39 protein-coding genes and 1 rRNA gene are annotated in these 42,185 nt (G+C 60.5%); 22 read left to right on the top strand and 18 right to left on the bottom strand.

Features of this window, described 5'->3' with window-relative positions; all coding sequences use genetic code 11:
• The first annotated feature begins 58 nt into the window (after nt 1–58).
• Nucleotides 59–176 (top strand): 5S ribosomal RNA (gene rrf / locus SYN65AY6A5_RS06130).
• Between the two features lie 109 nt (nt 177–285).
• Here the strand turns inward: rrf and SYN65AY6A5_RS06135 are convergent.
• The 3 genes from SYN65AY6A5_RS06135 to SYN65AY6A5_RS06145 form a co-directional block, all read right to left on the bottom strand.
• Nucleotides 286–1,122 (bottom strand): hypothetical protein, encoded by an 837-nt coding sequence (locus tag SYN65AY6A5_RS06135; protein WP_240530337.1) that lies wholly within the window; start codon nt 1,120–1,122, stop codon nt 286–288.
• A gap of 224 nt (nt 1,123–1,346) precedes the next feature.
• A complete protein-coding gene (gene nrdR / locus SYN65AY6A5_RS06140) occupies nt 1,347–1,949 on the bottom strand; it encodes a transcriptional regulator NrdR (RefSeq protein WP_099884069.1) in 603 nt (200 codons plus the stop codon).
• A gap of 68 nt (nt 1,950–2,017) precedes the next feature.
• Entirely contained in the window at nt 2,018–3,559 is a 1,542-nt protein-coding gene (locus tag SYN65AY6A5_RS06145) for a cryptochrome/photolyase family protein (protein WP_011429960.1), read from the bottom strand.
• An 86-nt stretch (nt 3,560–3,645) separates the two neighbouring features.
• On the opposite strand from SYN65AY6A5_RS06145, the gene SYN65AY6A5_RS13815 reads away from it, so the two are divergent.
• The gene (locus tag SYN65AY6A5_RS13815; protein WP_240530995.1) at nt 3,646–6,039 is read left to right on the top strand and encodes a hypothetical protein; all 2,394 of its coding nucleotides are present in this window, start codon (nt 3,646–3,648) and stop codon (nt 6,037–6,039) included.
• Here the strand turns inward: SYN65AY6A5_RS13815 and SYN65AY6A5_RS06150 are convergent.
• Entirely contained in the window at nt 5,921–6,949 is a 1,029-nt protein-coding gene (locus tag SYN65AY6A5_RS06150; protein ID WP_011429958.1) for a LysR family transcriptional regulator, read from the bottom strand. The genes SYN65AY6A5_RS13815 and SYN65AY6A5_RS06150 overlap by 119 nt on opposite strands.
• A gap of 283 nt (nt 6,950–7,232) precedes the next feature.
• Here SYN65AY6A5_RS06150 and ribH point away from each other — a divergent pair, with 283 nt between their 5' ends.
• Nucleotides 7,233–7,823, top strand: a complete 591-nt coding sequence (gene ribH / locus SYN65AY6A5_RS06155; RefSeq protein ID WP_011429957.1) for a 6,7-dimethyl-8-ribityllumazine synthase — start codon at nt 7,233–7,235, stop codon at nt 7,821–7,823.
• On the opposite strand, the gene htpG is transcribed toward ribH, so the two are convergent.
• Together htpG and SYN65AY6A5_RS06165 are read right to left on the bottom strand one after the other, a co-directional pair.
• Nucleotides 7,817–9,676, bottom strand: coding sequence for a molecular chaperone HtpG (htpG, locus tag SYN65AY6A5_RS06160; protein ID WP_099812233.1), 1,860 nt, complete (start codon nt 9,674–9,676; stop codon nt 7,817–7,819). The genes ribH and htpG overlap by 7 nt on opposite strands.
• A 104-nt stretch (nt 9,677–9,780) precedes the next feature.
• A complete protein-coding gene (locus SYN65AY6A5_RS06165) occupies nt 9,781–11,226 on the bottom strand; it encodes an LCP family protein (protein WP_049749735.1) in 1,446 nt (481 codons plus the stop codon).
• Between the two features lie 49 nt (nt 11,227–11,275).
• Between SYN65AY6A5_RS06165 and SYN65AY6A5_RS06170 the strand changes: the two genes are divergently transcribed.
• The 4 genes from SYN65AY6A5_RS06170 (at nt 11,276) to SYN65AY6A5_RS06185 (ending at nt 16,405) form a co-directional block, all read left to right on the top strand.
• Nucleotides 11,276–11,974, top strand: coding sequence for a 4'-phosphopantetheinyl transferase superfamily protein (locus SYN65AY6A5_RS06170; RefSeq protein ID WP_228375457.1), 699 nt, complete (start codon nt 11,276–11,278; stop codon nt 11,972–11,974).
• A gap of 43 nt (nt 11,975–12,017) precedes the next feature.
• Nucleotides 12,018–12,467: a plastocyanin/azurin family copper-binding protein gene (locus tag SYN65AY6A5_RS06175; protein ID WP_011429953.1), complete on the top strand. Its 450-nt coding sequence runs from the start codon at nt 12,018–12,020 to the stop codon at nt 12,465–12,467.
• 68 nt (nt 12,468–12,535) lie between these two features.
• The gene (locus SYN65AY6A5_RS06180) at nt 12,536–15,001 is read left to right on the top strand and encodes an HDIG domain-containing metalloprotein (protein ID WP_011429952.1); all 2,466 of its coding nucleotides are present in this window, start codon (nt 12,536–12,538) and stop codon (nt 14,999–15,001) included.
• Nucleotides 15,002–15,181: 180 nt separating this feature from the next.
• Nucleotides 15,182–16,405 (top strand): glycosyltransferase family 2 protein, encoded by a 1,224-nt coding sequence (locus SYN65AY6A5_RS06185; RefSeq protein WP_011429951.1) that lies wholly within the window; start codon nt 15,182–15,184, stop codon nt 16,403–16,405.
• 139 nt (nt 16,406–16,544) lie between these two features.
• On the opposite strand, the gene SYN65AY6A5_RS06190 is transcribed toward SYN65AY6A5_RS06185, so the two are convergent.
• From SYN65AY6A5_RS06190 to ffh, 3 genes are all read right to left on the bottom strand, one after another.
• Nucleotides 16,545–18,416 carry a penicillin-binding protein 2 gene (locus tag SYN65AY6A5_RS06190; protein ID WP_228375456.1) on the bottom strand — a complete coding sequence of 624 codons (1,872 nt, stop codon included), beginning with the start codon at nt 18,414–18,416 and terminating at the stop codon, nt 16,545–16,547.
• 89 nt (nt 18,417–18,505) lie between these two features.
• Nucleotides 18,506–18,961, bottom strand: a complete 456-nt coding sequence (locus SYN65AY6A5_RS06195; RefSeq protein ID WP_011429948.1) for a tRNA (cytidine(34)-2'-O)-methyltransferase — start codon at nt 18,959–18,961, stop codon at nt 18,506–18,508.
• A gap of 9 nt (nt 18,962–18,970) precedes the next feature.
• A complete protein-coding gene (gene ffh / locus SYN65AY6A5_RS06200; protein ID WP_099812235.1) occupies nt 18,971–20,422 on the bottom strand; it encodes a signal recognition particle protein in 1,452 nt (483 codons plus the stop codon).
• Nucleotides 20,423–20,588: 166 nt separating this feature from the next.
• Between ffh and SYN65AY6A5_RS06205 the strand changes: the two genes are divergently transcribed.
• The 5 genes from SYN65AY6A5_RS06205 (at nt 20,589) to SYN65AY6A5_RS06225 (ending at nt 26,942) form a co-directional block, all read left to right on the top strand.
• Nucleotides 20,589–22,037, top strand: coding sequence for a carotenoid oxygenase family protein (locus SYN65AY6A5_RS06205; RefSeq protein WP_011429946.1), 1,449 nt, complete (start codon nt 20,589–20,591; stop codon nt 22,035–22,037).
• Nucleotides 22,038–22,567: 530 nt separating this feature from the next.
• Complete coding sequence (locus tag SYN65AY6A5_RS06210; RefSeq protein WP_228375455.1) at nt 22,568–23,368, top strand: hypothetical protein; 801 nt, start codon at nt 22,568–22,570, stop codon at nt 23,366–23,368.
• Nucleotides 23,369–23,451: 83 nt separating this feature from the next.
• The gene (locus SYN65AY6A5_RS06215; RefSeq protein WP_011429944.1) at nt 23,452–23,736 is read left to right on the top strand and encodes a hypothetical protein; all 285 of its coding nucleotides are present in this window, start codon (nt 23,452–23,454) and stop codon (nt 23,734–23,736) included.
• An 86-nt stretch (nt 23,737–23,822) separates the two neighbouring features.
• On the top strand, nt 23,823–25,550 hold the full coding sequence (locus SYN65AY6A5_RS06220; protein WP_011429943.1) for an ABC transporter permease subunit: 1,728 nt from the start codon (nt 23,823–23,825) through the stop codon (nt 25,548–25,550).
• Nucleotides 25,551–25,568: 18 nt separating this feature from the next.
• Entirely contained in the window at nt 25,569–26,942 is a 1,374-nt protein-coding gene (locus SYN65AY6A5_RS06225) for a nitrate/sulfonate/bicarbonate ABC transporter ATP-binding protein (RefSeq protein ID WP_099812237.1), read from the top strand.
• A gap of 262 nt (nt 26,943–27,204) precedes the next feature.
• Here SYN65AY6A5_RS06225 and ndk read toward each other — a convergent pair whose 3' ends face one another.
• The 3 genes from ndk to SYN65AY6A5_RS06240 form a co-directional block, all read right to left on the bottom strand.
• Complete coding sequence (gene ndk / locus SYN65AY6A5_RS06230; RefSeq protein ID WP_011429941.1) at nt 27,205–27,654, bottom strand: nucleoside-diphosphate kinase; 450 nt, start codon at nt 27,652–27,654, stop codon at nt 27,205–27,207.
• 74 nt (nt 27,655–27,728) lie between these two features.
• On the bottom strand, nt 27,729–28,388 hold the full coding sequence (locus SYN65AY6A5_RS06235) for a HupE/UreJ family protein (protein WP_168174241.1): 660 nt from the start codon (nt 28,386–28,388) through the stop codon (nt 27,729–27,731).
• 79 nt (nt 28,389–28,467) lie between these two features.
• Complete coding sequence (locus tag SYN65AY6A5_RS06240; RefSeq protein WP_041438215.1) at nt 28,468–28,980, bottom strand: hypothetical protein; 513 nt, start codon at nt 28,978–28,980, stop codon at nt 28,468–28,470.
• 73 nt (nt 28,981–29,053) lie between these two features.
• Here SYN65AY6A5_RS06240 and SYN65AY6A5_RS06245 point away from each other — a divergent pair, with 73 nt between their 5' ends.
• The 5 genes from SYN65AY6A5_RS06245 to SYN65AY6A5_RS06265 all read left to right on the top strand — a co-directional run bounded on the left by SYN65AY6A5_RS06245 (nt 29,054) and on the right by SYN65AY6A5_RS06265 (nt 33,948).
• Nucleotides 29,054–29,386, top strand: coding sequence for an MGMT family protein (locus SYN65AY6A5_RS06245; RefSeq protein WP_099884071.1), 333 nt, complete (start codon nt 29,054–29,056; stop codon nt 29,384–29,386).
• A 107-nt stretch (nt 29,387–29,493) separates the two neighbouring features.
• Nucleotides 29,494–31,548, top strand: coding sequence for a bifunctional metallophosphatase/5'-nucleotidase (locus SYN65AY6A5_RS06250; RefSeq protein ID WP_099812241.1), 2,055 nt, complete (start codon nt 29,494–29,496; stop codon nt 31,546–31,548).
• A gap of 151 nt (nt 31,549–31,699) precedes the next feature.
• A complete protein-coding gene (locus tag SYN65AY6A5_RS06255; protein WP_071813508.1) occupies nt 31,700–32,890 on the top strand; it encodes an FAD-dependent oxidoreductase in 1,191 nt (396 codons plus the stop codon).
• A complete protein-coding gene (gene thiS, locus SYN65AY6A5_RS06260) occupies nt 32,878–33,075 on the top strand; it encodes a sulfur carrier protein ThiS (RefSeq protein WP_011429935.1) in 198 nt (65 codons plus the stop codon). Before SYN65AY6A5_RS06255 ends, thiS begins: the two co-directional genes overlap by 13 nt.
• Before the next feature lie 45 nt (nt 33,076–33,120).
• Complete coding sequence (locus tag SYN65AY6A5_RS06265) at nt 33,121–33,948, top strand: thiazole synthase (RefSeq protein WP_041438213.1); 828 nt, start codon at nt 33,121–33,123, stop codon at nt 33,946–33,948.
• A gap of 12 nt (nt 33,949–33,960) precedes the next feature.
• On the opposite strand, the gene SYN65AY6A5_RS06270 is transcribed toward SYN65AY6A5_RS06265, so the two are convergent.
• Nucleotides 33,961–34,593 (bottom strand): class I SAM-dependent methyltransferase, encoded by a 633-nt coding sequence (locus SYN65AY6A5_RS06270; protein WP_011429933.1) that lies wholly within the window; start codon nt 34,591–34,593, stop codon nt 33,961–33,963.
• A gap of 200 nt (nt 34,594–34,793) precedes the next feature.
• Between SYN65AY6A5_RS06270 and SYN65AY6A5_RS06275 the strand changes: the two genes are divergently transcribed.
• The 3 genes from SYN65AY6A5_RS06275 to SYN65AY6A5_RS06280 all read left to right on the top strand — a co-directional run bounded on the left by SYN65AY6A5_RS06275 (nt 34,794) and on the right by SYN65AY6A5_RS06280 (nt 37,016).
• Entirely contained in the window at nt 34,794–35,525 is a 732-nt protein-coding gene (locus SYN65AY6A5_RS06275) for a M50 family metallopeptidase (protein WP_011429931.1), read from the top strand.
• Between the two features lie 124 nt (nt 35,526–35,649).
• On the top strand, nt 35,650–35,781 hold the full coding sequence (locus SYN65AY6A5_RS14670; protein WP_011429930.1) for a hypothetical protein: 132 nt from the start codon (nt 35,650–35,652) through the stop codon (nt 35,779–35,781).
• Nucleotides 35,782–35,882: 101 nt separating this feature from the next.
• Nucleotides 35,883–37,016, top strand: coding sequence for a glycosyltransferase family 1 protein (locus tag SYN65AY6A5_RS06280; RefSeq protein ID WP_011429929.1), 1,134 nt, complete (start codon nt 35,883–35,885; stop codon nt 37,014–37,016).
• A 29-nt stretch (nt 37,017–37,045) separates the two neighbouring features.
• Here SYN65AY6A5_RS06280 and SYN65AY6A5_RS06285 read toward each other — a convergent pair whose 3' ends face one another.
• The 5 genes from SYN65AY6A5_RS06285 to SYN65AY6A5_RS13985 all read right to left on the bottom strand — a co-directional run bounded on the left by SYN65AY6A5_RS06285 (nt 37,046) and on the right by SYN65AY6A5_RS13985 (nt 40,285).
• On the bottom strand, nt 37,046–38,032 hold the full coding sequence (locus SYN65AY6A5_RS06285; RefSeq protein WP_011429928.1) for an ABC transporter ATP-binding protein: 987 nt from the start codon (nt 38,030–38,032) through the stop codon (nt 37,046–37,048).
• 103 nt (nt 38,033–38,135) lie between these two features.
• Nucleotides 38,136–39,092, bottom strand: a complete 957-nt coding sequence (locus tag SYN65AY6A5_RS06290; RefSeq protein ID WP_099884073.1) for an NAD(P)H-binding protein — start codon at nt 39,090–39,092, stop codon at nt 38,136–38,138.
• A gap of 144 nt (nt 39,093–39,236) precedes the next feature.
• Nucleotides 39,237–39,527, bottom strand: coding sequence for a 4a-hydroxytetrahydrobiopterin dehydratase (locus tag SYN65AY6A5_RS06295; RefSeq protein ID WP_099884075.1), 291 nt, complete (start codon nt 39,525–39,527; stop codon nt 39,237–39,239).
• Between the two features lie 78 nt (nt 39,528–39,605).
• A complete protein-coding gene (locus tag SYN65AY6A5_RS06300; RefSeq protein WP_099812244.1) occupies nt 39,606–40,124 on the bottom strand; it encodes a GNAT family N-acetyltransferase in 519 nt (172 codons plus the stop codon).
• Between the two features lie 2 nt (nt 40,125–40,126).
• Nucleotides 40,127–40,285, bottom strand: a complete 159-nt coding sequence (locus tag SYN65AY6A5_RS13985; RefSeq protein WP_011434410.1) for a hypothetical protein — start codon at nt 40,283–40,285, stop codon at nt 40,127–40,129.
• Between the two features lie 262 nt (nt 40,286–40,547).
• Between SYN65AY6A5_RS13985 and SYN65AY6A5_RS06305 the strand changes: the two genes are divergently transcribed.
• Complete coding sequence (locus SYN65AY6A5_RS06305) at nt 40,548–41,327, top strand: cysteine hydrolase family protein (protein ID WP_041437718.1); 780 nt, start codon at nt 40,548–40,550, stop codon at nt 41,325–41,327.
• 45 nt (nt 41,328–41,372) lie between these two features.
• Nucleotides 41,373–41,837: a cupin domain-containing protein gene (locus SYN65AY6A5_RS06310; RefSeq protein WP_011434408.1), complete on the top strand. Its 465-nt coding sequence runs from the start codon at nt 41,373–41,375 to the stop codon at nt 41,835–41,837.
• Nucleotides 41,838–42,185: the final 348 nt, after the last annotated feature.

The raw sequence follows: 42,185 nt of genomic DNA on the forward strand, positions 1-42,185 counted from the left end.
ACTGCAGGGGTGTTCTGCCTTCTCTTGCTGTGCAGCTTTCAAGGTGTTTTTCCCTTTGCCTGGTGCCTATGGCGATGTGGAACCACGCCGACCCCATCCCGAACTCGGACGTGAAACGCATCAGCGGCGAACCTACTTGAGGGGTGACCCTCCGGTAACCTAGCTCGGTGCCAGGCTCATCTCTCCACACCAACCCCCCAATACAAGGGGGGTTGTTGCGTATCTCAAGGGGTAACTCTGCAGTCTCTATGGGTGTAGAGGGTGTACGGAATTCCTTCTCCGGGACTATTGGGGTGCTTTCACAGGAGCGGGTGATGGGTTGTTGCGCAAAAAGGGTTGTACAGCTACGAAGCCCAATCCAAAAGAGGCGACTACCAAAAGAACTGCAGCGGCCATCCAAAGCAAAACGGATCCTTGGGATCCGTGATGTTGATCGCGCACCCGTTGGTAGACACTGGTGGCATGAACCTCGCCACCCATATTCTGCATCAACTCTTCCAAGGAGGGAATCTGATAGCCGGCACGGGGGTAAGGAGGCTCAGCAGGAGTGTCTTGACGGGGACGGGGGGGTAGAGTGGAGGGCTGAGATCGGGGCTCAAGGGGGGGGGTGGCAAAGTCAGAGTAAGAGGGAGTTGGATAGACGTTGCCAGGGAAGGGTGAAACCTCGCTGCGAGCTTGGCGTCGCTTGAGGCGATTCAAAAAATCATAGGAGGGAGAGGCTTGGTCATGTTCTGAGGTCAGGCCATCCCCTCGAAAAGGGGCTGCAGCAGCCTCTCTTTCAAGAGCAGCGGCTTGGCTTGTGTCAGCAAGCCGTAGGCTGATTTGCTGTAGGCGCTTCAAGGCCTGGCCCAATTGCCCCTGAAATTCTTGCGCGATGGCAGTAATTTCTCCAGACAATTGTTGATGCAGAGCGCGCAGGCGCTGGTTTTCGGAGGAGAGGCGGCTCACCTGCTGACGGGCAGATTCCAGCTCTTCAGCCACTTGTTGATATACCTGGATTGGCACTGTCCCCGGCCCGGTCTCTAGTGAGGCAGGGGCGCGAAAGCTGCTGTTGCCGGGCAAGCCATTGGGGTTGCCGTTGCGAGCTTCAGAGGGGCTAGAACCCCGAAAGTCGTACTGCATAAGTTGAATCAATCCGTCAGAAAGGATGAAAAGCTGAGGAAGGTGGGCAGGCGGGGATCCCGAACAGACAAGGCCGCAAGGATCACCCAGGGGTAGCGCTGAACACCGACCGGCCGAGGATGCCTAGCGCTATGCTTAGTGTAAGCGGCAATTGCTAACCCAAGCATACCGCTAAGCTTTTTGGATGGGAGCCCCTTTCTAGCAGTTTTTCTCGCCCGCAAGCGTTATTTCGGGATCTCCGAGAGATTGCTCGAGGTGTCGTTTTGATCGAGGAGTTGGGGAATACCCCCCACCCAGTCTGGAGAAGCTGTGGATTCCGACTCTGAAGGGGGAAAGTTCCGCAACGGCCGCTCCAGATCTCGTCGTAGGTGGGTTTCCAACCGTTCCAACTGTTCCAGTTCGGTAACAAAGTCTTTTATACCCTGGAACTTGCGGTACACGGAGGCAAAGCGCACATAGGCAACTTCGCTCAGGCGCTGTAGGCGCTCCAGTACCATCTCGCCAATGCGTAGGGTAGTTACCTCTTGAACGTCTTCCAGTTGCAGTTTTTCTTCGATTTCGTTGACCAACTCCTCCATCTGCTTGACGCTAACCTGGGTTTTTTGGCAAGCGCGCATCACCCCCTGCAAGATCTTGTTGCGGTTAAAACTCTCTCGGGATCCATCCCGTTTAATGACCATGATGGGCATGAATTCGATGCGCTCATAGGTGGTGAAGCGATAGCCACAGGACATGCACTCCCGCCGCCGCCGCACGCTTTGGCCACCTTCTGCCGAACGGGACTCTAAAACACGAATTTCTTGCTTGCCGCAGCGGGGACATTTCATGACGTGGGCTCCTTGAACCAAGTAACACGTGAAGAGAGGGTGCTCCAATTCTAGTGAATACCAGACAGCTAGGCATTGGGGGTGGACTCCCACCAAGCAGCGGCTTGCGCTTGGATTTGGGCCCTCTGCTCTGGCTGGAGGCGATCCAGGTGGGCCAGTACCCCTTTCATTCTTCCCAAGGGAAGCAAAAGGGGCCGGTGGCGCAACAGGAAATCCCAGTAGAAGGTATTGAAGGGACAGGCCCGTTCGCCCACCTTTTCGCTGGGATTGTAGCGGCAATGGCGGCAGTAGTCACTCATTTTGCGGATGTACTGGGCGGAAGCGGCGTAGGGTTTGGTGGAAAGCATGCCCCCGTCGGCAAAGAGGCCCATGCCGATGACGTTGGGCTGCATCACCCAGTCGTAGCTGTCGATGAACACGTCGTGAAACCACGCTTCTACGGCTTGAGGTTGGATACCGCTGATGAGCGCGAAATTGCTGAGCACCATTAGGCGCTGGATGTGGTGGGCATAGCCATGGCGGCGAATTTGCCTCAGGGTGTGCCGCAGGCAGGCCATGTCCGTTTCGCCTGTCCAAAAAAAGTCGGGCAGGGGGCGGTAGTGGCCAAAAAAGTTGGTCTGGGCATAGCCCTGGGGCATTTGGTATTCGTAGAAGCCGCGCATGTATTCCCGCCAGCCCAGGATCTGGCGGATGAAGCCTTCGGCAGAGGGGAGAGGGATCCCGCCGCGATGGTAGGCCTGCTCGGCAGCGGTGATGACTTCTTGGGGGGTGAGGAGCCCTAGGTTGAGGTAAGGGGAAAGGAGGGAGTGGTAGAGGAAGTCTTCTTCGACTTGCATAGCGTCCTGCCAGGGGCCGAAGTGGGGCAGGCGGTGCTGGATAAAGTCCTCAAGCACCTGCAGGGCTTGGGCACGGGTGACGGCCCAGCCAAAGCCTTCCAGGGATCCAAAGTGGTGGCCGTAATGGCGCCGCACTTTCTCCATCACCGCCTGCGTGATGGCGTCGGGGGGAAACGTCAGAGGCGGCGGGTAGCGCCGGCCAGGTTGGGGAGGCTGCCGGTTTTCCCGGTCGTAGTTCCAGCGCCCGCCGAGGGGCTGGGAGCCGTCCATGAGGATGCGGAAGCGTTTGCGCCCTTGGCGATAGAAGTCCTCTAGGAGGAGGCGCTTGCGGCCTGAGGCCCAGTCGATAAATTGGCGGGCTGTCCAGAGAAAGTGGTTATTTTCCAAGACCAGGAGGGGGCAGGGGAGGGCAGACCTCAGCTTTTCCACCTCATCCCGGACGGGAATATCGGTGGGCTGCATGAGGCGGATCTGTTGCAATCGATGTTGCCTAGCCCAGGCTTGCAGGGGTTCGGCATAGTCTTCGGCTTCCGCATAGGTGACGGGGTGGCCGCGCTGTTGCAATTCTTGGGCAAAGTGGCGCATGGCCGACCAGACCAGGACCAGCTTTTGCTGGTGATGGTTGCGGGAGCTGGCCCAGGCGTGGGACTCGACAAGGAGAACGGGAACGCGGTGGGGGGGGAGGGCTGAGAGGGAGGCCAGGGCAGATTGCTGCGGATGCAGTTGATCCGAAAGGATCCAAACTCCTTCTGAACCCGTGGTCGAGACGGTCATGGGGAATTCTGGATAGCTTAGATAGCTGGATCCAGGTTGAGTTTAGCTCTGGGGCAGAACGCTAAAGGGAGGGGATCCAGCCGGCTATGGGCGAGATAGCCAGAAGGAAGGTCCAAAAGGGGCAAGGGATCCCCTTTCTCCAGGTCTGGGCCGGGCTGGGGATGGTGGCGCTGCTGCTGCTGCTGGTTTGGAACTGGAGCGATCCCCTGCCGCCGGCCTGGGATGAGGCGCAGCACCTGTTGCAGGCGCAGGCGTTTGGGGATCACCTGAGCCGGTTTCGCTGGGAAGGGCTGTGGTGGCAGCAGTTTTTGCACTTGAACCAGCGCTACCCGCCTCTGGCCTATTGGTTGGGGATCCCGTTGGCAGCGCTGCATCCGTTTGGCCGGGCCGATGGGCAGTTGCTCAATTTGGTGTTGCTGGGGATCCTGACCCTGGCCACCCAGCGGCTGGGGTGGCGGGCCTATCGCTCTTGGGAAGTGGGCTGGCTGGCGGCAGTGTTGGTGCTTCTCTATCCGGGGATCACGGCTTTGGCTCATGTCTACATGCTGGAGCTGCCGCTGCTGGTGGCGGTGACGCTGGCTTTTTGGGCGCTGTGGGCCTACGCGGAGGAGCCGTCCTGGCGGGGGGCGGTGGGGGTGGGGGCGGGGCTGGCGGCGGTGCTGCTGACCAAGTGGACGGGGGTGCTGTTTTTGCTGCCGCCGCTGCTGGCTGTTCCGCTGGGGGTGAGGATCCCTTGGCCGCTGCGGCTGGCCCACCTGGCCCTGGGAATGGGGGTGACGCTGCTCTTGTGCTGGCCCTGGTATGGAGCTAACTGGCTGTTTGTGCTCAGCAATGGGTGGGCCTATGCCGACACCGCCCACTACTACGTCACCTGTGCGGCGGGATCCCTGTGCTGGTGGACGGCCTACTTGCGCTGGTTGCCCCTGCAGATGGGCCCTTGGCTATGCCCCTTGCCACTGCTGAGCTTGTGGGGATCCCCAAGCCGGCGGGAGGCTCTCCTCTGGGGTCTCTACGGAGGGGGCTACCTTCTCTACACCCTGGTAGCCATTAAGGATGTGCGCTTTACTTTGCCGCTGTTGCCCCTGCTGGCCATCCTCTCGGCAGGAGGGCTGGCCAAGCTTTGGCGCTACTTGGGCGAGCGCTGGGGGGAAAGGGCGCTGCGCCGGGGAGTGGGCATGAGCCTAGCCCTGGGAGCTCTGGCCCTCTTGAACCTGGGGCAGCCCCTCGCTCCCGGCGTGGCTCCGCTCTGGAAAGGGATCCAGATGCGCTGGCAGGGGCAGCACCCTCAACAGGAGCTGACGCGGTGGATTGGATCCCGGGTGCAGCCAGGTTTGACCGCCACCCTAGGCGTTCTTCCCAACACCGAGCTGATCTCGTCGGAAACTCTCAGCTACTTGGCGGCCCTACAGCGCTGGCCCATCACCTTCCGCGGCGCCGGCCAAACCCCCTGGCCAGAGGTGGAGCTGGCGCTTCTGGATGGGTTTGTGGATGCGCCAGGGGAGCAAGGAATTGTCGGCCCCTACGGTCCAGCTAAGGAGCAAATTCGGCAACTCCTAGACAAAAGTCCTGACTGGCAGCAAGAGCATTTTGATCTGCCGGCGGTGGGCCGGCTGTCCACCTACTTCCCCAGCAAGCCCAGGGTTGTGCTGCAAGAGTTGCCCGCTGCGGCAGAGGCGGTGGAGCTGCTAGAGCTCCAGGTCTTGCCAGAGGAAGGGATCCCAGCCTGGCACTTGCGCTGGCAGGGGCCAGCCCAGGACTTGGCGCAAACCCTCGTCTGGGCGCGACTGGAAGATCCCCAGGGGCAGGTCTTGGCCAAGCGGGCCTGGGTGGTGGGACAGAACCGCCTGTTGCCCTACGCCGCCGGCAGTTGGCAGGTGGAGGAGATCTTGGCCTGGCCAGAGCTGGCAACCAAAGAAGGAATCCTCCACCTGGAGTGGCAACCTCCCCAGGGAAGGCGTCGGTCGTTCAGTCAGCCCTGGGAGGGATCCCGCAGCGGGAAAGGGGGATCCCTTATCTCCCCTGGAGATCCCCTCTTTCTCCTACAACAGGCAGCTAGGGCGGCTGCGATTGGGGATCTGGAGGCGCTCTCCCTCTACCTCAACGCCTGGACGACGTTGCAATATCCAACTTTCCTCACCGATCCGGATCGGGTTTTGATCCGGCAACTGCTGGAGGGAGAAGAGCAATGGGCAGCCGCCCAGAGCTGGCGGGAACGGCAGATCCAAAGCCACTACGAGCTGGCGTTGCTGGAGGTGGCCCTGCTGCGGCCGCAAGCAGCCCAGCGGCATTTTCAGCGGATTGTCGAGCTGGATCCCGAAGACAATTGGGCACGGGCCTATTTGGCATTTTTACGGGTCTTTTTTACCCATGATTTTCGGAGCCTCCAGGGGTTGCAGCAAGAGCTGGCGGCTGCAATTTATCCCCTTTGCCAGAAAGCCAATCCGGATTGGGACTTGAGTTGGCTCTGCGCGGCTCTTTAGGAGGAAGATCCAGATCTATTTGAGAAACTTGAGAAAGCAGGAAATCGGCAAAAGCTTTGGCTACCACCGAGAGGCGCTTGGAGCGCAAATAGACCAAATGCCAAAATCCACGGATGGGAAACTCTTCCACATCCAAAATGGTCAAATGGTTTTGCCAATCTCCCAGAGCCAACACATGCTGAGACAAAACCGAAATGCCCAGCCCGCCGATAATGCCCTGGCGAATGGCTTCGCCACTGCCTATCTCCATGCGGATGTTGAGCTTGAGGTTATGTTTGTCGAAGAGCCGCTCCACCGCCATGCGGGTGCCGGAGCCGGGCTCGCGGGCCAAGAAGGGCTCTTGAGCAATACGGGCCAGGGGGATCCGCTTCTGGCCCGCCAAAGGATGGTGAATAGGAGCCATCACCACCAAGGGATTTTCTAGAAAAGGTTGCGCCACCACGTCCAAATCTTCCGGGGGCATCCCCATCACATAGAGATCGTCCATGTTGTGGCTGAGTCGCTCCAAAACCTGCTGCCGGTTCAGCACCTTGAGGGATACATCGATGCCGGGATACCGCTGACAAAACGTGCCCAGCAGGCGGGGAATAAAGTATTTGGCCGTAGTGACCACACCAATGCTCAGTCGCCCTTGTTTTAACCCCTTCAGGTCGGCGAGGGTCATCTCAAATTCGTTCAACTGCTCAAAGATTTTTTGACAAGTTTGGTACAAAGCTTGCCCCGCCTCTGTGAGATAGAGCCGCTTGCCCACCTGCTCAAACAGCGGCAGCCCCACCGATTTGCTCAATTGCTTGATCTGCATGGAAATCGTGGGCTGGGTCAGGTAAAGCTCCTCAGCGGCACGGGTGAAGCTGAGATGACGGGCAGCAACCTCGAAGATTTGCAACTGGTGCAGCGTAATGGCCTTCATGGAGAATCAAGGATCACTAAAGGTTTACTCTTAAATCATAAAACTCAATCTATGACCCTTGGCGAGATTTCCCTGAGAGCTCGCCGGCTCGAGCGGGTCTCCGCGGGCTCTTCTTCTGGAGGACGGAGAGGGACTGGCGAGCCGTTTAGCTACTGTGAGAATGTCGAAGGCCAGGTGCTACCACCCCTTTTTGGGCAGATCTGGAGGAGAAGGGTAAATTAGGATAGGAAGACACGGTTGTGCGGTGTGGAGCAGCGCCTGGTTTTTTCCCGGAGCAGCGCAGATGGCAGTTTACGAAGGCAATTTTGTTCAGACGGGGGATCTGCGTCTGGCCATTGTTATCAGTCGGTTTAACGATTTGATTGCCGGCAAATTGTTGGAGGGGTGCCAAGATGCCCTGAAGCGGCATGGCATCGATGTCAGCTCGGAGAGCCAGCAGGTGGACTATTACTGGGTGCCCGGCAGCTTTGAGGTGCCTATGTTGGCCTGCCAACTGGCGCAGTCCCGCCGTTACGATGCCATCATCTGCCTGGGGGCGGTCATTCGGGGCCAAACCCCCCATTTCGACTATGTGGCAGCAGAGGTGGCCAAGGGGATCGCGGCAGCCAGTTTTCGCACCGGCGTGCCGGTCATCTTCGGGATCCTCACCGCCGATACCCTACAGCAGGCGCTGGAGCGGGCTGGGATCAAGAACAACAAAGGCTGGGAATACGCCATGAGCGCTCTGGAGATGGCCACCCTGATGCGCCAAGTAGCTCCCCTCTTGCAAGGGAGCGACAGGGCTGCCAGCAATGGGGCGGCCTCCCGCCCCTCTCTGCCCGGTGGAGCGGAAGCCCTGCAGCCGGGGGTAACTCTGGAGGGTGCCGCCTACTGACGGCGGGTTAAACGGGTGAGCACCTCGTTGGAACGCTGCACAAAGGCCCGTGCGGCTGCCGGGTCAAAGCTTTTCTGGGTAATCAGCGCCAGATCGTAGATGTGGTTGCAGATGAGGTTGACCAGCTCCGGATCCCGCCCCTCCTCGGCCAGAGCCTGCAGGTTTTGGATCAAGGGGTGGGCGGTGTTGAGCACCAGCGTGTGCTCTTCCAAAAACTCCATTGGCTTCTGTTGCAGGATGGCATTAAGCTCCTGCAGGCGCCGCAGCGCCTCCGGCAGCAGGATCATAGCCGGAACCGACTCCGACTTGAGGGCCTCGGCTTTGATCTGCAGCTTCTCTTTGCCCAAAGCCTGACGAAAGAGATCCACCAGCTTTTCGCTGCGGGTTTTTTGTGTTACCGGGTCGACGAGCTCGGCAGCTTTGTCTTTTTGGATCAGCGTCTCGTCCAGCTCGGAATCCACCCGCTTAAATTGGATCCCTTCTTCCCGATACTCCCGCTCCAGGAAGCTGCTGAAGTGGCTGTCGATCCAGCTATCCAGCATAATGACTTCTAGTCCTTGGGAGCGGTGCAGGTCGATATAGGCGCTCTGGGCTGCCTCGTCGGTGGCGTAGTAAACCCGCTTATTCTGTTTCTCCCGCGTGCGCTCCAGGTACTCTTTGAGGGTCACGTACTCAGGTTTATCGGCAGGGGATCCGGCCAATCGGAAGATGAGAATGTCTTTAATCTGGGCGAAGAACTTGTCGTTGTTCATCGCCCCAAATTTCATGAAGAGGCTGATATCCGGCCAGACCTTGACATATTTTTCGTAGTCTTCTTTGTAGAGCTCGTTGAGGCGATCCGCCACCTTTTTGGCCACGTGATCCCCAATGCGCCTGACGGTACGGTCATTTTGTAAAAAACTGCGGGAGACGTTGAGGGGAATGTCTGGGCTGTCGATGGCGCCGCGCAGAGGCAGGAGGAATTTGGGAATGACTTCTTCGCAGTTATCCTGGACAAAAACTTGGTTGCAATACAGCTTGACCTGACCCTTAGTGGGATCGATATCAGGCCGCAGCTTGGGGAAGTAGAGGATCCCTTGCACGATGAAGGGGTAATCTGTGTTGATGTGTACCCAGAAGTGGGGATCCTCTTGGAAGGGATAGAGGTAGCGGTAAAACTCTAGGTAATCCTCATCCTTGAGCTCAGAGGGAGGAATCTTCCAGAGGGGCTTTTGCCGGTTAATGACTTCTCCGTTGAGTTTAATGGGGACGGGAATGAAGTCGCAGTATTTGCGCACCAATTCGCGGATGCGGCCCGGCTCCAGGTACTCCTCGCTATCCGGGCTGAGGTAAAGGGTAACCGTGGTGCCGATGGCGGAGCGCTGGGAATCGGAAAGGGTAAAAGTTGGGCTGCCGTCGCAAGACCATTTCACAGGGGTGCTGCCCGGCTGATAGGAAAGGGTGTCGATCTCCACCCGCTGCGCCACCATAAAAGAGGAATAGAACCCCAGGCCAAAGTGGCCGATGATCGCCTGTTCTGCGTCTTTGCCTTTGTACTTTTGAAGGAACTCCTCAGCGCTGGAAAAGGCCACTTGGTTGATGTATTTTTTCACCTCTTCGGCAGTCATGCCGATGCCAGTGTCGCTGACCGAGAGGGTCTTGGCCTCTTTGTTGAGCGCAATCGTGATTTCTGGCTCCGGGGGATCCGCCACTTCGCCAGCCAGTTTGGCCATCTTCAGCTTGGCAATGGCATCGGCGGCGTTGGAGATCAGCTCTCGCAAAAAGATCTCCCGATCCGAATAGAGAGACTGCTTGATGATGGGGAAGATGTTCTCGGTGTGGATGGTGATGGATCCCTGTTCCAGCACAGTCATAGATGGCTCAGCACGCAAACAAGCTAGTGCCAATCTACAGAGGCAACAGAGGCCCCGACAAGCCGAACTGTTTCCAGAAATCCGCACTCGCCACCGAACCGGCCCTAGAGCTGAGCCCCTCTGGCCGGACTCTGCGCCTGGTCAATATCGAGGGTAAGCTGCTGGGCCCAATCTTGGCCGATGCGAATGGTGATGTCGGAGTTGAGCACGCCGGTGGATTCCACCCGCAGCTCTCCTAGCCCAAGGGCGGCCCGCACCTGCTTGGCTCCCTCGCGATCCCCGCTTTGGGCGAGGATCTCTGTTTGCGGCAACACCTGGGGGCTGTCTTCGACGGCAAAAACCTGGGTATAACCCTGTCTAACCAGTTCTTGCACCATGCGGCGGGCCATTCCCGGCTTGCCGGTAGCATTTTGCACGGCTATGCGCAGGCGTTGCGGCGGAATGCGGGCTACCTCTGCCTCTAGGCCAAAGTGGGAGACAGCCACCCGTCGGATCGCGGCTGGATCCGGCAGCCAATAGCTGGTGGAAAATTCTCCTGGCTGACTGAAGCGGCCCGGCAACAGCACCAGGTCGATGCGATCGCCCCCAGAGGTGAGGACAAACTTGGCCAAGCTCAGAACCTCTTCCCAGGTGAGGTTGGTATCCAGGTGGGTGCGGACGACCTGCAAAACCTTCGGGATCCGAGGCCAAACGGCGGGGGAGAGCAGTTCTCGACTCAGGGCCCGCAGCAGTTCCTGTTGCCGTTGCACCCGACCAATATCCCCCAACCCCAGGTGATCGCGGCGAAAGCGGGCAAAGTGGTGGGCTTGTTCGCCGTTGAGGCGTTGCCAGCCGGGCTCCAGGTTGATGAATAGCCGCTGCGTGTGATCTACGTAGTGCATCGGCTCCGGCACGTAGACTTCCACACCGCCCACCGCATCGATCAGCTCTTCCAGGGCATCGGTATTGAGGCGAACGTAGCGGTCAATCGGGATCCCGCCCAGCAAGGTGCTGACCACCTGGGCCGTTAGAGCTGGTCCACCCACCAGGTTGGCTGCATTGATCTTGGTGACACCAAAGCTGGGCAAGCGCACGCGGGTATCGCGGGGGATGGATAGGACGGTAATCCGCCGCGCTTGGGGATCGAAGCGGGCCAAGAGAATGGTGTCGGTGCGGGTGTTGAGACGCTCCCGTTCTCTGGACAAGGGCAGGGCGGGATCCGGGTTGTCGGTGCCGAGAATGAGAATATGCAACGAGCGATCCAGAGCTGCCGCCCGCAAAGCATCCGGACGGAAGGCTTCTTGTTCGCCGGGAGTGAGGGAAGTGGGGATCACCGGACGGGGCAACATCACAGCCAAGAAGGCGCCGGCGGAGCCCGCCAACACAGCCGTGAATCCCAACAACAGCCAAAGGATCCCCTGGCGAATGGCCTGCTGACGAGCGGCGCGGACACGGTCTGGGCGGGGTGGATAGTGGAAAGAGGACATCAGGTCAAACCGGGCCTCGCGAGCGCCTGCAGGGAGGGGTGTACTGTCTAGGTGGTGTTGCCAACCCCACCAATTCAAGGTCATGTTACCGCATCCTTATTCTCTAGGACTGTCCATACCCAACTTCGGCGAGATGGCAGCTTCCCCGGCGGGATCCCTGCAACTGTTGCTGGCGAAGTCGGAGGTGCACTTGTGGCTCCAAGTCTTGCCGCCGCTGGCGGAGTTGCTCTCTCAGCTTGATCTTCTTTCTCAGAAGGAACGGCAGCGCGCGGAGCGTTTACAGCGGCTGGAGGCTCGGCGTCGCTTTCTGGGTGGTCGTTTGCTATTGCGAACCCTGCTTGGCCGCTACAGCGGCCTCCCTCCCCACGCGATCCCCCTCGGCTACACCACTGCCGGCAAGCCCTATTGGCCGGATCCACCCCTACCGCTGCAGTTCAACCTCAGCCACTCCCACGAGTGGATCCTGGTTGGCTTGACGTTGCAGCGTCGAATTGGCGTGGACCTAGAGCGGATCCGGCCCGTGCCCCGCTGGCAGCGCATTGCCCAGCGCTATTTTTCCGCCGCCGACCAGGCCCGCCTATGGATCTGTCCACCAGCAGAGCGGGAGAGGGTTTTCTTGGAGCTGTGGACGCAGAAAGAAGCTCTCCTGAAAGCCATGGGCGTGGGGCTGGCTGGAGCCAGGATCGGGGCCGGGGATCCCTGTTGGCTGACCCTGCCTCTGCCGGTTGCCGAGGGCTATGTTGCCGCTGTGGCGATGGAACAGCGGGAAGCCGGCGAGGCAGCTCCGACTGTGCGGCTCTATGAAAGTGCCGCTCCCCTGACCCCCACTTGAGCTGCTATCTTGGGTTTCCAAGCTAAGTTTTCAGGGTGTCGCCATGTGGAGTGGGCTGCGTCACTTCCTCATTTTGGGCCTCTGTCTGTGGATTGGGTTCGTCGGGATCCCGCATCCGGCATGGGCGCGAGATCTGTCGCGGCAAACGCCCCAGGACAAAGCTGTCGAGTTAGGTACTGCCGACAACCAGTTGGTCTTTGTGCCCAAAGAGCTCTTTTTTCGCAACGGCAACCTCTATCGTTTGCACTTGAGCAACCCCAGCCAGTTGAAGCACTATTTCAGTGCCAAAGATTTTGCCGATGCCGTTTGGACTCGCAAGTTGGAAGTGGCCGGTGTGGAAATCAAGGGCCAGATCCGAGAACTGGAGCTGAAGCCAGGCGCGGCGGTGGAGTGGCAATTTATTCCTTTGAAATCTGGGGTTTACTCTCTGGTTTGCACCATTCCCGGCCATGCCGAAGCGGGTATGATCGGGCAGATCACGATTGGCGACTAGGCTATCTCCTGGGCTAGGGGAGCAAAAGGGGATAGAAAAGAGAAGAACGCTGCCAGGCAAATCCTTCTATGAGAAACCCCCTCACGTCCCCAGTGCAGCGCTGGAGCCGGCGACCTCAGGCAGCCTCTTCTCGAAAAGCCCAGCCCCCCCTTTCCGAGCGGGTTGTCGGCTACGCCCTAGCGCTTCTCTCCCTCACTGCCGTCCACGGGATCCGCTACTACAACGAGCCGCAACTGACCGTTGGCAGCCGCTCCCCGCAAACGTTTCTCGCCCCTGCAGCGGCAGAGATCGAGGACGTGGAGGCCACCCAGGCCCGGCAAGCCGAGGCGCGACGGCGGGTGGTACAGGCCCTCAAAATCAACAGCGCCGCCAACGAGAGCATGCGGCAAAATCTGGAGGCCCTCCTGGCCGCAGTGGAGGCGATTCGGCAAGAGGCCGGCCCTCTGCCCTACGTTTCCGTTCAGTTGCTCTCCCTGCCTACTCAGATCTATCTGCGCCAACTGCCACCCGAAGAATGGGAGGCCTTACAGGCGGCAGTGCGGGAAACGGCCATCGGCACCCCCTCGACCGCTCCGCCTTTTCCGGCACAAAGGCGTCCGGAGCAGCTTCCCCCCGACCAGCGGGCCAGGCAAGAGCTGGTCCAGGTTTGGCAGCGGGCCTGGTTGGATGGAGCGGCCACTCAGACGGCGGCGACGGATCCCTATACCCAGCTAATTGCCCAGGTGGAGGCGGCACAGCAGCGCTACCAAGGGGCTTTGCCGTCTCTGGAACAGCTCACCCCCCCTGTCCCGGCCACGGTTCTCAACTTGACGGAGGCCGACTGGCAACATTTGCAAAACTTGAGCCGGCGGGTCTTGGAGCGCCTGCAGAAGATAGGCATTGTGGATGGCCTGCCCCGCGAGGTGCGCGCCGAAGGGATCCAAGCCCAACTGGACGATCTGGCCTTTCCGGGCAGTGCCGCCCAGCGGCGGGAGCTGCAGGGGCTGGTCTATCAGTGGCTGCAGCAGGTGCTGATCCCCAATCTGGAGGTGGATCCGCAGCGCACCGAGCAGCGCATTCGCGCCGAGCTGGAAAAAGTTGAGCCCGTCCTGATCTCGGTTGCCGAGAACCAGGTAATTGTGCGAGTGGATCAGGTCATCACCCCCGAGATCTTTTTGATTTTGGATCACTTTGGTTTTACCCAGCGCCGGATCAACATCTGGGGCCTGGTGGGGGTAGCTGGCGTCATGGGCTTGGGCCTGGCTGTCTTCGTGCCTTTGCAGCAACGCTTGCAGCCGGGATTGCGCCGCCGGGATCGGGTGTTGATCCTGATGGTTTCCCTGACTGCTCCCCTGTTGGCGGCCTTGTTCAAGCTGGAGTTCAGCTCTTTGCCGGCGGTGGGGCTGTTGCTGGGCAGTTTTTACGGGGCTGGGCTGGGCCTGGTGGTAGTGGTGGGCCAGGCGTTGTTTTTGCCCTTGGTCTCTGCTGCCAACCTACTCACCTTTGTGCCCTTACTTTCCGGCAGTGTGGTGGCCTGCGCCCTGGCCGGGCGCTCGCGTTCCCGCGAAGAGCTGGCCCTGCTGGGAGGAGGGGCGGCGGCAGTGCAGATGCTCACCTATGCGGCTGCTAGCTTGACCACAACGGGCGGCATCGACCTATTGGCGATGGCCTTGGGGGGAGGGATCACGCTGGGGTGGAGCATTGTGGCCCTGGGGGCCAGCCCCTACCTGGAGCGCCTGTTCGACCTGGCCACCCCCATTCGCCTCATCGAGTTGAGCAACCCCAACCGCACCTTGCTGCGGCGGCTGGCGGCAGAGGCCCCTGGCACCTTTCAGCACACCCTGTTTGTGGCCACTTTGGCGGAACGGGCCGCCCAGAAGTTAAACCTCAACGTGGAGCTGGTGCGCACCGGCACCCTCTACCACGACATCGGCAAGATGTTGCAGGCCCGCTACTTCATCGAGAACCAAATGGGCGGCCTCAACCCCCATACGCAACTGGACGATCCCTACCGCAGCGCCCAGATCATCAAAGCGCACGTCAGCGATGGGCTGCGCCTGGCCAAGCAATACAATCTGCCCACCGCCGTCCAAGCTTTTATCCCTGAGCACCAGGGGACGATCCTGATTGCTTACTTTTACCATCAAGCCCAGATGAAAGCCGGAGATCAACCGGTGCCCGAGGAGCCGTTCCGCTACGATGGCCCCATCCCCCAGAGCAAGGAGACAGGGGTGGTGATGCTGGCCGATGCCTGTGAGGCGGCCCTGCGCAGCATGACCCTGAGCGACGGCTTCGGCCCTGAGGTGGTTGAGCGGGCTAAGGCCGTTGTCCGCAAAATCGCCCAGGCCCGTTGGCAAGATGGCCAACTGGTCGATAGCGGTCTGACGCTGCGGGATTTGGAGGTGGTGGCAGACGCTTTTGTGGAGGTGTGGCGGGAATCCAACCACGAGCGCATTCCCTACCCCAGTCCTGCCCCTGCCCTGCCCTCGCCTGAGTCCGACGCTGCCCAGGCCCAGATGCCCGTGCTGATGACTCCTTCAACGGGATCTCCCTAGCCTCGGCGAGCTGAGTAGGTCGAGAAAAGTCTAGTCCCAGAGCTCATCCATCGGTACGATAAGGGATCATTTGCGCCGGTGGCGCGTGGCGCTGTTGCGAAGCGACACAGCTCCAAGTTTGACCTGCACTCAAGCTCTCCGCTTAGGATCCGTTACCCTCGTTTTTGGATGGCCTGCTGAATGCCTCATGTAGCTCCTGCTTCGTCCACCCATCTGCAAGCTTCGGCAGTCCCTATTCAGATCCCGCCGCTCTCTCAACCCAGCTCTGTCCAACTTTCGCTGGTCGTTCCCACCTATAACGAGGCCTCCAGCATTTGCAGCCTGATCCGGCAGTTGTGCGCCCACCTCGACACGATTCTACCGGGAGCCTACGAGCTGATTGTGGTGGACGACAACAGCCCGGATTACACCGCCAAGTTGGCCCAGGAACTGCAAGAGGAGCTTCCCCAACTCAAAGTTATCTGCCGCCAGCGGGAACGGGGCCTGGCCACGGCTGTGTTGCGCGGATGGCAAGCGGCCCGCGGCGAGGTGCTGGGGGTGATGGACGGGGATCTGCAGCATCCGCCGGAGATCATTCTCAAACTATGGCCTGCCATCCAAGAGGGAGCAGACCTAGTGGTGGGCAGCCGCTACGTGGGGTCGGGGGGGGTGAGCCACTGGAACCTGGGCCGGCGCCTCGTCTCTCGGGGAGCTCAAGCCATCGGGCTGGTTTTGCTGCCAGGGGTTTTTAGGCGGGTGTCGGATCCGCTCAGCGGGTTATTTCTGGTCAGACGCCAGGCCATTGCCGGGATCCCGCTCAGCCCCAAGGGTTACAAGCTGCTGATCGAGGTGCTGGCACGGGGCCGGGTGACAACCATTGCTGAAGTCGGCTACATCTTTCAGGAGCGCCAAAACGGCGAGAGCAAAATTCAACTGCAAACCTGTCTTCAGTATCTCCACCATCTCATTCACCTGCGCTTCTCGCTAGGGCAGGTGGGAGCCTTTTTGCGCTTCAGCACAGTCGGCCTGTCAGGCACGGTGGTGGACATGGTTTTGCTCTATTTGTTACACGACCCGGCCAACTTAGGATGGGATCTCATCACGAGTAAGCTGATCGCTTCGGAAATGGCCATTCTCAATAACTTCCTGTGGAACGATCTGTGGACGTTTCGCCATGTTACCCGATTGCAGCCGGGCCTCTCGAACCGCCTGAAGCGGCTGGCCAAGTTTAATATGATCTGTTTGATCGGCCTGTTTCTTAACTCTTCGCTGGTGATTTTGCTGAGCGAGCGCTTGGGCATTCACTATCTGTTGGCCAACTTAATTGCGATCGGTATTGTTGTATTCTGGAACTTCTACCTCAACTCCAAGCTGAGCTGGAAAAGTGCAGAGGCTAAGCTGGATCCCGGGGGCGACAAGTCTTGAGCGTCTGGTTATTTCAGACCCAATTAAGACACTCCTGAAGCGCTCTGCTCCAGTGCCCTCATCCTCAACTCCTCTCCCAAGGAGTTAAGGATCGGCTTCTCGATCGGTTCCATTGCCATTGGATAGAGATCAGGCCATGTCAAGGGGAATTGGGACGGATCCCCTCTAGGGTGATGATCTCCTGGATAACCGAGCGAACCACAGGAGCCGCCGTTGTCGATCCGAAGGCATCTTCTCCCCGCGGCTCGTCGATCACGGCCAAGATCACGTACTGGGGGCGAAGGGCGGGGAAATAGGCCACAAAACTGGTGATGCGCTTGCCAGGCAGATAGCCTCCCCGCGGCCCTGCCTTTTGGGCCGTGCCCGTCTTGCCGCCGATTTCATATCCCTCGATCTTGGCCGATTGCCCGGTGCCAAAATCCACCGCATCTCGCATTTGGATGCGCACCGCCAGGGTAGCCTGCTCCGACAGCACCCGCACCGGCTGGGGTTGCGGGGATCCCCAAACCAAGGTGTCTGTATCCTTTTCGACCAGACCGCGCACCACGTGGGGCCGCACTTTCAGCCCGCCGTTGGCGATGATGCAGTGCAAGGTGGCTAACTGCAAAGGCGTGAGGGCCAATCCCTGGCCAAAGGCGACGGTGGCCCGCTCCACCGGTACAGTTACAAATTGCCGCAGGGGCTTCAGGCGGCTGGGCGGCTCAAAGGGCAGATCGACACCGCTGCGCTCGTTCAATCCCAGCCGCAGGAGGGCATGGTAGTACTGGCGGGGATCCAGCTTTTGCATCAGGTGCACCATGCCTACGTTGCTAGACAGGCGCAGAACCTCGGTAACGCTCAGCCAGCCATGGGCACCCCGCTGGCGGTAGTCGTGGTTTTGGATGGGCCAGCGACCAATCCAGATCTGCCCCGCGTCGTAGACCCGTTCGTTGGCCGTGAAGGCGCCGGCATCGAGCCCAATGGCGATGTTGATGGGCTTGAAGGTGGATCCCGGCTCGTACAAATCCGTAACAGCCCAGTTGCGAAAAAGGGCAGGGTCATACTCGAAGTAGCGGTTGGGATCGTAGGTGGGCTCGCTCACCAGGGCCAGGATCTCTCCCGTGTGAGGTTGCAGGACGATCACCGTGCCCCGTAGGGCTTGAAACCGTTCCAGTTGCGTTTTCAGGGCGGCGCGAGCAGCCCTTTGCAGCCGCATATCCAGGGTGAGTTGCAGCACCGTCTCGTGGGATTGCAACAGTCCTTCCGGCACTTCGGCCGCCAACAACTGGCCGTAGCCGTCGCGGGGAAGGGTAAGGTGCTGAACCGTCCGCTCCAGCAAGACCTGTTGAGAGTACTCCAGCCCCGCTTGGCCGCGGTGATCCAGATCCACATAGCCCACCACTTCGGCGGCCATTTCCTTCTGGGGATAGACCCGCTGCCGCTCGCTCACCAGCTCCAGGCCGTCCAGATACAAGGCCTGAATTTGAGTCGCCACTTCCGGCGACAGCCAGCGCTCCAGCCGTACCGCGTGAGTGGCCGACAACTGCTGGGTCAGTTGCTCAACTGGCCGCCGCAGCAGAGGGGCCAGAGCAGTGGCAATCTCCTGGGGGGTACGCTTGCCGAAGAGGCGGGGATGGGCCCAAAGGGTATAGGCAGGGCGATCTACAGCCAACAGCTCCGCCTGCTGCCGAGCTAAGGAGTGGCGGTCCACAATCGAGCGGCGGGGGATGAAGGGCCGGAGCTGGGCCCGCTGCTGGGCCTCGGCCCGCTTTTGTAAGAGCGGGCCCTGGTGATGTTGTAAATAGACCAAACGTGCCCCCACCCCCACCAGGGCGACAGCCAGAACCAGGCCCACCGCCGCGATGCGAAAGTTTAGTTGTCGGACTGTCGGGATCCGCTCCCCCAAAAGCCACGCCAGCCGGGATCCCTGGGGCCGGTGGCTGGGCGGCCAAGGGGGCCAAGCAGGTCTGCCCCGCTGCCGTTGGGCAAGTTGCCGGCTTCTCTGTCTGGTCTGCAAAGGTTGCTGGCCCAAACCGGCTCCAGACCTGTCTTCCACTGCCACTCCTGTGTAGATACCACCGTTAGTTTGCCGCCCATCGCCTTGTCCGGCCAGCTTTCGCCTCATTGGGTGGAAAATCCCTGTTGACGCAACGCTTCAAAGAGGGCGATCGCCACCGCATTGCTGAGATTGAGGCTGCGCACCGGCCCGCTCAGGGGGATGCGCACACTGGGATAGGTTTCCAAGAACATAGGATCCAGGCCACGGCTTTCGCTGCCGAACACCAGCCAGTCTCCTGGCTGATAGGCCACCTCGGTGTAGAGGGCCTTGCCGCGCACGCTAAAGCACCAGAACCGCGCCTCGGGGTGGGCTTGCACCAGAGCAGACCAAGAGGGATAGCGATGCAGTTGGACGTGCTCCCAGTAGTCCAGCCCCGCCCGCCTGAGGTAGCGATCCGAGAGGCGAAACCCCAAGGGATCCACCAGGTGGAGGGGCGTGCGGGTAGCTGCACAGGTGCGGGCGATGTTCCCCGTGTTGGCCGGGATCTCCGGAGCTACCAAAACAACATGGAAGGGCATGAGCCGCTCTCAATGGCTGCCAAACCCGCGGCTACCGCCTCCCTTTTTGCCCCCACCTTTGCCCGGCTTGCGGCTGGGCTGCTGTCGCGGCGGCGCTGCAGAACGTCCTCGCCACTGGGGGCCGCCCACCGGCAGTGGGCCTCGTCCACCCGGCATCCCTGCAAGGCCGCCCAGGCTCATGCTGCGCATCATGTCGCGCATGCGCTGAAAATCGCTCACCAGCCGGCTGACATCCTCCAGCTTGTGGCCAGAGCCCAGGGCCACCCGCCGCTTGCGGCTGACGCTGCGGGCCAAGAGATCCGGGTTGCGGCGCTCTTCGGGGGTCATGGAGTTGATCATGGCCTCGGCGCGGGCCAGTTGGTCTTGTCCTTTTTGCAATTGTTCCTCGCTGATTTTGCCCATCCCCGGCATCAGCCGCAGCAGCCCCGCCAGGGATCCCATGCGCTTGATCAGGCGCATTTGTTTGAGGAAATCGGTGAAATCGAACTGGGCGGTCATCATCTTTTCCGCCATCCGGGCGGCATCTCCCAGGTCGATTTCCTCCTGGGCTTTTTCCACCAGGCTGAGGATGTCTCCCATGCCCAAAATGCGCGAGGCCATGCGATCCGGGTAAAAGGGATCCAAGGCCTCCACCTTTTCGCCGACGCCGACGAACTTGATGGGCTGGCCGGACACCTGGCGAATGGAGAGGGCGGCTCCACCGCGGGTGTCCCCATCCAGCTTGGTGAGGATGGTGCCGGTAAGACCCAGCCGCTCGTGGAAGGCCTGGGTGAGGTTGGCGGCCTCCTGCCCGATCATGGCGTCCACCACCAGCAGGATCTCGTGGGGCTGCACCGCCGCCTTGATCCGCTCCAGCTCCGCCATCATCTCCAGGTCGATCTGCAAGCGACCGGCGGTATCCAAGATAACGTAGTCGTAGCCCTGTTCCCGCGCGGCTGCCACTCCCTGGCGGGCGATCTCGACGGGATCCGTCTTGCCCAGGTCGAAGACAGGGATCTGAATCTGCTGGCCCAGGGTCTTGAGCTGGTCGATGGCCGCCGGACGATAGATGTCGCCGGCCACCAGGAGCGGCCTTTTGCCCTGCTTGCGCAAATACAAAGCCAGCTTGGCACAGGTGGTGGTTTTGCCGGATCCCTGCAGGCCGACCATGAGCACAATGGTGGGGGGCTGTTCCGCCTGGGCAATGGGCACATTCGCCTCCCCCATTACCTTCACCAGCTCGTCGTGGACGATCTTGATAAACTGCTGGTCTGGCGTCACCCCCAGGATGACCTCAGCTCCCAGAGCGGCCTGCCGCACGTCCTCGATAAACTGCTTCACCACCTGGAGGTTGACGTCGGCGTCCAACAGGGCGCGCCGCACCTCCCGCAGGGCTTCTTGGATGTTGGTTTCGGTGATCTTGTCCTGGCCGCGCAGTTTTCTCCAGGCCAGTTCCAACTTCTCGGAGAGGGCATCAAACATGAGCGCTGTTCATCCTGTCAAGGGCTGCTAGGGCATTTCCTACCATAGTTCAATTGGGGCAGCTCCATCTTGGGGATCCCGGCCCCAGCCGCTACCTGGGCCGAGAAAGGCTGGCTACTTTACGAAAGTTTAAGCAACAATAGAAGGCGTCGCTTGCAGACTGGCCATGGTCAGCGTCGCTTCCCGCTCCTACAGCACCACCGACTGGCAGTTGGGCTATCGCTCTTTACGCCAGGAGTATGACTATTGGGCGACGGAAATCGAGGGGCGGATCCCCGAAAGGCTGCAGGGAACCCTCTTCCGCAACGGGCCTGGCAAGCTGGAGGCGGGATCCCAGCGCTACGGCCATCCCTTCGACGGCGACGGCATGGTGTGTGCCATCACCTTTATTGACGGGCGGGTGCATTTCCGCAACCGGTTTGTGCGCACTCCCGAGTTTGAGGCCGAGGAGAAGGCGGGACGGGTGCTCTACCGCGGCGTATTCGGCACCCAGAAGCCGGGAGGCTGGTGGGCCAATTTCCTCGATCTGCGCTTCAAAAACCCCGCCAACACCAACGTTATCTACCAAGGCGGCAAGCTCCTGGCGCTTTGGGAGGCCAGCGCTCCCTATCGGCTCAACCCCGCCACCTTGGCCACCGAAGGGAGCGAGACCTTTGCCGGTGCCCTTGCCCCCAACCAGCCGTTTACGGCGCATCCCCGCCGGGATCCAGCCACGGGGGATCTCATGGCCTTTGGGGTGCAGACAGGACCTTCCTCCACGCTGCTGTTTTACCGCGTCGACGCCCAAGGAAGGCTGGTGGAAAAGCGGGACTACCGCCTGCCGGGTTTTGCCTTTCTGCACGACTTTGTCTGGACGCCCCGCTACTGGATCTTTTTCCAGAATCCGGTGGCCTTCAACCCCTTGCCCTATATGCTGGGCCTGCAGCCGGCGGGCACCTGCTTGACCCTAAAAAAAGGAGAGCCCACCCGCATTTGGCTATTTCCCCAACAGGGCGAGCCGCTGCAACTGCAAACGGAGCCGGGGTTTGTTTTCCACTTTGTCAACGGCTACGAGGTTGGGGATCAGGTGGTGGTGGATGCCGTTCTCTACGAAGCCTACCCTGCCCTGGAGCCAGGGGCTGACTACTTGCAAATTGACTTTGCCCAGGTGCCAGCCGGCAAGCTGTGGCGCTTTGAGCTGGATCCCAAGGCGGGCAAGGTTAAGCGGGAGCTACTGCTGGATCGCTCGGTGGAGTTTCCGGCTATCCATCCGGCCCGTATGGGGGGATCCCATCGCTACATCTACATTGGGGCTACCCATGCTCCCGGCCCCAACGCCCCCCTGCAGGCCATTCTCAAGTTGGACACGACAACAGGCCGCAGCGAGCAGTACAGCTTTGCCCCCCGCGGCTTTGTGGGAGAGCCGGTATTCATCCCCGATCCTGAGGACGCTGCAGAGGAAGCCGGCTGGATTGTAACAGTGGTCTTTGATGCCGCCAGTCAGCGCTCGCAGGTGGTGATCCTGGATGCCTCAGACCTGGCTGCCGGCCCGGTGGCGCGGATCCCCTTGCGGCATCACATTCCCTACGGCCTCCACGGCAGTTTCACCCCTCAGACATGGGTAGAGGCCAGATAGGGAAGGGATCTTGGCATGGCTGGGTTAGTCCCGGGCCGCCGGGCGCGAGCTGAGGAAAAGGTGCGGCTCTGTAGCTCAACATTCTGCAACCTGGGCCGGAGCAGTTGCTACTATCGGCTAGACTTCAGCTACAGTGTTGACAACCGCTGAACCGCGACTTGTTGGGCGCAGGCCTTGGGCGGGTCTGCTAAGCTGACGGGAGGAAAAGAGGAAGGCTGGTAAAGCTCGGTGGTGTGTTGAGCGGGTCTTGGGTCAAGGGCAGAGGTAAGCCCTGTTTTGGCAACGGCAGATGTCTTGCACTGCCTCCCAGCGTCGTCGCCCACCGCTGGGCATTCTGGTAAACATCCTGGATTGACTGCAGCGGAACCGTTACGATGTCCTCAGATCTGAGACCTCCCCTTCGAATTGTACGGCCCCCCAGGCCCACCTCAACCAGCGAGCCCAGGGGATCAGCTCAAGATGTCGGGTCAGCTGCTGGTGGGGGCCAGCCTGTTGTCGCCGCCGCCGCTACGCTAGAGCAGAAGAAAGCGATGGGGAGAGAGCGACCTTGCCTGGAGCCCATCCCGCCGCCCGGGGAGAAGATGCAGTACCGGGCGATTGGCCTCATCGAGGGGCGTTACATTCCCTCGCCCAACCACTTCACTCGCGGGATTTTGCGCACCTCGGATGGTTTAGATCTCAATGCGGTACTGCTAGGCCGGGTGATGAGCCTGGTGCGCAAGTACCTGAAGCCGGAACGCAACTATTTGTGGGTGGTCTATCCCCGCACCCGCGACAAGAGCCAGGATCTGCACGTGCAGTTGATGGGGGTGTGGGCCCCAGAAGAAATGGGGCAAACTCTGCCAGAGGGATCCCGTCCGACGGTGGTGCCGGACTGGTTTTCCATTCGCGGCGAGGTCGTTTTCCAATCGCAGGAAAAAGGGTTCATTATCGTCAAAATCCGTCAATCCGGCAAAAAGAACTCCGCCGGCTCTTCCCCTCAGCGGGCCCAGACGGCCAAGGGCGCCGCATCGCCTGCGGCAACAGCTCCCAAGCCTCAGGCTTTTAAACTGCGCCTGATCGGATCCTTGCCGGGCAAAGGAGTGGGCATCTTCTGGGATCTGCAGGTGCGCCGCCGCGGATCCCTGCTCTACGTGGAGGCAGGAACTCCCATCGGTCCTGTGCTCAAGGCGCCGCCACGCCCGAAGCGTTCCACTCCCCGCCCCAAACTCAAGAAACACTCTCCCCCCTCCACTCGCGGGCAACAGCTAAGCTCAGCTCAACCTTATTCGCCCTCGGATCCTGCCAAAGCACCCAAGCCAGCTAAGCCGATCAAGAAAAAACGTCTGTAGCCTCCATTCCTGGATACGAAGTTGTCTCTACTGCACTTCTGATATTGACCTCGTTGTAATAAACCTTTCACCGTGGTTGCGACATGGCAGAGTCAAACCCCCCTCCCAACAAAGATGAATTTATTTCCCCTCGCTATCCCTACTGGGGTGAGATAAAGCCGCAGAACTTAATTTTCGATGCCAATCTCCAAGAATTTAGCAATAAGGTGTCGCTGATTTGTAGCTTAGAAACGGGGGGCAAGATCACGCCGGAAGAGGCCTATCGCCAAATTAAAGAGCTGTGGAAACAGCTCAAACAGACCAAAAAAGCCATCCTTGACGATCCCAGGTGGAATGAACCTCCTCCCGAGTTACCGGAGGAAGAGTAGCGGGCCGGATCCTCCAGTTCGAAGCGCTCCTAGCTTAACCGCAAACAGTGTACACTGGGGGCGGATGCCAGGCCCATTCAGGGGACATGCGGACTTTTCCTTCTCCGGAGGTGCTCCGTCGGCTGCCGGCTGGGGCTGCCGATGGGGCCATCATTTTGGGTACGTTGGTTCTCCTGGGCTTGGTGGCGCAGGTGGGGGCAGGGACTTTTGAGCGGTTTCAGCCGCCGGCGGTGGTACCTCATATCGACTTGGATCCGCGCAACCTGCCCTACTACGCCGCCCGCTCCACCTTGCGCATGTTCATCGCCCTCGCCTTTTCCACCCTTTTTACCCTGATCTACGGGTATATCGCCGCCAAAAGCCGCTGGGCGGAGCGAATTTTGATCCCTTTGCTGGACATCCTGCAATCGGTGCCGGTGTTGGGGTTTCTCTCCATCACCGTTACCGGCTTTATCGCGCTTTTTCCCGGCAGCCTGCTGGGGCTGGAGGCAGCTTCTATCTTCGCCATCTTCACCAGCCAGGTCTGGAACATGACTTTTTCTTTTTACCAATCCTTGCGCACCCTGCCGCAGGAGCTGGTGGAAGCGGTCACCCTCTACCGCCTATCCGGCTGGCAGCGCTTCGTCCAGTTGGAAGTGCCTGCGGCGATGGTGGGCCTCATCTGGAACGCCATGATGAGTTTTGGCGGGGGGTGGTTCTTTGTGGCCGCCAGCGAGGCCATCAGCGTGCTCAACCAGGAATATACGCTGCCGGGGTTGGGATCCTATGTGGAAGCTGCCGTCCAGGCGGAAGATCTGCCCAAGTTGGGTTGGGCGCTTTTGACCATGGCGGTGGTGATTCTGCTGGTGGATCAGCTCTTTTGGCGGCCTCTGGTGGCCTGGTCGGATAAGTTTCGCCTGGAGCAGAGCGCCGGCGCGGCTGCCCCGGAGTCGTGGCTGTACGATCTGCTAACCACGGCGCGGATCCCACGGCTGATTGGCAATTGGCTAGCTCCCTCCAGAGAATTGGCGGATCGGCTGTTGTCCCATTTAACTCGCCTGCGCTGGGGGGATCCACCCAATCCAGAGGCGGAGCGACGCCGCGAGCGGCTGTTGACTCAGCTCTCTTGGGCTGCCATTGCCGGGATCGGGATTTGGATTGTTTATTTTGTAACCACCACCGTGGGCTTTGGGGAGGTGCTGCTGACCTTTGGGCTGGGGATCCTCACCCTGCTGCGGGTCAGCGTGCTGTTGGTTTTCGCCACCGTGATCTGGACGCCGATTGGGGTGGCCATCGGCTTTAATCCAGGCCTGGCGAAGCTGCTGCAGCCGGTGGTGCAATTTCTGGCAGCTTTTCCGGCCAATTTCCTCTTTCCGTTTGCCACCTTGTTTTTTATCCGCACCCAGATCAGCATTGAGTGGGGCAGCATTTTGCTCATGTCGCTCGGTGCGCAGTGGTACATTCTTTTCAATTCCATTGCCGGCGCCCAGAGCATCCCCACCGATTTGCGCGAAATGGCCGTGGATGTGGGCTTGCGGGGATGGCAGCGCTGGCAAAAGCTGATTATTCCGGGGATCTTTTCCGCCTGGGTTACCGGGGGGATCACGGCCAGCGGCGGGGCTTGGAACGCTAGCATTGTCTCGGAGATCGTGGCCTGGGGATCCACCACTCTTAAGGCTACAGGATTGGGCACCTATATTGCGGAAGCAACGGCGGTGGGAGATTGGCCCCGCATCACTTTGGGCATTGGCATGATGAGCTTGTTTGTGGTGGGCATCAATCGCCTTTTCTGGCGGCGGTTGTATCAATTGGCGGAAGAAAAATATCACCTTTAATCTTTGAGGCCATCTGATATGAGCTCTGCGGCTTCTCCGGTTCTGATCGAGGTTGAGAAGGTCTACAAGCGCTTTCCTTTGCCGGAGGGCAAGGGCGAGTTTACAGTTTTAAGCCAGATCGATTTGCAAGTGCGGGCGGGGGAAGTTTTGGCTTTGTTGGGCCGCAGCGGCAGCGGCAAAAGCACCCTGCTGCGCATCATGGCGGGCCTGATCCCGCCTAGCGAAGGGCGGGTGTTGAGCAATGGCCGACCCCTGCGGGGCCCCAACCCGGATGTGGCCATGGTGTTTCAGAGTTTTGCTCTCTTGCCCTGGCTGACGGTGCAAGAAAATGTGGAGCTGGGGCTGCAGGCTCAAGGGATCCCGCGCCAGATCCGGCGGCAAAGGGCCCTCAAGGCCATCGACCTGGTGGGCCTGGATGGGTTTGAGAACGCCTACCCCAAGGAACTCTCGGGGGGCATGAAGCAGCGGGTGGGCTTTGCCCGCGCCTTTGTCTTGGAACCCAAGGTGCTGTTTATGGATGAGCCCTTCAGCGCCCTGGACGTGCTGACGGCGGAGAACCTGCGGGGGGAGATCGACGAGCTGTGGAACACCCAGGCTTTCCCTTCCCAGAGCATTCTCATCGTTACCCACAACATCGAAGAGGCCGTGTTTTTGGCGGATCGGGTGGTGATCCTGGGATCCAACCCGGGGCGGATCCGGGGAGAGGTGAAAATCGACCTGCCGCGGCCCCACGAACGTACGGATCCCCGCTTCAAGTCCTTGGTGGACTACATCTACGAGATCATGACCAATCCGGAGATCCCGGTCACCGGCGAGGTGGCTGTCCCCAGCCGGGTGGGCAGCAGGGCACCCTCTCCCTACGCGCTGCCCCTGCCTCATGCGCGGGTGGGCGGCATCAGCGGTTTGCTGGAGCTGATTGTGGAATGGCCCCAGGGACGGGTGGAGATTGCCGAGCTGGCCGAGCGGCTGCAACTGGCAGTGGACGATCTGCTGCCGATTTTGGATGCGGCGGTGCTGTTGGGCTTTGCCGAGGTAACCGGCAGGGTGGTACAACTGACCGAGATCGGCCAGGACTTTGCCAACACCACCATCTTGCGCAGCAAGGATCTCTTCCGACAGCAGCTTTTGGCACGGGTGCCGGTCTTCAAGAGCATCCTGCAGACTCTGGAAGAAAAAAACAGCCGCTCCATGCGGGCGGACTTCTTCTTGGATCTCTGGGACGAACATTTTCCCCACGAGGAAGCTGAACGGCAGTTTGCTACAGCCGTTGACTGGGGCCGCTACGCGGAGCTCTTTGAGTACGATGCTTCGGAAGAGCGGCTGTATCTCCCGGATCCCAGCGAAAGCTCCGCCGCTTCTGAGCCCGTCGGCCTCGATTCCCGTTCTGGCTAGGGCCGGCTTGGCTCTGCCTTTTCCAGAGCTGTGTTGTAGGGCAGAGGTACGATGCCTGTCTCAGAAAGCCCAAAGATTTATAGCCGTTTCAAACAAAATACATAAGACACCACCCAAGCACCCCGCGCCGCTACCTTCACCCCCAGCTCCTCCCCCTGTGGGAGAGGGGAGCCCCGGAGCGCTGCACAGTTTTCATCTCTAGCTTCTGTTCGAAGGGAGAAGAGAGCTAGGGATCGACGCGACGAACCATTTTGCTGCCGCCCTACTCATAAATCCAGCTTTGGGTGGCGGGCGTCCAATTTACCAGCTCAGATTCCTGAAACCAAAGGGCGATCTCCCGTTGGGCGGTCTCAGGGCCATCGGAGCCGTGGACGAGGTTGCGGCCTATGTCGATGCCGAAATCGCCGCGGATGGTGCCCGGCTCGGCGTCCAAAGGGTTGGTCTTGCCGATGAGCTTGCGGGCGGCGGCAATCACCCCTTTGCCCTGCCAGACCATGGCCACCACCGGCCCCGAGGTGATGAACTTCACCAATCCGGGGAAGAAGGGGCGCTCCCTGTGCTCGGCATAGTGGGCTTCCGCCAGCTCTTGGCTCACCTGCACCAGTTTCAGGCCCACCAACTGGTAGCCTCGGCTTTCCAGGCGCTGGATGATGCTGCCCACCAGCCCCCGCTGCACGCCGTCTGGCTTAATGGCGATAAAGGTGCGCTCCATGGGATCTCCCCTTGTTGTTACTAATCTTCACCGTTATCCTTGTACCGGATTGGGGATCCCCAGTGCAAGGGTGTCTAGGATCCCACCACGGCCAAGGCTAGGAAGCCACTCCCCACCACCGCGATGGCCCAGCCGGCCCAGCGCAGCAAGCCCGGGATCCGCGACCCCCAGGTTTCAGCCGCCCAGAGGGCAAAAAGTGCCACTCCGTACTGAACCAAGCTCAAGCCCAGCAAATAGCCCAGCCAAGGCATGGGTTCGGCGCCGATGATCGCCTCGGCATAGGCATAGCCATGGAATAGCCCCGCCAGGGATCCCCACAGGAGCAAAAGCCAACTTGGGATCTGCCGCGATTGGGCCAGCAGCAGGCCAAAGAGCACCACCGAGCTGGCGATGACCAACTCCGTCAGCCCCAGGGGATCCCAGCCGGCCAGGTGGATCCCAGTGCCCACCAGACCTGCCAACACAAAGCCCAAAGGGATCCCGTAGCGCCAGGGTTGCCTTGCCGCAATTAAGCCAATGGCCACCACAAAGGCCAGGTGATCTGGGCCGATCACCGGATGGGCCAGGCCCGACAAAAACCCCTCCCACCCCGTGGCGGGCAATCTCCCGCCCAAGGCGTGGTGGGCAAAAGCCGGCCCAGAGGCCAGCCAGGCGATCCCCGCCCCCAGTCCAACGGCCCAGCCGCGGCCCACCTGAGCAGGCAAGGACAAAGGTCGCTGCCACTGCCAAGACATGCTTTTTGCTACCTCACGATTGAACCTATGCGAATGGGTCTAAGCTTGCTGTACCAACAGGCGGGTTTTCTGGGCAAGTTCAAAGGCGCTCGCTGTACCCTTGCAAGTTCTCCGGCTCAAATTGGCGCAAGATCCGCGTGGCCTCGCGCAGGCGGGTTTCGTTCTCTTCCTCCACAATGAGCACGTATTTGCCCGCATTGAGACGGTTGCGGTAGGCCAAAGCATCGCCGGAGCCACTGGTCAGGCCCACCCCGCCCCCGACAAAAAAGCTGCCCATGGCCCCGCTCAGCGCACCCAGCAGGCCGCCGATGAGGTGGTTGCCCAGGGATCCCGCCCAGGCAAAGGTATCCAGGCCGCTGAGGACGCTGAACCCCACCCCGGCCAAAAAGCCAAAGGGCACCAGCCAGATGGCCAGGCGCTGCATCTGGCGGCGGGCCGCTTGGGCCGGATCGATCAGCCCAAACTCGTCCGCCGTTTTGTAGCCTCGCCCCAGTAGGTGCAGCCGCTGCAGGGGAAAGCCAGCCTGTTCCAGGGCGCTGTAGGCCGCCTCGGCAGCCATGCGATCCGGCAGTACTGCAATGAGGTAACTCATAGGTAGCTCATGGGATAATCTGTGCCCGTCATCGGCCAATTCCATTGTCTCCTGAGTTTGGGGAGGGATCCCGGTGGCCCAGTCTGTCAGCCTCTACCAGCGCTTCTATGAGGTCGTGCGGCGGATCCCGCCGGGCCGAGTGGCCACCTATGGGCAGGTGGCGCGGGTTGCCGGTTACCCCGGCTATGCTCGCCAGGTGGGCTATGCTTTGTTTCGCCTGCAAGGCCAAAACACCGACATCCCTTGGCACCGGGTGATCAACGCCCAGGGCTGCATTTCCTACTCCCCTTTTCGCCTCGGCTACGACGAGCTGCAAAAAGTTCTACTCCAAGCCGAAGGGATCCCCTTCGACGCCGAGGGCCGGGTGGACTTGCAGCAATTTGGCTGGGATCCGCGGCAAACTTAACCTGGGCTTGACCCAATCTTAAACAGGCCATAGCGAAATCCCCCTCCCAGCCCTGGTAACGTAAACGCGGATGCGTCTTGTCTTGTGGATGGAGTGAAGGAATTGTCATGAAACCAGCTTGTCGCGCTCGAGGGTCTGCCCCTGCCAAGAGATGGCTTCCGGCTTGGCTGAACCCTCTGGCCAAGTCCCTGTGGGTTGGGCTGTGCTGCCTGGTGCTGAGCCTGGCCAGCGCCTGCGGTACCAGCAGCAGCTCAGTTCCCCCGTCCGGCGGCGGGGCAGGGTTTATCGCCTCGGATCCCAACGTCACCCTCTCCACTCAGCCGCCCGCTTTTACGCTGCAGATTTTGCACGCCAGCGACTTGGAAGCTTCCATTGCCGCCGTTCAGGATGCCCCCCGCTTCTCCGCCGTGGTCAACGCGCTGCGGCCCGCATTTCCCAACACGGTGGTGCTCTCCAGCGGCGACAACTACATTCCCAGCCCCTTCTACAACGCCAGCACGGATCCCTCGCTGCGGGGCCGGTATGACCGCACTCCTGGCAAAGCCGACATTGAAATCATCAACGCCATCGGCTTCGAGGCGGCTGCCTTTGGCAACCATGAATTTGACCAAGGCACACGCCAAATTCGCGACTTGATCCGACCCGACACCAGCCGCGGCTACGCGGGCGCCCGCTTTCCCTACTTGAGCGCCAACCTCAGCTTCAGCGGCACTGGCGAATTGACCAGCTCTGACTTTGCTGCCGATGGCCAAGAGGCCAGCTCCATCCGCGGCAAGATCGTCAAGACGGCGGTGATTACGGTGGGAGGGCAGCGGATCGGCCTGGTGGGTGCCACCACTACGCGCCTGGCCGCCATCTCTAGCCCTGGCCCTGAGGTGAGGGTGGAAGGCAAAGTGGACGACACCGACCAGGTGAATGCCGCCCTCATCCAGAACTTCGTCAACCAGCTCACCGGCCAGGGCATTAACAAGATCATCCTCCTGGCCCACCTGCAGCAGCTCCAAAACGAGGTAACCCTAGCCAGCCAACTGCGGGATGTGGACATCATCATCGCCGGCGGCTCCCACCGGGTGATCGCCAAGCCCACCGACCGCCTGCGCCCTGAAGATGTGCGCACAGGTGACTACCCCATCCTGCGCTCCTCGGCCAGCGGCCAACCCGTGGCAGTGGTGAACACCGGCGCCAACTACCGCTACGTGGGCCGCTTGGTGGTCGGTTTCGACGCCAACGGGGTGATTGCCCGCATCGATCCGGTGAGCGGCGCCTATGCCACCGACGACCAAGGGGTAGCAGCCGTGCGCGGCACCCCCAACCCCGACGTGGTGCGGATCGCCAACGAGATCGGCAACATCATCCGCACCAAGGATGGCCGCACCTTTGGCTCTACCACCCAATTCCTCAACGGCCTGCGGGCCGAGGTGCGCACCGAGGAAACCAACCTGGGCAACCTTACGGCGGATGCCAATTTGGCCTATGCCAGAACGGTTGACCCCACCACGGTCATCTCCCTCAAAAACGGCGGCGGCATTCGCGCTCCCATTGGGGCTACCACCGGCGGTGGCGGCGGCGAGCCGGTGCGGCGGATCCCTCCGCTGGCCAACCCCGATGCCGGCAAGCAGGCGGGCCAAGTTTCGCAACTGGATATCGAAACTTCCCTTGCCTTTAACAACGGCCTGTCGCTGGTGACGGTTACCGCTGAGGAGCTGAAGCAACTGATGGAACATGGGGTGGCGCAAAGCCAGCCGGGGGCCACGCCGGGCCGTTTCCCGCAGATCGGCGGCTTTGCCTTCAGCTTCGATCCCTCGCGGCCACCGGGATCCCGCGTGGTCTCCTTGCGGGTGGACACGCCCACCGGCCGGGATGTGGTGGTGCGCAACGGCCAGTTGCAAGGGGATCCCCGCCGTACCTTCCGCCTGGTGACGTTGGGCTTTTTGGCCGACGGCGGGGATGACTATCCCTTTCCGCGCCTGTCTAACCCCAACCGGGTGAACTTGGCTCCCAGCTCCGGCAACAGCTTCGATACCCCCGGCAGCGAGCAGGATGCCCTGGCCCGCTACTTGCGGCAGATCGGCGTGTTTACCCAAGCCGACACTCCGGCTGCCCAAGATACCCGCATCCAGAACCTGTCGGTGCGCCAAGATACGGTGCTGCAGGGCTTGTAGGCTGGGCTACTCTCAACCGGTGGATGAAGCCAACCGCCCCTCTCCTCTCTGGGGAGAGGGGATGGTTTTAATGAGGAGCCATTCAGCATTCTCGACCCAATAGAATATGCCACCATAGTGCTGCGGGTAGCGCTAGACACGCCAACGCCCCATGAGCCTGTCAAACCCATCTTCTCTGGCCGCCCCCCCGCTCGCTTCTTGGAGAGTGCAGCCGGATCCCGTCCTCATCCTTGGAGCCGGTCTAATGGGGCGCCTGTTGGCTGCGACCCTGGTCGAGGTCGGGCATTCTGTGCGCATTGTGGAGGCAGCTTCTCCCACTGCCCCTGAGAGCAGCGCGGCCCATCTGGCTGCTGCTATGCTGGCTCCTCTGGCGGAGTCTGCCGTCGCCGAGGCCAGCGTAGTAGCGCAGGGGTACTATGCCCTCTCCCGCTGGCCCGCCCTTCTGGCCAGCCTGCCAGAGCCGGTTTTCTTTCAGCAGGAGGGCACTGTGATCCTTTGGCACCGCCAAGATGCCGGGGAAGCCAAGCGTTTCTCGGCCCTACTGGCTGCTGTAGGGGAACGCCTTCCCCATCTCCCCAAGCCTCAGCAACTAGATGCCCAGGCGCTGGCCGAGCTGGAGCCCTCGCTGGCCGGGCGATTTGGGCAGGGCCTGTATCTTCCCCAGGAGGGCCAACTGGACAACCGCCAACTGCTGGCTGCTTTGCTGGCCAAATTGCGCCAGCACGGGGTGGAGGTGGAGTGGGGCCGCCCCTGGGATCTGGAGCAGGCGCGAGCTTGGCAGGAGCAAACCGGCGGGTGGGTTTTGGACTGCCGCGGCCTGGGATCCCGAAAAGAATGGGGCGGACAGGCACCGCTGCGGGGAGTTAGGGGCGAAGTGGTACGTCTGTATGCCCCGGAAGTATCTTTGCGGCGCCCGACCCGGCTGTTGCACCCCCGCTACCCGATCTACATCGCTCCCAAGCCGGGGCACTTGTTTGTGGTGGGAGCTACCGAAATCGAATCTGAAGATCGCTCGCCGGTGAGTGTCCGCTCGGCTCTGGAGCTGCTCAGCGCCGCCTACGCCGTGCATCCTGCCTTTGCCGAAGCGCGTATCCTGGAGTTAGGCAGCCAATGTCGCCCCACCTTGGCAGATCATCTCCCCGCAGTGGTGGAGCGCTCCCCGCGGCTGTTGCAGATCAACGGCCTCTACCGCCATGGTTTCCTCATCTCCCCCGCCATTCACGATGCCGTTTTGGAGTACCTCCACCACGGCAGTTGCCGCTTGGCGCAGCAGCTTGGGATCCCCTTTCAGGTGCAGGCTGCCCCTCTTGCCGGTGAATCCCTATCGCCATGCGTGTCTTGATCAACCAAAAGCCTTACGATCTGCCGGAGGGCACCACGTTGGCCGAGGCGATAGCCCAGGTGGGGGCCAGCGGCCCTTTTGCGGTGGCGGTTAACTTGGAGTTTGTGCCACGCGACCGCTACGAGCAAACCCGTTTGCAAGAAGGCGACCGGGTGGAGATCGTCGTGCCGGTTGCCGGCGGCTAGTGCCCGATTGCCTCCCCTCAAATCCCGCATTGTTGCCCCTCAGCGATGTCCACTCTTCTTCCTGTCTCCCCTTCAACTCGGGCCGATGAGGATCCCTTGGTGCTCTACGGCCAAGCGCTGCCCAGCCGCCTGCTGCTGGGGACAGCCCGCTATCCTTCGCCGGCTATTTTGGAGCAGGCGGTGGCGCGGGCCCAGCCCTGTTTGTTGACCGTTTCCCTGCGGCGCCAGGGGGCGCTGGGGCCGGAAGCTTCCCAGGGGTTCTGGGCCTTGCTGCAGAAGCTAGGGATCCCGGTTCTGCCCAACACCGCCGGCTGCCACAGCGTGCAGGAGGTAGTCACGACGGCGGAGATGGCGCGGGAGGTGTTCGGCACCGACTGGATCAAGCTAGAGCTGATTGGCGATGACTACACCTTGCAACCGGATCCGGTGCAACTGCCCGCTGCCGCCGCCGAGCTGGTTCGGCGGGGGTTTAAGGTCTTGCCCTACAGCACCGACGACCTGGTGCTGTGCCAGCGGCTCTTGGATGCCGGCTGTGAGGTGGTCATGCCCTGGGCCGCCCCCATCGGCACTGGCAAAGGCCCCCTCAACCCCTACAACTTGCGCCTGCTGCGGGAGCGGATCGAGGCGCCGCTAATTGTGGATGCTGGACTGGGCTTGCCCTCCCACGCCTGCCAGGTGATGGAGTGGGGCTTCGATGGGGTGCTGTTGAATACAGCGGTGGCCCTGGCCCGGGATCCGGTGGCGATGGCCGAGGCCTTTGCGGAAGCGGTGCGCTCAGGCCGCCGGGCCTACTTGGCCGGCGCGATGACGCCTCAAGAAGCAGCTCAGCCCAGCACGCCAGTTCTCGGCACCCCCTTCTGGCACCAGGGTTAACTGCCCTATAACTCAAGCAACAGGCTTTTGCGCCTGGACGACCTGCAGGGCTCCTCCAGCGTGCAGGGTCTGCCGGACGGCTTGCCAGCCCTGCTGCTGCAGGTACTGGGGCAAGTCCAGCTTGAGGAAGTGCCAAGCAGTCTCGGTCTCAAACAGGGCTAGAAACAAAACCAGTCCAGGCCAAAGTAGGGGCTGCCGGGGCGCGTGCAAATCGAGAATTAAAAGCCCTCCCCCCGGTTTGAGCACCCGCCACCCTTCGCGCAGCACCTGTTCCAGATCGGGGAGGGGCAGCTCGTGCAGGGCCAGGCTGGTGTGTACCCAATCAAAGCTGTCGGTGGGGAAGGGCAGATCCTGGGCAAAGGCTTCCACAAATTCGACGTGGGGGAGGCGCTGGCGGGCTGCCGCCAGGGCCTTGGGGGAAGCATCCAGCCCAACGACGTTTTGGCTCAGCTCGGCCAAGATCGGGGTTACCTCAGCGGGGCCACAGCAGAGATCCAACACCCGCTCCTGGGGATGAATCTGGATCCCTTGTAGGGGCAATCGCCGCAATCGCTCGCGGCCCCCCACCGCCAGGGCCGCCGCGCGGCTGATGCTGCGGTAAAGCCAGGGAAAGCGGTAGCTCCAGTCGCGCAGGAAGGTGGCCATAAGCAGGGATCCCTGGGGGGCTTCTTCAACCTACCTGTGAGACGGCTCCCCTGTCTCCTTGCTGCCCCTCACCCCAACCTCTCTCTCGGAGGGAGAGGGGAGTTGGCCTGGCTATTTTTGCCTGAGGTGGAACTTTCTTCTGCTGGCAATCGTCTAGACCAGCAGGTCATCTTGGGCCTTTTCCCCACCCACCTGCTGGTATGACTCAGTTTGAGCTGCCTCCTTCCCCTTCCGCAAGGCCTGGCCGGCACAGCGTGGTTTGGCTGGTGGCTGCTGCCGGGCTGACGGTCTTGCTCTGGCAGTTTCCCTGGGGCAATTACCTCCTCTACCCCTTTACCCTGTTAGCCACCTGGTTTCACGAGATGGGCCATGGCCTGATGGCGCTGCTGTTGGGGGGAGAGTTTCATCGTCTCGAGATCTATCCCGACGGCTCGGGGCTGGCCATCCACAGTGGCCAGCTATTTTTGGGGCGGGTGGGGCGGGCCTTGGTAGCCGCTGCCGGGCCGATGGGGCCGCCGCTAGCCGGGGCCCTGTTCATCCTCACCTCCCGCCGCCGCGGCACAGCTCGGCTGGGGCTGGTGTTTTTGGGATCCCTGTTGTTGCTCTCGACGCTGCTCTGGGTGCGCTCTCCCTTTGGCCTGTTGTTCCTCCCGGCCATGGGTTTGGGCATCCTGGCAGTAGCTCGCTGGGCTTCTCCTTGGCTGCGGGGCTTTGCCTTGCAGTTTTTGGGGGTGCAAGCCTGTGTGAGCACCTACCACCAACTCGACTACCTGTTTGTGGAGTCTGCGGTGATTAACGGGCGGCTGGTCCTCTCGGATTCCAGCCAGATTGCCCAAAACCTGTTTTTGCCCTACTGGTTTTGGGGAGGGGTGATGGCGGTGTTCTCTTTGGTCTTGCTGATCACCAGCTTGCAACTGGCCTTTCGCGACTAGGGGGCAAAACCGCAATTTTGGAAGTGATTCCTGTCACCTAAAAATCCGTCGCCCATCACTGCCCAGCCGCAAAAACCGCCGCTACAGTAGGGGGCATGAGGAGTGAGGAGTGTGGGAGCGGATTATGTGGCGAGATGTTATCGGACTGGCCCTGGCGGCCACGCTGTTGTTGATTAGCAAAACGGCGGCTGATACCCTCGGCCAGAACCAAGAGCCAACTCATTCTGTTCCGCTGCAAGACAAGCTGCTGGAATAAAGTTGTGCCGCTGCTGTCCCAAGCCGTTATCTCGTTGCCGTTTTGTGCAACACTCATCCTCAGAGAATCTTTAGAGTCTTTTCATTAGGCTTGGGATCCCAATGCGCATAGCCCTGTTTACGGAGACGTTTCTGCCCAAGGTGGATGGCATCGTCACGCGGCTTTGCCACACAGTGCGCCATCTAACGGCTCGCGGCAACTCGGTGCTTATCGTCGCGCCTCAGGGAGCCCCCAGGCGGTTTGCGCGGGCACGGGTCTACGGGATCCCGGGCTTCCCCTTGCCTTTGTACCCGGAGTTGAAGCTGGCTGCCCCTGGCCCGGCCATCGGCAAGCTGCTCAACCGTTTTCGACCGGATGTGATCCACGTGGTCAACCCGGCAGTTTTGGGGTTGGGGGGCCTCTACTACAGCCAGACGATGGGGATCCCGCTGGTGGCCTCCTACCACACCCATTTGCCAAAGTACCTCAAGCACTACGGGCTGGGTTTCCTAGAGGGGGTGTTGTGGAGCCTCCTCAAGCTGGGACACAATTTGGCGCGGCTCAACCTCTGCACCTCGACGGCCATGATGCAGGAGTTGAGCGCCCACGGCATCGAGCGGGTACACCTGTGGCAGCGGGGGGTGGATACGGAGCTGTTTCACCCGCAGGCTGCTAGCCCAGAGATGCGGGCCCGCCTCACGGCAGGGCAGCCGGAGCGACCCCTGTTGCTCTACGTGGGGCGGCTCTCAGCAGAAAAAGAGGTGGGGCGGATCCGGGTGTTGCTGGAGCAGATCCCGCAAGCGCGGCTGGCCATTGTGGGCGACGGGCCGGAGCGGGGATCCCTGGAGCAACATTTTGCCGGCTACGATGTGGTGTTTACGGGCTACTTGCAGGGGCAAGACCTGGCAGCGGCCTTTGCTTCCGCGGATCTGTTCGTGTTCCCCTCCCGTACCGAGACGCTGGGGCTGGTCTTGTTGGAGGCCATGGCTGCCGGCTGTCCGGTGATCGCCCCCCGCTGCGGCGGCATTACCGATGTGGTGGACAGCGGCCGCAACGGCTTTCTCTTCGAGCCGGACTCCGACAGCGACTTTGTTCGGGCCACGCGGCAGCTGTTGGACAGCGCCGGGCAGCGGCAGCTCTTCCGGCAGCAGGCCCGCCAAGAGGCTGAGCGCTGGAGTTGGTCGGCAGCCACGCAGCAGTTGGAGGAGTACTACCGCGCCGTCATCGCCGAGTCGGGATCCAGGCTGCGGAAATGACGTTCCAGGACACCTAGGGTGGAGTCCACTTAGGCAGAGACGGGCCGATCCCCTTCAATAGCCCGCACCTGGTCGACGAAGAATTCTTCCAAAGATTGCCGCTGCAGATGCAAATCGGTCACCACCGCCCCCGCCTGGCTTAGAAGCGTTAGCAGCTCCGGCAGGGATCCGCCCCATTCCCCCGACCAGTGGGATCCCTGGATGGAGAAGTGCTCGAGGCGGTCGCGGAACTGGTCGATGGCGCCGCCGTGCCCTTGCACGTGGTAGCTTTTGCTTTGGCCCAGCAGCTCGTCCAACGTCCCCTGCTGCACCAATTTGCCGCCGACCATGAGGCCGACGCGGTTGCAGATCACCTCCACATCTCCCAAGATGTGGCTGTTGAAGAACACCGTTTTGCCCTGTTGCTTGAGGGACAAGATGATCTCGCGCATCTGGTAGCGGCCCATGGGATCCAGCCCCGACATCGGCTCGTCTAGGAACACCAGCTCCGGGTCGTTGATCAGGGCTTGGGCCATGCCGGTGCGCTGCAGCATGCCCTTGGAGTAGGTGCGCAGTTGCTTTTTGCGGGCCGTATCGATAGAAAGCCCCACCAGCTCCAGCAGTTGCGGGATCCGCTCCTTGAGGAGGCTATCGGACAGGCGAAAGACCTTGCCGGCAAAATAGAGAAACTCCCATGCCGTCAGGTAATCGTAAAAATAGGGGTTCTCCGGCAGATATCCCACCCGCTGCTTAATGGAGCGATCCCCCAGAGGCTTGCCCAGGAGCGTGCCCCTGCCGCTGGTGGGCTCCACAATCCCTAGCAGGCATTTGATCGTGGTGGTTTTGCCGGCCCCATTCGGCCCCAACAGCCCAAAAGTTTCGCCGCGGGCTACCGTTAGAGAAAAATCCTTCAGGGGGCTGACCACCTTGTTTAGCCAAAAGCCGGTGCGATAGGTTTTGGTCAGGCCGGAGATGGCAATGGCCGGTTCGGGATGGAGGTCAGTCGCTTCAGGGGAGGGGGCAACCGTCTCGCTCATAGAGAGAAAGCCGGGGCTGAGAAAAGAACCAGGGCGAACCCTGGGGGATGCTGGGCCGCTATCCAGTTTACCCTGTCCCAGCTACTGGTTTGGTTGCAGTTTCCTAGAAGGGCCTCTTGACCTTGGGTTGTTTAACCTTCAGCTCGCGAATCCGTTTCAACATCTTTTGGAAATACTCAGCCAGGTAGTCTTCAAGGGAGGTCAGGGAAGCCAGTTCAATGCCCAAGGCTTCGCACACAGGCGTCATGTCGGCATACATCGGCTCTTTGGCGGCAATTACCTCCACAAACGCCAGCCGGTCGGCAATGTTCCAGCTCCACTGAAAAAACTGGGCCACCCTGCGCGCTCCCCGCAAGACCCCCAGTGGTATGGTTCGAACCTTGGCCTTTTTGCCGGAAAGCTGCTCACAGAGAGCGATGACCTCTTGGGAAGTCCAGGCCTTGGGTCCCACCAAGGGAAAGACCTGCTGCTTGGCGGCTTCGACGCTGAGGGCTCGCACGGCAAATCGAGCTGCATCTAGGGTGTCGAGGTAGGCCGTGGGGATGCTCTCGCTGGCTACCCAAACAATTTGCTCTTCCAAAATCGGGATGGCGTACTGGCCGATCAATCCCTGCATAAAGCCCGCCGGACGAAAGATGGTGTAGGGCATCTGGGATCCGATCAAGTATTTCTCGATGTGGTGCTTGAAATTCATCAGGGGCACATTAGGGTACTCGTGCTGAGCACCCATGATGGAGAAAAAGATAAAATGCCCCACTTGGGCAGCCCGTGCCGCATTGATCAGAGCAACTTTGCCATCCCAATCCACCTGGCGGGCGCTGAGGGTGTCGGTTACTCGCACCGTGGCACAGTCGATCACCGCCTCGATGCCTTCCATGGCGGAGTTGAGGGTGCTGGGCTGAAGCAGATTTCCCACCTTCAGTTGAGCGCCCCATTCACTTAAGAAAGCAGCCTTTGCCGGATTTCGCACCAGACAGGTAACTTGGTGTCCCTCTTCGATGGCTCGGCGTACCACTTGACGGCCCAGCGTTCCCGTCGCCCCCACAACCAGCACGTTCATAAAATTATCATTTCTTAACCTTAGGCTTAGTCTATCAGACCAGCGCAACTCCCGACACAACCTTAGAGGCAGCAACAAACCAATGGGGATCCTCTGCCAAGCCGGCTCTGAAGGGATCCCTAGAGTTAGGTACTGAGAAAGCGTTCAGCCGGCCAGCTCGTTCATGCGTTGCGCCAGGGTAAAGTCCAGTTCTGTAATGCCCCCGGCATCGTGGGTGGTAAGATGCACCCGCACGCGGTTGTAGACATTGGTCCATTCTGGATGGTGCCCCATGCTCTCGGCCACCAAGGCCACACTGCTCATCCAGCCAAAGGCTTCGACAAAGGAGCGAAACTGAAATTGACGATGCAGCTTCCCATCCTGCAAAGACCAGCCCGGCAGATTTTCCAGCTTGGCTTGGACCTCAGCTTCACTGAGTTTGACAGGTCTGGACATGGGCTTTCCCTCCGGTCGATGCCATCGTTTTCATCACGCTTTCATCAAAGGAGCAACTGAGAGCGGATCCCAGCTTATTTACAAAACTTCATAACCTTTTGGTTCTGCCACGCCAGCAGCGCCGAGGGGTTTGTACAGCCAGTAGCCTTGCACGGAGAAATGGGCCCGCTTGTAGAAATTGAGGGCAGCCTGGTTATGGCGATAAACCTGCAGGGTGATGGCCGCCAGCTGCTGCTGGGATCCCCAGCGTTCCACCTGTTGCATCAAAGCTCTGCCCAGGCCCTGCCGACGATGGGCGGGATCCACCCAGAGCAAAAAGACGTAGGCCACCCGCCGATGGGTGGCTTGATCTGTGGAGATGCCGGCCCAAACACAGCCCACCGGCTCTGCAGTTTCTTCTTTCAAGATCCACCAGCAGGGGGTGCGGGGGGGGTCGAAGAGGCGATCCAGCGTCTCTTCTAGGTGATCCCAGTTGCTTTGTTCTGGAAAAGATTCCTGCAACGTGGCCTGCAATCCTCGTCGCACCCAGGGCCGATCCCAGGCTGAACCGATGCGCCAACGATAACCCACAGGCAGAGGGATCCCTTGTTCAGCCATCCTCAGGCATTTGCAGAAAGGGCCACAGGCGTCGCTTCTTCTAGAGGGGCAGGCTGGGCCATATCCTCCGGCAGAAACGAGCGAATGCTCACCACCACCAGGGTAAACAGAAACACCAGCAGGATGAGGGCAGGAAAGATATATTGCCGCAGGATGCTCATATTTCTACATAACCTTGGTCTCTACAGCATAGCGTGCAGAGGGGAATCCCTAGGCAGCTTTTCGGAAATCTCCTCGGTTTTTCTTCTCCTGGTCTCCATCTTAATCCCTATCAACTGACCCTGGGGGATCCCATGCGTCAATAAGGTGAGAAAGTGTAGCCTACGATTCCAAAGTGAGGTTGGCTGTGCATTAAGGTCGAGCGTAGTTGTGGGTCATCCGCCCCACCTGATCCCACTGCTGCGCGACGCGAGCGGAGAATCCATGAGCACTCCCAATCGCCCCTTGAAGACCCTTGGGATCCCTCCCAATGCCTGGGCCGTGAATGCCGAAATGGCCGACCTCACCCGTCCGCCCTTGGATCCCCGGCCCATCCTGCTACCCACCTCCAGCAAAACCCTGCGCTTGGATCTGGCCAAGGCGGCGTTGTTGGTGATCGACATGCAAAACGACTTTTGTCATCCCGACGGTTGGCTGGCCAGCATTGGCGTCGATGTTACACCTGCACGGGCTCCCATCGGCCCTCTAAAAGCCCTGCTGCCCCGCCTGCGACAAGCTCAAGTGCCGATTGTGTGGGTGAACTGGGGCAATCGCCCTGACTTGCTCAACATCAGCGCCGGCTTGCGACATGTGTACAACCCCACCGGAGAGGGAGTAGGGCTGGGGGATCCCTTGCCTAAGAACGGGTCTTTGGTCCTCACGCGGGGCAGTTGGGGCGCTGCTGTGGTGGAGGAACTGGAGGTCAAGCCCGAGGATATCTGGGTGGATAAGTTCCGCATGAGCGGCTTTTGGGATACCCCTCTCGATAGCATTCTCAGAAACCTGGGGCGCACCACCCTCTTTTTTGCCGGTGTGAACATCGACCAGTGCGTCATGACCACGCTGCAAGATGCCAATTTCCTCGGCTACGACTGCATTTTGCTGGAAGACTGCGCCGCCACCACCTCTCCTGAATACTGTTTGCTAGCTACCCTCTACAACGTCAAGCAGTGCTTTGGCTTTGTCGCCTCCTCCTCAGATTTGCTCGCGGCTCTCCCCTGTTAGCACTTGCCCACTATTCACCCCTCATCTCTTGAGCGGAGGATCCGGATGCAAACGCTTTCCCGCTGTGTGATCCCAATTGTTAAAACCCCTGCCGATTATCAGGCTTTTCGCATCAGCCCCCACGATACCAATCGCCTGGCCATCGTGTTCGATCCTTCTCATGCTCAGATTTCTCTAACCTTTTGTGTGGAGATCTTCGATGAGGGAGGCAAAACCCCTCCAAATCGCCATCAAATGGCTGTGGAAATGTTTTTTGTTCTCAAGGGGGAAGGCCTGGCCATTTGCGATGGAAAAGCGGCCCCCATCAAAACCGGAGATAGCATTCTGGTACCGCCGACCGGTGTACATGAAATCCACAATACCGGCCCAGGCCGCCTCTACGCCCTCTGCTTCATGGTGCCCAACGAAGATTTTGCCGAGCTCATCCGCTCCGGCACTCCTGCGGACTTGGATGAGGAGGATTTGCAGGTGCTGTCGGGGGGCTGGAGAAGGGCATTTGCTGAGGCTTAGGCCTCAATGGCTCTGGGAGCTGTAGAGGTTGGAAGTCAGGGGTACTGATACATTCACGCTGAACTCTCCTGAACATGGTTCAGGAAAGAAGCGATCGCATCCTGCCTATCTCTGAGCAGGAAGGCGGTATCCCGCAAAGCCCTGAGGAATACCCCCCGAGCGCTTTCCCCCTTCACTTCCCGGCAACCGTTGCGGTGGACTCAAGGATCAGGGGGAAACTTGGTCTACTATATCCCTCTCAATGACTTTTGCCAAACCGCCTAAAGCTCAGTAAATTCAGCAAAGTTCAGGGTTTTGGGGGTTAGAGGCATGCTCCGACAAATCTTTTCCCAGGGTCTCTGTTTCCAT

Source organism: Synechococcus sp. 65AY6A5, from assembly GCF_002760415.1.
Classification (GTDB): Bacteria; Cyanobacteriota; Cyanobacteriia; order Thermostichales; family Thermostichaceae; genus Thermostichus.

What these genes read in the sequence shown, in the direction of transcription:
- SYN65AY6A5_RS06135 (WP_240530337.1), bottom strand. Translation starts at nt 1,122, where the DNA reads ATGCAGTACGACTTTCGGGGTTCTAGCCCCTCTGAAGCTCGCAACGGC.
- nrdR (WP_099884069.1), bottom strand. Translation starts at nt 1,949, where the DNA reads ATGAAATGTCCCCGCTGCGGCAAGCAAGAAATTCGTGTTTTAGAGTCC.
- SYN65AY6A5_RS06145 (WP_011429960.1), bottom strand. Translation starts at nt 3,559, where the DNA reads ATGACCGTCTCGACCACGGGTTCAGAAGGAGTTTGGATCCTTTCGGAT.
- SYN65AY6A5_RS13815 (WP_240530995.1), top strand. Translation starts at nt 3,646, where the DNA reads ATGGGCGAGATAGCCAGAAGGAAGGTCCAAAAGGGGCAAGGGATCCCC.
- SYN65AY6A5_RS06150 (WP_011429958.1), bottom strand. Translation starts at nt 6,949, where the DNA reads ATGAAGGCCATTACGCTGCACCAGTTGCAAATCTTCGAGGTTGCTGCC.
- ribH (WP_011429957.1), top strand. Translation starts at nt 7,233, where the DNA reads ATGGCAGTTTACGAAGGCAATTTTGTTCAGACGGGGGATCTGCGTCTG.
- htpG (WP_099812233.1), bottom strand. Translation starts at nt 9,676, where the DNA reads ATGACTGTGCTGGAACAGGGATCCATCACCATCCACACCGAGAACATC.
- SYN65AY6A5_RS06165 (WP_049749735.1), bottom strand. Translation starts at nt 11,226, where the DNA reads ATGACCTTGAATTGGTGGGGTTGGCAACACCACCTAGACAGTACACCC.
- SYN65AY6A5_RS06170 (WP_228375457.1), top strand. Translation starts at nt 11,276, where the DNA reads ATGGCAGCTTCCCCGGCGGGATCCCTGCAACTGTTGCTGGCGAAGTCG.
- SYN65AY6A5_RS06175 (WP_011429953.1), top strand. Translation starts at nt 12,018, where the DNA reads ATGTGGAGTGGGCTGCGTCACTTCCTCATTTTGGGCCTCTGTCTGTGG.
- SYN65AY6A5_RS06180 (WP_011429952.1), top strand. Translation starts at nt 12,536, where the DNA reads ATGAGAAACCCCCTCACGTCCCCAGTGCAGCGCTGGAGCCGGCGACCT.
- SYN65AY6A5_RS06185 (WP_011429951.1), top strand. Translation starts at nt 15,182, where the DNA reads ATGCCTCATGTAGCTCCTGCTTCGTCCACCCATCTGCAAGCTTCGGCA.
- SYN65AY6A5_RS06195 (WP_011429948.1), bottom strand. Translation starts at nt 18,961, where the DNA reads ATGCCCTTCCATGTTGTTTTGGTAGCTCCGGAGATCCCGGCCAACACG.
- ffh (WP_099812235.1), bottom strand. Translation starts at nt 20,422, where the DNA reads ATGTTTGATGCCCTCTCCGAGAAGTTGGAACTGGCCTGGAGAAAACTG.
- SYN65AY6A5_RS06205 (WP_011429946.1), top strand. Translation starts at nt 20,589, where the DNA reads ATGGTCAGCGTCGCTTCCCGCTCCTACAGCACCACCGACTGGCAGTTG.
- SYN65AY6A5_RS06210 (WP_228375455.1), top strand. Translation starts at nt 22,568, where the DNA reads ATGGGGAGAGAGCGACCTTGCCTGGAGCCCATCCCGCCGCCCGGGGAG.
- SYN65AY6A5_RS06215 (WP_011429944.1), top strand. Translation starts at nt 23,452, where the DNA reads ATGGCAGAGTCAAACCCCCCTCCCAACAAAGATGAATTTATTTCCCCT.
- SYN65AY6A5_RS06220 (WP_011429943.1), top strand. Translation starts at nt 23,823, where the DNA reads ATGCGGACTTTTCCTTCTCCGGAGGTGCTCCGTCGGCTGCCGGCTGGG.
- SYN65AY6A5_RS06225 (WP_099812237.1), top strand. Translation starts at nt 25,569, where the DNA reads ATGAGCTCTGCGGCTTCTCCGGTTCTGATCGAGGTTGAGAAGGTCTAC.
- ndk (WP_011429941.1), bottom strand. Translation starts at nt 27,654, where the DNA reads ATGGAGCGCACCTTTATCGCCATTAAGCCAGACGGCGTGCAGCGGGGG.
- SYN65AY6A5_RS06235 (WP_168174241.1), bottom strand. Translation starts at nt 28,388, where the DNA reads ATGTCTTGGCAGTGGCAGCGACCTTTGTCCTTGCCTGCTCAGGTGGGC.
- SYN65AY6A5_RS06240 (WP_041438215.1), bottom strand. Translation starts at nt 28,980, where the DNA reads ATGAGTTACCTCATTGCAGTACTGCCGGATCGCATGGCTGCCGAGGCG.
- SYN65AY6A5_RS06250 (WP_099812241.1), top strand. Translation starts at nt 29,494, where the DNA reads ATGAAACCAGCTTGTCGCGCTCGAGGGTCTGCCCCTGCCAAGAGATGG.
- SYN65AY6A5_RS06255 (WP_071813508.1), top strand. Translation starts at nt 31,700, where the DNA reads ATGAGCCTGTCAAACCCATCTTCTCTGGCCGCCCCCCCGCTCGCTTCT.
- thiS (WP_011429935.1), top strand. Translation starts at nt 32,878, where the DNA reads ATGCGTGTCTTGATCAACCAAAAGCCTTACGATCTGCCGGAGGGCACC.
- SYN65AY6A5_RS06265 (WP_041438213.1), top strand. Translation starts at nt 33,121, where the DNA reads ATGTCCACTCTTCTTCCTGTCTCCCCTTCAACTCGGGCCGATGAGGAT.
- SYN65AY6A5_RS06270 (WP_011429933.1), bottom strand. Translation starts at nt 34,593, where the DNA reads ATGGCCACCTTCCTGCGCGACTGGAGCTACCGCTTTCCCTGGCTTTAC.
- SYN65AY6A5_RS06275 (WP_011429931.1), top strand. Translation starts at nt 34,794, where the DNA reads ATGACTCAGTTTGAGCTGCCTCCTTCCCCTTCCGCAAGGCCTGGCCGG.
- SYN65AY6A5_RS14670 (WP_011429930.1), top strand. Translation starts at nt 35,650, where the DNA reads ATGTGGCGAGATGTTATCGGACTGGCCCTGGCGGCCACGCTGTTGTTG.
- SYN65AY6A5_RS06280 (WP_011429929.1), top strand. Translation starts at nt 35,883, where the DNA reads ATGCGCATAGCCCTGTTTACGGAGACGTTTCTGCCCAAGGTGGATGGC.
- SYN65AY6A5_RS06285 (WP_011429928.1), bottom strand. Translation starts at nt 38,032, where the DNA reads ATGAGCGAGACGGTTGCCCCCTCCCCTGAAGCGACTGACCTCCATCCC.
- SYN65AY6A5_RS06290 (WP_099884073.1), bottom strand. Translation starts at nt 39,092, where the DNA reads ATGAACGTGCTGGTTGTGGGGGCGACGGGAACGCTGGGCCGTCAAGTG.
- SYN65AY6A5_RS06295 (WP_099884075.1), bottom strand. Translation starts at nt 39,527, where the DNA reads ATGTCCAGACCTGTCAAACTCAGTGAAGCTGAGGTCCAAGCCAAGCTG.
- SYN65AY6A5_RS06300 (WP_099812244.1), bottom strand. Translation starts at nt 40,124, where the DNA reads ATGGCTGAACAAGGGATCCCTCTGCCTGTGGGTTATCGTTGGCGCATC.
- SYN65AY6A5_RS13985 (WP_011434410.1), bottom strand. Translation starts at nt 40,285, where the DNA reads ATGAGCATCCTGCGGCAATATATCTTTCCTGCCCTCATCCTGCTGGTG.
- SYN65AY6A5_RS06305 (WP_041437718.1), top strand. Translation starts at nt 40,548, where the DNA reads ATGAGCACTCCCAATCGCCCCTTGAAGACCCTTGGGATCCCTCCCAAT.
- SYN65AY6A5_RS06310 (WP_011434408.1), top strand. Translation starts at nt 41,373, where the DNA reads ATGCAAACGCTTTCCCGCTGTGTGATCCCAATTGTTAAAACCCCTGCC.